This is a genomic window from Vibrio sp. 10N.222.46.A1 (assembly GCF_041473595.1).
Taxonomy (GTDB): Bacteria; Pseudomonadota; Gammaproteobacteria; order Enterobacterales; family Vibrionaceae; genus Vibrio; species Vibrio tasmaniensis_A.
In genome coordinates, this window is the sequence record NZ_JBFRSN010000004.1 from 1 (window position 1) to 50,467 (window position 50,467).

The window sequence follows — 50,467 nt, forward strand, 5'->3', positions numbered from 1 at the left end:
GTGGTAGATGAATTATTTTTCATCACTTTCTTGGGTTTCAATTTCTTCACTATAGGTGTCGAGTCATTCTTTGACGCTGGTTCTTTATTGTTAAAAGAACTAATAACATTATGATCGATAATGTCATACGCTTTTTCGGCTTCAACCAGAAGACCGTCTAGTTTTCTTAGATCATCAGTATCGAGTAAGCACTTAATAATTAATCGCTTTTGAGTGGGACTAAACATCTGGGTTATATCTTGACGTTTATCTAAAAAATCAAATCGTGGAGGGATGAGTTCGCTTAACTCTAATAGTTCTTTAGTCAAATTCCTGATTGTATTGGTATGTATGCTTCCTAGAGAAACTAACAAAGAATACACCCTGACTGCATTATTCATAAATCGCTTCCAATATTACGTACGTATGAATTATGACATTTCGTATTGTTAATACCAAGCTTTATGAATCAGTTGTTTGGCTATTATGCTTTCACGACTACGATATCTCTCCAACGTGTTGTTGGGCTTTTTGATAGGAATTGTCTTTCTACCTTGGCCTTATCGATACCGGTATTCGCAAGAAAGACAGTGTTCTTACCAAACCTTCGATTAATTTGGTCGAAAAGTCCCATAAATGTATCGCGGTCCTCAGTACCAAATAAATCAAGCTGCTCATTACGCTTACTTTCCAAAGCAAGAAAACCTACCCCCACTTTTGAAATTTCTGTACCAGGGACGTACATCGAATCAACCAGAAAATTAACGACTTTAGATAAGATAATCAAGTCGCTGGTGGCGTAATCAAAGTGATGTAGATTTCGCTTGAAATATGGCTTCCATGTGTCTGAGGAAGTTCCTATATGAACAGTAATCGTTTTTATCTTTGATTGTTGATTTCTGGCCTTAAGAGAGGCTAAATTTAGTAGTTCGCAAGCGGCTCGCTTTACGTTTATTAAACCGGCCAATCTAGGTGACACCGTTCGAGTTGAGAAGATTTGCTTTTTGTCTGGACGCGATTCGTACCAGGAAAAACAAGGTTCGTTATTTAATTCTCGAACGGTTTTCTCTACATCGATATTAAACTCCTTCCTGATGCGAGTAGGACACTGTTTCGATAAGGCTAAAGCAGTCCTAACCCCAGAATGTTCTAATTGGTTTGCTCTACGTACGCCTATTCCCCAAACATCGTTTGCGGAGAGGTCAACCAACGATCTATTAGGCCCTATTAACAAGAATACTCCATCCGAATTGGACTTGGCTAACCGCGACGCGCATTTTGATAGTGTCATTGTCTTAGCGATTCCGATAGACACTGGCACTCGTGTTCGCCTCCATATTTCTCGTCGTATTATCTTAGCGTGCTCTATTATTTCGCTTTCAGATAAAGTATCTATCGTTAGCCAGCATTCATCAATTGAATAAATAAACTGTTCATTTGCGAACTCACTAGCAACGGACATAAAGGCTTTACTAACGCTATTGTACAGTGAGTAATTTGAGCTAAAAACATTGACTCCTTTTGCCTCTGCCAGCCCCTTTATTTCAGAGTAATAAGACATACGTTTGAAACCTAAATCACTGGCTTGGCGGTTTAATGCAACGATAGAACTATCACCATTAGATAACACAATTATGGGTTTGCCTCGTAAGTCTGGACGGTAGATTAACTCTGCGTTGGCATAGAATCGATTTGCATCAATCATCAAATAATACTTCATCATTAAAGCCTGAAACCTTCAGGAACAAGGGCGCGAATTGTAGATGTGACCACCCCCTCAATTTGCAAGGTATCGTCTTCTGTTATTGGCACAACGCTTTCACGACCGAAATAATCGATAGAGACAAGGGCAGGGATGTGTCTATTCAACCTTTTGACGACAAATGCACCGTTATAATTCGCCACAACGATGCTTAAATGTTCTGGTAGGCGCTTTCTATTGACGACAAGAATATCCGATTCAAATATCCGAAGACCCTGCATTGAGTCACCACTGACACGAACAAAAAACATCGAGTTCGGATCATCAATTAACAGTTCATCGATACTTATATTTGACTCAGCATAATCAAGTGCGGGACTTTCAAAGTTGGTAATAGAGGCGTCAACGGTAATAGGGAAAAAATTCATAGATAAGTACTGTTTATGCATACAGCCCTTATGATGAGCGATGAGATTGGAATATTCAACAAAAAGGAGAGTTGGAATTAAACAGAACTACGCAAGTGGGGAAAAAGATAATTTACACATACCATTTTAATTGAACGATTGTCACAAAAGTCATATCCTTGTTGAAGATGAATATGGAGTTTTTCAATATGGACTTTCAATTAAACTTACAAAATGATAGTGGTTTTATTCCCGATATCAATCAGTTAGGCATGTACTTGTATGTCGCTGCCGTTGTCTTTTACTTAGTCGTATTTTTCTTCTGCTACGTATGGCTGACAAAAGGAAGGTCAAAACACAAAGTCAATGTCAATGTTTCGAAGCGGCTATTCAAAGAAGTCGTGTACATGAACGACTCAGAAAAACTAGCTTATTTGAGAAAAGTTAATCCGTATGTCTTTGAAGAAATGATTCTTACAGCTCTTGAGTATCATGGTTACACAATTTCTAGAGGTACAAAATACAGTAACGACGGTGGAATAGACGGTAAGGTAAAAATCAAAGGTAAGTGGCACCTTATTCAAGCGAAAAGGTATTCGGGGCCAATACAGTCATCCCATGCTTTAAATTTCGACAAAGTATGTCAAGTAAATCAAACCTGTGGTTTCTTCATACATACGGGTAAAACACCATTCCGAAAAGGGCGTGTACAATTGAAAAATAGTGCAATCGTATCCGGCACATCGATGCTTTCCATGTTCTCAAAAAAAATGCCCCCCCAATTATTAAATGCATTACATCAGTTTAATCCATGAAGGTAATACTTCATTTCAAGCAGTTAAATAAGTCCTATCCACTTACTAATTAAAAGAGCGATTATGAAATTATATATCGAGCCTATTAGCGCAATTTTACTCTCCATTCTACTTGGATGGGGGTGGAGCAAGATCACCAGTGAACCGATTTGCCAAGTCGAAGAGGTTCACAATGAACAGAAAGTACTAATCCCTAAGTATTGCAATGAAGTCTTGGATACTTAAATCTCCCCTAAAAATCGAACAACTTAAAGAGAAGCATTATGCTCAACCTTAAACGAACATTAATCGCGATTGTCGCCTTCGCCACAATTAGTGGTTGCTCAGGTGAATCTACCGCACCATCGGGAGAAAAACCCTCCCCAACACAGCCTGCAACAAAGCCAAAACCGGAAGGGGGAACAAACCCGACATCAGGCGATCTTTTTAGCACTGCAATATCGGTAGGTGGACATTCAGTTTTTATCGGAGCGCCAAGTGAGTCTTCATCGAGTAAAGGTTTACATGGGGATAGAGAAAACAATGATTTAGACTGGTCGGGCGCTGTCTACATTCATTGATAAAGCTTCAACAGGACCAAAACCTCTCACACAATGGGCTAATTAGAGGAGTAATTAGCTCCTAACCGTTGAATCTTGTCACATTAAAGTCGCGTTAAATATTCTATGGCTTAAATGTAAAGCCTGGATTAACTTGATAATCAGGTTTGTTATGGACCTCTCCGCTAACGCATTCTTTGATATCTCTAGAACCCTTAGATAAACCGATTATCCTTTCTAGGTTCTTTTGGAGCTTTGCAAGTGCTACCGGGTCCGTTGTGCTTGTACTTTTTGTTTTCAACGACTCTATGCTCATATCACAACTCCTCTTACTGTTCAATATTACTTTTAATTTGGAAGTTTTATATCTCTTAGGCATATAAATACAAAATGCTTCCAAATTAAACATAAGTATAGCTTAGTTGTGCTGAGTATCACTTTTGATACACTTTTGACGTAAAATTCACATTAGTTCGCTGAATAAACATGAATCTCATAATAAAATTTACGTATATGCAACCTTGAGACAAGTTGATAGTAATGCGCATGTACGCAATTGTAAACATGGTTTCTGTGAATTTTTATCAATTTAATCTAACAAAACTTCCAAATTAAACTTAGGGGACTTCCATTCCATAAATAACAATATAGTAATGATACTATTAACAATTAACTTAACTAGATAGCGTGATCGGCTTTAGCATTCTCTGTAAAAATTTATTCTTTAAATCAATGGACTGATAACGACTTGCCGTTCGTTGACTCTCATAAATCGCTAATGTTTGTTCTGAAGAGTGTCCAGCATCCAACATAACGTGACGAGGATTACGCCCTGATGCCAAGTCAATTTGAATACCGGTATGCCGTAATGAGTGTGGTGTAAGCTTCCTCATTAACTCAGCATCCAATGGATAACCACCAGCCATCAAACTATCAGCAACCAACTCAAATACCTCTTGAATTAACTCCCCTATTTGACTAATTCCAAGATTTGCATCCACGATATCCTTTTCTCTACCATTAGTTGCGGCTCGGTGCCTTACGAACATAGGCGAATGATCATCCGGTAACGGAAATCCATCACCTAACCCTCTATGCTTCCTATAACGCAAAAGAGCATCGATCAGTAAAGGAGGACAAATCACCTTTCGTGTTTTACCTCCCTTGCTATTAGGGATAAAATAAGTGTAATAAACTTGATCATTAAGGTCGCGATGCATTTCAAAATCACCAAATACGGGTGAATATGCCGGCCTTGCAGAAACTTCACTTATCCTAGGATAGCAAAACAACATCAGATAGATGATTAAACGCGAACGCTCGTATTTATCCGGATTCTCTTTAGCTATTCGTTCTACCGTTGAAAGCAAGTGTGAAACCTGTAAAGCACTCATACCTTTATGCCCGACTTCTCTTCGTTCATGCTTCAAGGCCACTTTTACGGAAGATGTCAATCTTCGCATTGCTACTGCTGCAGAATTCCTAAAGCTATATTCGATATCTTCTAGGTATACGAAGACGAATGATAAATTCGAAAGTTGTGTCTTCAAACTACCCTCCGTACGTTTATATTGCCTTGGATGGTTTCTATTAACGAATGGACGCCATTGTTCATTAACAACAATCAACTGATCGTCACTCTTTGATTTATCTAAAAGCCCTGCGCTGAAAGTAGATATAAGGTGATTTGGAGGATCATTACAAAAATCTATAAATGAATTCATATCCTTTAGTGTTAGTTCTACGATGTCTTTTCCCAAAACCAACCAAGACCAATTCAATAATAGATTAATATCGCCTCGTATAGCGTTGTAAGTGTTGGGCGTCCCTGATACTGACTCTAAACAATCCAATACATGCTCGTAAGTCGTATACACCCCAGATGTCGCTTTGCATGCAGAAAGGCTTCTAAGCACCTTAGAAGCATCTGGCATAGTTACTTTCAAATGGGTTACTGGTGGAAATAAAGGGAAAAACTCAACCATAATCGATTCCAGAATTAAACGGTTTGTTTTGAGATGCAATGAAGATGCGAACGATAGTAAAACCGTCCGACTAGCCACATTATCGATGTATGTGCATATTGGCAGTAACGGAGGAGAAAACAAAAAGATACTGTGTTAATGAACATGCCTTAAGTATATGGCACACGACCTAAGAAGTTCACCTCTTTTCTAATATCTAGTTTTTACATCCTTTTTGGTCCGGTGTATCTGACCAAAAGAAATAAAACTGGCTTCACCATTGTAAAGAGCTTCAATATCCGCTTTCTCTTGCCTACAGCGATTAGAGTTAGCAATGTTCCTTTTTATTCTTAAAGTATCTTCATTGCATAAGGTTTTTTTTTGATTTATTTGATTTCGCTGATGTTTTGATGCCTCTCATAGATGAAATAGCTCGTGTTGCATGCTCAATATCTGTTGATAAAAATAACATAACTATTCCTTATATTATGGATTGAAAGTTGACATTTGGGTTTGAGCCTTATTTTCAGTTCGCTTAAATGATTCTTTTAGCCGAGAACCCAATTTAGATGTAGTTGTCTTATTGGCTCCAGATGGAGCAATAACATTGAGAGTACTATTGCTCGATTGGGACGTCGTTTGAGATGAAAAATCTGATTGAAACAACGATTTACCGTGTTCTTCAGTGATCATAACCCCAGCGCTAATGCTGTCAGCTATATGTTGGGCAATCATAGGGAACGGCGCTGATTTTACCGTCTTATCAAACATAAAGCGTGATGATGAAGTAGTTAAGTAATTCTTCACTTTCGACCGAGTGGCCATTACGTAGTATAACCGTGCAGCCTCATCGAGTTCCTTGGCTGTTAGAGGGTCGAGTCCACGCTTCCAAATTGCATTATCACAGCCGACAATAAAGCAGACCTTTGCTTCCAAACCTTTCGATGCATGTCCCGTTAATAGCTTTACACCATTTACACCACTTTCACGCTGCTTAGAATCTCTTGTGGTTAGATCATCAACTATATCGAATAAGCTTTGCTCTGAGTTAAGTCGAATACGGATTTCATCAAATAATATGGCTATATTGTCCAGACGCTTATCAGTTGCAGATTCATTTTCATTACCGGTTGTCTTTGCTTTAAGTGCATCAATTTTTTCATAAGCAGGAAGGGTCTTTTGAATATATGCATCTCGAATACCCTCAGTGACTTCTAACCAAAACTCTGCTTTCCATGAAGCATATGCTTTCCTTGCTTCATCTGAGGTAGCTATAAATTGTTTGGCTGCGTCTATTGTAATGTTACCGCCATCATCAAGAATGAATTCTTCTATAAGTTTGGTTTCCTCAAGCCTTAAAAGGTCATAGGACATTTGATGAAACTCTAAGACTTCATTTATTGGCTCTAAGTTCTTCCCCTTTGCCCTACCCTTAAGCAGTTCAATCGGTGTAGATTCATGGTTTTTTTGGTATTGATCCCTTATCCACATACCCGTAACTGCGATAGGCATAACATCTGTAATGCGCGACCAGGCTAAAACATCTTTTGGACGAACAATTGAACGAAGAAAAGCCATTACATCACGTACTTCAGCACACTCATAAAAATTTCTCTCACCGACCATTTCAAAAGGCATGTGGGATTGTTTCAATACGTCTTCAATTTTCTTTGCTGCAGTGCGTGTTCTGTAAATAACGTAGATATCTTCGGCCTTTTCACCAATAGATATATTACGTTTGATTTCATCGACTACCCAATTTGCCTCATCGAAATCTGAATCAAACTTGTGGTACTCAGACATTTGGTTATTGATAGTATCAATACCACATTCTAGCTGCCCTTTTGTTATTTGGTTTTGCATATCGACAGCAAAAATATTGGTTGAAGTGATCAGATTTTGAGAAGAACGATAATTCACTTTAAGTTCATGGTCTTCGAAGATTCCATAATCGTTCTGTGCATTAGTCATAAGTAGCACATCTGAACCACGAAAGTCATAGATGGCCTGTCTTCCATCCCCAACTATAAAGAGGTTTAATTTAGGGTTTCCTCTTTTCAACTCTTTGATTATTGCAGCTTGAATGTAGTTAGTATCTTGGTACTCATCGATTAGAATATGATTAAACTCGCTGGCTATTTTTTTACATAATGATGGGTTGAATTTGAGAAGGTAGTAAGTATTGGTCAACACATCATCAAAATCGATAGCATGGACCGCTCGGCAATTTTTCGCATACTTATCCCAGACTTTAATAAGTAAGAAGTCTCTCAACTTATAATTTTGTGAAATAGTAGAGTAAGCTTGATTCACGGAGTCTGCGTCATCAGTAGAATTCAGGCTTGATGAAATATCTAACCATTCCTTGTAGAGATCATCATCTTTAACTGTGATCTTAAAGAAAGTGCTGGGGGTGTGGCACTTCGCTCTTAAAAGAGACATCTGCGAAGTGAAATCTCTAGGTTTAAGCTCAAGCTTATCAATAAGTTTTTTGAAGCCATTTGGTAACGATTTTATGGATTCTTTCATTATCTTTTTTGAATCGTCATCGTCAATAATAAAGAAACCTTCAGGGTAACCTAATTTTGTTTTGAAAAATTCGTGTGAAGAATATTTGCGGAGAAAGCGATTGAAGATACCGTGGAAGGTTCCAGTCTTTATTTTATGGCCTAATAACCCGCACGTATCCTGCACTCGATCTTTGAACTCTTTTGAGGATTCATTCGTGAAAGACAGGGCTAGGATTCCATTAGGCTCAACTCCACCAGAAAGGAGGTTTGCCACTCTTGCCTCCATAGTTTTCGTCTTTCCTGTGCCAGGTCCTGCAACAACTCGAATATTTAATGATGATGACGTAGCTGCTTTATACTGCTCTTTATTTAACCCACTCAAGACTTCATTTATATCTTGCATCGGCATTGAATTTTCTAATTGATTACTCACAATCCCACCAAATCTCTTCATAATCACAAGTTTAAACTATATACTATTTTCAGAAACTAGCACAGGGTCATCTATGAAAGACTATCAATATTGGCTTGGCAAACTTAAGCTTCACAAATCGACAGCCATCTCATTTTTGGTACGAGGTAAAAATACGTCTTGCTTTGTCAAAACCTCCGTAACAAGTGGTAATACAATCCCTATCCTCAATATTCCAACCAGTTCTTATATATCTCTAATACATTCAGTTTTTTCTCATAACACTGAGAAAAGAGTATTCGATGTGGATTCTCAAGCGTATGGCGTTGAAGTAATATTCGATGGATTGAAGGAGTATGGCTTTAAGAGCATGACACTGACACACCAACCGTTGTCATATGGACAATATGTAACAGCTCTCTCTTGTCACGAAGAGGAAGAGGAAGAGGAAGAGACTTGCTCAACTTACGTAGTGCAAGCAAATCTTGAACATGAGGAGACTGCAGCGACAAGCCATACTCAATACGATAATGCAGTCAAAAATGCGGAAAAGGCCGAACTTGAGTATTTAATGCTTATGAGAAAAGCCATTCCATTTCAACTATCCAATAAAGAGAAAGGTCGGTTCGTTGAATTCGAATTAAGGCTAGAGCCAATGATCACCCATGACCCACAATTGCAAAATGGCGGTTATAATCCCTGGGGTGGCTGGTGGCGCTTTGCAGAATAAGAAAAAAGCAGCAAAAATTGTTTTGCTGCTTCTTGATAAAACTTTCCCTAATACTTCAGGTCAAAATCGGGGTGCTTCTCTGTAAGAAATTCACTTGCTTCGTCGAAACAGATTTTTAGTTTTTGTAGATCATCTGCTTGAATTGGGTTAAAAGCGCCGTTGTACTTTCGAATATACTGCATATACAGTTTGTGATATTCGTTACGAGAATCGAACCAATGACGCAAACGATCTAGTGTGTCGGATAGTTCATCTACGATTGTCAGGTCCTTCAAATTAGACTTAGAAACAATTTGCTGTATTGAAGTAGTATTTAATATAAATTCTGCAATCAACTTTTCTCTTAAACGAACCGTTTTTAGTAATTCGTCTGGTAGACCAAATGACATTATCGTTTCACGCAGAAGCTTTCTAGCCCTTCGATACGAACTTTCAGATTTTGACTGCCAAGTTCCATCTTCCATTTCATGAATATGGTGAGCATTTCGATTAGCTCGCATTCCTAATCCCATTTTCAAAATATCAGCTTTAGGAATCTTATAGGTATCAATTAATCGATAAATTAAATCTATCAATATAGCGGATTGACTATCCATAGTTGGCTGAGCTTCATTTAACCATTTATCGACAGAGTTCTCAGCTGAAGCACATACAATAGATAGTTCTTTTACACTCCAACCAGAAATTTTCACTAAATCTGATATTGTTTTAAGTGTCCAAGGAGCTGCCTGGGGATAGACATTCGTAAGGCGAGCAAACATTTCAATTTCTGGCGATGTGACTTCGTTGGCCATATCTCTTGCGTCGTCTGATACTTTTACAATTTTAGGCCAACGAGTATTTGGCAACGCTAAACCAGAACAGAATTTACCAGTGGTAACTCCTGAAGCCGCCATAACTCCCAGTAACTCAACAGATGTAAAGCCGTAATTGTAATCACAAGATGCCGGTTGACTCTCTACAATTCCGTCCAAATCTAACAGTTCTAACGAACCACTTTCCAATAACGATACTAATGAATCAGAACTATTCATAACTACACCCATGCTTAATTTCAAATGTTTTTACACTATACATCATAAAACTATTCAGCTCTTGGGTTATTGTGAAAATAATCACAATATTTCTAGCTAAAACCTTACCTAACCGAACCCCATAGCAAGCAAAGAACTTTTACAATCAATATGATTTGAAAGGATTAAGTTTCAAAAACCTACTTTAGAATGTACATTAAAGTACATAATATTTTTAAAAAAACTACTGTGTTTATGTTCAAATGTTCATTATACTAAAAAATAAACAACGTCTTAAAGTAACCAAACTAACTTACAATTATCTGTATAATTTAATGTTAGTAATTGAATGTGAGGTATCGAAAGATGAATACCGTAAGCTTGATAGCAATCTACAAAGACTCTATTGAAAAAGCAGTAGAAAACAACTCCCTTGAGTTGTGCAGCACACATTTCTTAGGGAAACTGCCTTCAACTGGAATTACATTTTTTCCTAGTGTTGCATCTTTCCAGCATTACACGTCGAACATAATGACCACTAAGCCGATGCATCTAATTACTACTAATTACGTTGGTAATCAGGTAGACGCAGCTTTACGCGTTCATTCAATCGATGACCTCAAAAAAGCTTCTATTCTTGACTTAGCAAAAGCTTCTCAAGACTTGAAATTACTTATCGCGTTATTTTTAGACGCACTGTTTGAAACTGGCGAACATGCTGAATTAGTAAATGAGCTACATAAAAAAGGTTTCATTAAATTCACTTATGGTGGCGAAAAGATCTTCACTCGGCGTTCGGCCTTGCTGCAAGTACTAGGTCACGCACCACAATTAATAGACAGATTGAGAGATATCCCCGAACTTAGTCACATTGACGCTATCAAGTTTGTAGGATATGAAAAAAACATACCTGTTGATTTGATTACTGTATTCGCCGACGGAAACTTAATCTATCAGGATGAATCTCATAGCGCCCTCGTAGCATCAGTGACTAAAGCGCCTCATGTATCATTAACTGTGCCTAGCTTGATAAAAACAGCTGAACCTAAAATTAGCTTGGAACTTTTAAAAGCCCAAGTTAATCAATCGAAAAAGGTTAATGCAGCATGATGTACTACGTAAACCCTAAATGATACATTCACCAAGGATTTAAAAGACACCAAAAAAACCTCACTCGATTTCTCAATGTGAGGTTTTTTTATTCAACTTTAAACACACCTTTATGCACTGAAAATGTGGAAAACGATTACATGTTGATACTGAATAAGTGACTAATTTGCTTCAACTGATCATTTTCCAACTCAACTTCTGTGTTTAAAGCGTCAGGTTCTTCTCGGCTTGTTATCGTTTGTTCATTTGGGCTCAATAAACCCTCCAATCCAAACTTATCTATTTGCTCTGAGGTGATAATTGAATTCGCGCTTGTAAGTTCTGGTGATTCACTTTGATTAGACACTTTACTAGAAGTTTTCGGTTTCGCTCCATACGCGACCTCTCGTTCTGCTAACTTAGATTTAGCTTTTTCCTGAACTTCTACAAGGTCCGAATTCTCAATTAAATTCAATAATGTTTTCAATTGATAATGCTTACGCTTATCCAATGAACCATCAGTATTGTTCAGCGAATCATAGTCCAACATATCTGATGAATATTGCTCTAATATCTCAGAAACATTTTCGGATATTTGAAGCTTAGCCGCCTGAACTAATTGATGTTGAATCCCCTTTTTAGCTCTCGACTGAGAAATGTCGACCTCATAATCTAACGAGTAACAGCGTGCATTCACCTCTTCCTTTGGTACCCCGCACTCTTTTAAAGCAGCGTTTAACTTTGTGATGTTGTTCTTGATAAGCATAACTTCAGCTTCTGGCATTCCATTTTCTTTAAGAACGAGCACGGCCTCTTCTTTTTTGAAGTTCTTTTTTGTCTTTCCGGTAATGTTAGATGTGGCCACCTCAATACGAATGTCATCACTCTGACCTTTTGAAAGCACCTTAAGGTAGTCTTGGTAAATATCTTCTTCTTTAATAATGCTTTCAGCTACCTCTTTAGACATAATCCGAAGCAATGAAGCTTTAACCATTGCTTCTTTTATATCATTAGGGATTTCTTCTGAACTCTGTATTTGATATTTAGGAATGGGCGGGGTAGGAAACAAACCCTTGGTGTACTTGTTGTAAGCTGCTTGACCTACATGAAGAATTTCAGCTTCGAACTCAGAGTCAAACGGTACATTAATGTCATCAAATGAATCTGTTGTCATGTTATATGGCGATACCATAACTTCATCGATTTCAATACCCAGCCTATTGGCTATCATCTTTCCAATTGTACACTGAGTTGAATACATCAAGGGTTCTTCATAGAGCAGAGTCTTAAGCCCCCCCTCAGATGGGAACTTATAATCCAATAGAATAATTTTCCCATCCACTTCCCATATTTGATCCACTTGAACCCTCGCCCAATTGAAATCTGGCAAGTTTGCATTAACTATCCGTTCAACTAAATCTGGTCGTTCACGTACCAACGTATATTTCTTCTGTAATTCTTCACGCTTTACCTCGTTCAGAATTGGTTCGAACCTTGTGCCACGACGCATAGCTGCATTTGGTGGCGCTGGTGAATCTATGAGGAGTTTTAGCCTAAAAATATCAATTTCAGAAGAGTGCGAATATTTTTGTTCTGAAATAGTATCTGCCAATTTATTACGGTGAGACTGTAATAAAGGGCCAATTTCACTACCTCCTATTCGAAACAGGCGATCTACGTGCCAGATTGCCCGACTTGGATCAAGTTTTATTACATCGTCTATCCAGCGATCGATATTCTCTTGCTTTAAATACGGATATTGCGGCAGTTGACTTATTTCAAATTCAAGGTGCCTTCTAATTTGGTTGATATCCTTCACGCTAACCTCCCAAAGTTACTCGTTTATTTGCATCGAATTGGTAGACAGACTATTATCTGTATTGTTCATTTACACTATATATTATTTTTTAGTTTTTGTTTAATGGAAGGGTTCAAAATGCAAGGAATGAGAGAAAAATTCAACAAATTAAAGCGTGTATCAAAACCAAACCCAAGAAACATTGCGCTCATGGTTGATAGCTATAACATTTCAGACGACGATCCAGCAAACCACTTTATAACTGGTATCGATATCCAAACAGGGCTAGAAGCGAAAGTATTTCTTCGATACGATGAAAATACTTCCGAAAATCGCCCTTCCATCGCCGATTTTGCAGACTCAAGTAACAACCTCCATGTTAATGCCTCAACTAATGGCGATAAAGCAGGGGTTGTTCTATTTAATGGCTGTGAACAATCAGGGAAATCATCTTTCAAATCAAATTGGTGTAATGTTCTTATCCGAGATAGCGCCAAGTCAAAAGAGTCTCTTTCGCTTGGTTTAAGTACCGTGGTTTTAAAAGCCGGAGAGTATGACTCTGAAAACCCTGATGCTGAAATTCGAAATCAGGCATTTGTTCGTCAAGCGATGGTTAAAGAATCAAAAATGTTTGCGGCTAATCAGTTCAATGAATTATTAAACGCCGTTAAATCAGCAATGATCCAACCAGAGGGGTCTGGACGCTATTTACCAGAAGTAGCTATTCGTATCGTAGATTACACGGAAGATGAACCATTCGTTGACTCCATCACTCTTACCGCCCCATACAAGCCCCAGGTTGATGACCAGCCTAATGAACTGTTTTCACCTGAAGAATGTGTTGAATACTTCTTATCTCGTAGGCTTGATAGTAATGGTAAAGATATTACTGGTGCATATATCGATGTATTTCAATCTATCGTTAATTCAATGAAAGAATCTGAAGAACTTTCTACTGAAGACCTATTTATTGAAGTTATGCCCGTGGAACGCCGTAAATTCGGCCCTCTTACAACGAAGAACTTCTTTGCACTGAAAGAAGTCGATGCAAGAAATGGCGGAAAAAAAGTTGTTAACGACTTATCTAAAAAAGGTGAAGTTATAGCCAACCGATACATGCGCAGAACTGAAAATGGATCTGAACGCCTATACGTACCTACCGTTATTGGGCTGTCAAAGCCAAATGACCCTAATGACAACCACCCGGACTACTTATTCGTGACAGAATCCAATACTTGCGAAGTATTTCCAAAGGGATATCCATTAGCGCATCTGCCTACAGATCATTACTCAAATGAAAATGAATTTAAAAAGGTTTTCGAAAATAAGAATGATGGCAATAAAAACCTAGTTTCGGAAGCACAAGCTCAAAATACCGAAGCTCCTAAAGCCGAAGCTCCTAAAGCCGAAGCTCCTAAAGCCGAAGCTCCTAAAGCCGAAGCTCCTAAAGCCGAAGCTCCTAAAGTCAAAACGCCTAAAGTCAAAACGCCTAAAGCCGATGCTCCTAAAGCGGCACCAACCTCTTCAGTTAATGAATCGAACGATGTCCCATCTGAGCTAGAAGAAAGGTACGAAAAATTAGCTAAACAATTCGATGAAGATTCAGACATGGTTGATGAAAGTCTTGAAGAAGCTTCAGAACAGTTATTGGATGACGAACTATTTGGTGACCTAACTGACGCGCTTAACGGTAATGACGATTACGACCCATCAACTTCATTTAGAATGTAAAGAGAGTTTATATGGCTACAATGAAATGGCTAGACCTAAGTGCAGACAACGCAAAAATCTCTGTAGAAAGAAACCCTGGCAAGCCTGGTACCGAAATGCAAATTGTTGCGATTAGTGGAAATGTAACAAAACAGCAAGGTGAAATGCTTAAAGGGTTAGGGTTTACCCAATTAGGCATCACTAACCCTACCCGCTCAAAAGTGTTTGCTTCTATGAAGTACACTAAAAAAGAACCTATCGCAAAAGGTGATCTTAAATTATATCAATTGGTTATCAACAAAATTGAATTCGATAAGCTCCAGGAAATATTCCCTAACTCTGAAATGGTTAACACCCCTACAAGTGAACTTAAAGGCTTTTGGGAAGGCTTCGCCAAAAACACCCCTGAAGCACAGTTCTCTTCTGTCAATTCTGTTAAAAGCCAATTGGCATTACAGAGTGCAGAGTCCATCGGCCTAAATGAAAATGGCACCGAAATTTTCTTAACTTCAACGAACGATCGTTATTGCCTAAATGGTGAAAACCTTATGTTTGCTAAGAAAAGAAATTCCAACGCTTTTATGGAATTTGATTGGTTAAATAGTTCATCTAAATTGGCTGCAGCTAAATCATTAATGGCTGAAATGGAGCAAACAGGTCAAGCTATAACACCTAACCGATTAGATCAGATTATTGAAACTGGTGGAGAGAGTATCCGCTTAACTTCAAATCGTGCGGCTGAAGTTCAAACGGATATCATTATTAATTTAAACTCATTACTGTTAAATGACATCCGTAGTACACACAACAAAGAATCGATAAATTTAGAAACCCTATCCACATTAAACGACAATATGGCGAACATGCCGCATTCTCATCGAGATAGTATGTTCTCCAAGCCATTACCACCAGCCTATTCCTTTGTGGCCCGTAGTTTTCTTGAGGCGATTGATAACTGTGAATCACTTACCGTTATCAATGATAAAACTACGTCTTTAGCCACCCTTATTCCTAGCGAAATGCCGATCAGGTTCATGAAAGAACAGGGGAATCGACATGAACTATACTCGACTGCATTTCAAAATGAATTTGGTAAAACATCAACTTCCCTTTATCAAGCGGGGAACCAAGCTGTAACGCCAGGCTCTCAGATTTTATTGGCCACTAACCAAGGTTCTCTAAATGAACCTCTGGAAATATTTGGTGTAACTGTGAACTATCAAGCTGAGTTGGAAGCAGTTCAAACACTGAACACTATGAATGACAATTCTCAAGCTATGATTGTCATGAACGCTGATGACTCCTATTCACTGGGTACCGTGTCTATGGAATCTTATGATGTCCATAATCATATCTTCCAGAACTTTAATGTCGTCGATATGTTTGACGCGTCACCGATAATTTTTGGCGATAACGAGGAAGTTAACGCTAAGCGTGTTTACCTCATTAACGGAAAAAAACCAATACCTAGTAGCACCAATGCCCCAACAGATATCAAAGCTCTGTACTCGGTCAACGATATCTATGAAGTATCACTAGCACTTAAGGACGCATTTGTAAGTACCATTACATCGAAGCCTAACCTTAAATCCACCGACTTAACCTCAACCACTTCAATCTCAGATATATTGGCTAACTACACATCAAACCAAACTGAATCCTCAAAATACGATTTGAACTTCGCTCAGTCACGATATACCCCACTCACCTCACTAAGTCGCGCCAACGATATGGCCGCAATGCCAAGCAACTTCGTGAACGCAAATCGCGAAGCTGTTATTAAACTCATTAAAGATGTTGGCAACCCAGATCAATTTTTGATGTCAGAGATGGGAATGACCAGCGAAGAAATCACCTCAGTTTGGGATGCAGAGCAAATAGATGCGATCACCCTAGGTATTTGGAGGCTTAAAAATAACAAGCCATTCCTACAGGGTGATGCTACCGGTAAGGGTAAAGGGCGTACATTAGCGGCATACATGGCTTGGTCTGTAAAACAAGGCCGAACCCCAATATTCATGACTTCTAAGCCAGATTTGTTAAATGATATCTACAGGGATATCCGTGATACTGGGCTTGATAAATATATTGACCCATTTTTCCTTATGCCAGATGGCAAAGATATTGTTGATAAGAGTCAGAACTCAGTAATTTTTGATAGCAAGTCGATTACCAAAACAAAAGGTGATTATCTAGAAGGCAACTATACTTCTATCAATGAAAACTTAATCTGTACTACTTACTCTCAAATCAACGGTTTGAAATCTGTTCGTGGTCGAAAAAAAGTTAAGATTGAAGATCGTATAAACGATCGCGCTAAATGGTTAATTGAGTTCGCTAAGAATAACAATGTGCAATTCTTATTCGACGAATCACATAACATAGCGAGTAAAGACACTAACAGTAACGCTGTCATCGATCTTTTAAAGGATCAATCACAGCACCCAACCATTCGAGCATCTGCTACATGGGCTAAAAACGAAAAGAATATTGCTCAATGTAGTGATTTATTCCCCGAAGAATTTACTCCTCAAGTTCTTGAAAAAATGGTCCGACAAGGCGGAACAACTTTCATCGAGACACTTTCAACTACGTTGATAGCAGAAGGCGCTATGGTTCGCCGTGAGCACAACTATGGCAAACGTATCGTTAATATCATTGAGTCCAAACAACAGCAACGAAATAAAATAGCAACAGACACACTTTCTGAAATCATGCAGAAAGTGAAAGAGTATGGACGTGAAATTTTTAAAGGTATCGCAGCTATCTCAAGGTTTCAGCATCAACATAAAGATGTAGATATTATGTCATTTGCTGGTACTTACAGCATTATCACAGAGTCTTTTGTCGAAGCTCTTCGATCTGAAGAAATCGCTAGGAGTGCAATATATTCCATAAACAATAGCGAAAAGCCAATTATCGGTGTAGATAAAACTGCTGAACAGCAATTACGCTTTCTTTACGATTCAATTTGTGAGACTGAAGGTATAGAAAGTGGCAAACCTATTGAACTAGCAGTGTTCCCCGATTTCAAAGTAGCTCTAGACCGTTGGCTAATTCGCGAAGGTAATCGCAAAGTAAAAGTAACAATAGAGCCGACACCGGCACAAATTGCTGCAGCTAATAAAATAGGCGAGGAAGCACTTCCCACCATAACTACCGAAGATGTTCACTGGCGTAGTGAATTAGATATAACCTCTCCCACATTCCAGAAGTTAGACGCCCTAGAGAAAGAAGTATCTGATCTTATTTCCAAGATGCCAACTTTACCTCTTTCGCCTATTGATGTCGTTAAGACAGAGTTGGCAAAGCAAGGTATGACTTCAACCGAAGTATCAGGCCGAAAACTTCATGTTCGTTTAAGTGACGACGGCAATGGTTACGTCATAGAACCAACGAAATTTGATGACAAACCCCAAGCTCAATATGACTTTAACTCAAATAAAGCAAACGCAATCATTGTTACAAGGTCTGGAACCGAGGGAATCTCACTTCATGCACAAGGTAACTTTAAACAGACTGGTGCTCAAAATCGCCGTCATACCTTCCTAATGAGTTCATTCTTCGATGTAACCCAAGAAGAACAGCTATTCGGACGTGGAGAGCGCAAAGGCCAAGTAACCACATCAAAATCAAGTAAAGTAATAACTGGAATGCCCGTAGAAGCACGTTTATTGGCTATCAGTGAACGAAACCGATTAAGATTATCTGCATCGACAACCGGTAACTCACAATCGATTCGAGCTACAAATACCATACCAAATTTGATGAACAACTTTGGTAACAACGTCGTTGCTGAATACTTATCTGAACAGCAAGAAATAATGGAACTGTTAGATTTTTCTCAATCTGAACAGCAAAACATTCAAGATTTTGGATCTGATGCATTCAATAGTAATGAGATTAGCAGCCTCTCAACTAAGGTGCTAGGTCGTATGTCACTGTTGAATTACGAACAGCAAAACTCCCTACTTGATGAGTTGACCTCGTTCTATAATTCGAAATTGGAAGCTGAACGCTCAAAAGGTTTAGACCCAATAAATACGCGAATGGTTTCAGGAAAAATCACTACCATTAAAGAAAGTACTCTTTCTGGCACGACTAAAACTCATTACGTCAGTGAATTTGAAAAACCTGTGATCCTAGAGCAAATTAAGCTAGAACACCCTCCAATTCAAATGAACACCGAAGTCCTTGAAACGAATATTCATAGGTCTTTGAAGTCTCTATCTGAATATTTGCAAAAACCTAACTCTAACCTTACTGAGCTAGGTATCCACCTGATCAAGCTAAAAGAAAAAGGTCTTGAACGAGCACTACTTCAGCACAATCAAAGCGCCCTTGTATCATTACGTAACCGCAGTGCTGGTGCCGCTACTATTTCTAGTGTTGAAGAAGCTCTGGCCATGCCTGATAGCAACAAAGTTAAAACTGCATTGCGCAACTTTGAAACGATTTCGATTTTAACTAAGAGCGTTAAAATTGGACAGGTCTTAAACATTCAAGATGGTCGAAAAATCGTCATTTCAAATTTGGAGTTTCCAAAAGATAATCACAACATTCTGAACCCGTGGCTTTACAACGTTGAGTACTACTCTACCAAAGGTGAGATCGGTAAAAAAATGTCTGCTATGACATTTTCGCAGTATTTTAGTGGACCGGAGGACGTTAAGAACAACTCACTTGGGATGTATAGCAACGATCATGCTATCAATGAAGAATTTAGAAGCCTCAAACTATCCGGTGGCATCGAATTTATCAATATACTTAAAGGTAACATAGTTGAAGCAGCTCGCTTGAATGCTGAAACCCGAATGGGTTCCCAAATCATTCTAAAAGATTTAGATAATGGACGTTCAGTTCCTGTAATTCGCGCAAGAAAAGACCTCACTTTTGAAAAAATAATGAATCAACAGTTTGGAGCGAATCATGAAGCGAATGGAATTATCCTTAAGCACTATGAATTGAATCTGCAGCAATTACCTAACGTTTATATCTTCGATCATATCTCCTCCATAGGAAGTGATACTAAACAACAGGGTGCTGTTATCATAGGTGATGCTGCATCACCTATTAAAATTAAACTGCCTAAAACAAAAGCGGGACGTCGAATACTAGCTAACTCGAACCCGTTTGATTCAAGAGAAGTATTCAAAGACGGATTTAACAAGAAAACTGGATTGTATTCTGAGTACTACTTCGATCTCGAAGATTCATCTTTTGCCTTAGAAGTCCTTAATGATGCTGGCTTTAATATTCTTATTAGCGGTAATGAACTGGATCTTTTGAAGAAACAAACCAATAGAGTTCTGGCTAAATTCTCTCATTCATCTACGCAAGAAATCGACAACTCCGCAACAAGCAAGGACCAAATGACCATCAACGATGCGATGGTTGCATTAGAGTCGGAAGCTGATATGGAGAGCGACATAGAGGTTGTATTAGAAAATTCGAACAGCATAGAAAACGCAAAATCTGAAATTGAAGAATCTCTTACATTGGCTGGGGGACTGCCAGAAATAGAAGACGATATTAAACCTACAAATAAAGCTGAAGTTGCAAGTGATAAATCAGATGAAGAAATATCACATGATTTAGCGGATCTGGTTGGAGAAGTACGTGCTCAAACTCAACCCGACGCATGTATCGCTCAACCAGAAAAAGTGGAAATGGAAGATCATTCATTATCTAATACTGAAGGTATTTCAGATGTTAGTTCAGAACTAATTGAAGAAATAGAGGCCGCTATAGATACCACTTTACCGGTATTTGAAGGGGTTCACTCAGAAGATCTAAATGATGACATTATTTCCAGCCTTCAATCGCAAGTCGGTAATACAACGCTGCATACTGAAAGCGAAGGTAATCTATTGAACGTCGAGAATGCAAATTCAATTGCTTCCAATAACCCTCCGAATCCTGAAGTTGAGGACGAATTCACCGATGTGGACAACCTATTTAGTTCTGACCTTGCAGTGAATGAAAACGTAAATTCTCCTACTTCAACTGCAGAGACAGTGCCAAATGAAAGCATCGACCAGGCAGAACATGACGAAGATGAAGTCGAAGACATTATGAATTTCTTCGAAGAAAACGACATTGCAGATGAAATAGAAATGGACGAAGCCATTGCAGAATCTCTGCCGATGGATGCCACCTCGACATCAGAACTGTTAGATGAACTGAACAACAACCAAAACTCAGAAGAAATTTCTAATCTTTTTTCACCAACGCCATAAGGAAATGTAATGAAATTTTATGAAGTGTGGCCTGATTTGGTCAATTACAATCAGCAGTTTAATGAATTGGTGAATAACCTATCCGATGATGCAGAACCTCTTGAAGTGGAGTTCCCCGAAAGGGGAGTTCACTATATCTTTTTGGTAACTGTATCTGAGGTTGGTGCTGACGAGGACACAGAAGATTTCTATAAGAACCAAGTGATAATTCAAAAAATACTTGGTGCTGACGACCTATCTCACGGGATGCTTGTCGATTTGGAAGGTGAAGTAAACTGGGTTAGTGTGGGATCAGACATTATTTCTATAGATCATTACTTTGATAGTTACACTGACACGGCGGCGGTGGTGTATGGCTAAAACACTTTTAATCGTAGAATCTCCGAAGAAAATTGAAAACTTCCAAAAATATCTTGGTGATGAATACATAATTAAGGCCAGTGTTGGTCATATTCGAGACTTACCGAGTAACGACATGGGCTTAGATGAAAATCTTCGACCTATTTACGTCGAAACTAAACCAGATGTTATTGCTGCCCTCAAAAGGGCGGCTAAACAATGTTCTCAAGTCGTCATTATGACCGATTTAGATAGAGAAGGTGAAGCAATCGGTTGGCACTTAGTCGACGCATTAGATCTAGGCGATAATTACATACGATGCACCACAAACAACCTAAGCAAAGATGGCATTTTAAAAGCATTAAATAACCCACGAAAACTTGATATGAACCAAGTTTACGCACAAGAATCACGTCGGGTTCTGGATAGATTAGTCGGTTTTAAAGTAAGTGGCCTAACCAGCAAGTTGCTATCTCTACCCTCTGCAGGTCGAGTTCAATCTCCAGCTTTGAGGCTGCTTGTAGATAGACAAGAATTAATCGATAAATTCTCTAGAGTCCCATACCATGATTTAAGCATTTTACACCCTGCTCCAAATGGGAAACAGTGGATGTCCAAATTGGATGTCGAGTCGATGATTGCCACAGGGAAAATCGACCATTTACTATCTCCACAATTGCTTGACGATGCAGGAAGGCCTAAACAACGTCATATCACTAATCCTAAATTCATCCAGACGATCTCCGACGAAGTGTTTCGTCGCGGCACAATTCGCGTTGTTAGCTTTTCACAAAAGGACTCGAAAACCAAAGCTCACGCACCTTTTACAACATCAACAATGATACAGAGTGCTTCGAATTCTATTGGGTTATCTACTGAACAGGCTATGCTCGCGGCTCAAGGGCTTTTCGAAAAAGGTCTAATTACGTACCACCGAACAGATAGCACTACATTCGAAGCAGACTCTCTTAAATTAGTTCGAGATTTCATCGATACCTGGCAGAAAGGGAAAGGGACGGACAGGTACTTATCCCCAACAATCAATTCATACCCAAACCCGAATGGCGCTCAAGCTGGCCATGAAGCCATTCGACCTACCAATTTCAATTACGATCTATCACTGTTAACAAACGCTCAAGAGCGCGATTTATATAAGCTCATCTTTTGCAGAACTGTAGCGTCACAAATGAGTGATGCTCTATTTAGCACCTCTGAAGTCGTGCTAGATGGAGGATTCGAAATTGCTTCTGTACCCGTTAGATTCAAAGCTCACGGTCGCATTCCAGTTTTTGATGGATGGAAAAGCATTTACTCTGAATCTGAGGAATTAGGTGAATTCGATGAAAAACCGTCTGAACAATTGATACCTGAAGTCTTTAATGATCAAAGCGTACAAGTCCTCAATTGCTCAGTCCAAAAGAAAACAACCAAGCCACCATCTAGATATACCGAGGCAAGTCTTGTCTGCGACCTTGAGAAGCGCGGTATTGGTCGACCATCAACTTATGCCACTATTTTTAAAACGCTCTACTCTAGACCGTACATTAAGGCTGATGGCCGTTTTTTAAGTCCTATGAAAAATGGTACCGACCTCATTAGCAACCTAAAAAATAGGTTTAAATTTGTGGAATATGATTTCACCGTTGCAATGGAATTAGAAATTGACAAGGTAGCGTCTGGTAGAACTACTTATGACATGCTCGTACCTAAGCTAAACGCGGAACTTGATATGGAAATAGAGAGTTTTGTTGCACATAGCAAGAGCACTATTCGATTCTGCCATTGTCCTAAATGCGATAAAGAATCACTTATCAAGAAAATAAACCAAAAGAAGAAGTTTACGTATTGGAGCTGTACTACCGAAAATTGTGAAGGTTTCTACCCCGATAAAGATAACAACCCGAATACCGATTACAAACCCGCTCAAAAATCACAATTCGATTGCCCTAAATGCAAAAAGCTTAAACTTTCTCTAAGTCGTGAAAACGCAGACAACCCTAAGCGGTGGTTCTTTTGTACAAAAGAGTGCAATTTCCTCTGTGCAGCTAAACCAGACAGCAACTCAAGTCTAATATTTACACCCGACCTCTCTGAATATGAACGTAATCATAAATACAACTGTCCTAAGTGCAAATCTGGCTTCCTTAAAAATTTGTTTAAGCGAGATCAGGAAAGAACTCCATTTTGGATGTGTGAAAACGATAAAAAGTGTAAGACATACATAGAGGATATTAATGGTTCTCCAAACTTTGACTTATACGAAATTGAATTTAAACGTAATCATACTCACAAATGCCCTTCATGTGGCCCGGGCTATCTGAAATTTAACCAAATGAAGACCGACGCACAACGTGTTTGGTGGAGTTGTGATCAAGGAAAGGGTAAGTGCAATACTTCATTAAATGATAAGAATGGATCTCCTGATATTGATGGTTGGAATGCTAAAGTTGAAGAGCTCGCGAAGCTGGTGGACTGTCCGAATTGTCGTAATGGCAAATTAATTAAAGCCAAAAACAAGCCTCTGTATCGTTGTTCAAATACAAATGCTAAAGGGGCAAGTAAATGTATGACATTCATAGATTGCGACTCTAATGGTCAACCTGATTTGGATAAACACTTCAACAAAGGGAAAAACAACTCTAGCCAGGTCAAACCAACTGTCAATGCATGTCCTAATTGCAAGGAAGAACTTAAGATTAACAAATTGACTCACAAGGCTACTTGTATAAACAAACATACATTCAAGGTAAATGCTAAAGGTGTCATTCTAACTCTTGGAGGAGCTGGCCAACCAATAATTCAATAAATTACATTCAAAAAAACGCTCAAAATAGTGAGCGTTTTAACTAAGATTCCAATCTACTTCGTCAGCTAGCTAACCTACATTTTACTTCAACAAGCGCCTTGAAGAATCGGTGAGCATTAACTGATTCATCATCGATGATTACACGCCATGAATTCCCCTCATCTACAACTGAAACCTGCGGCACTTCACCTTGATAATTAAGATCTACGAGCAATGTTGGGATAGCTAACGGTTCATACCCCTGATTGCAGATATCATTCGTGTATGACAGTTTTTCATACTGACTCAATTCAAATGCATTGTAAGGATAATTAAAGGCATAAGACGATGATTTTGATACAACTAACTTCCACTTATCTCTTACCTGATAGCCAACTAGATTGGGAGCATTATTTATAGAAAGAACCTTTACGCTAGGAACACCATTTGCTTTTAAAGTGCGATACATCGAAACCATCGATGATTCGCTCAATAACAGACTATTAATAGACAATAATTCTTCGATAAAACCCTCGTCATTCAGTGATCTCCGCTTATTTGAAATGTAATACGATGCTATCACTCCAAGCTTAGGGTTTTCCTCAATCGCTTTAGATACTTTTTGCTTTGAAGACAGTTCGCCTAACGCAAGTAAATGCTGAGTTTTGGACACATTATCATGGAGCTCATTGACTCGCTTTAACAACAGGCTATCCGACTCATTAACAAAGCAACCTGAAAGCGAAAGCACCATAACCGTGATCGATGTAGATTTCTTTAGGTTTAACATTATCCACCTTACACAATATAAGAATTCTGATATAGTCTATTTACACATAGTAGTATAAATGGAAAGCAAGTAAAAATGATAGTCTTTGTTAGAAACCCAACAAGTAGCGAACGACGGGAAATACTTGGTATACACCACCTAAGCCATGAGTCAGAAATACAGGATGTCTTAAATGGATATAGCAACAATGTCGAATATTACAGTATCGCCGAGAATGTGAACTTCAGCGTTGAGGGGAATACTCGCAAAAGTCGGATTTACATCAGCAAATTTGGTTTGCCGAAGTCCATAGAAAAGACACTGTTAAATGGAGAGTGGAAATGCAGAGCAGACAATTTAATATAATCATTATTGTTTTGTTAGGGCTTATACTGATTGTTATGACCAGTATCGCCTCTATATATGCATACAGCTTGCTTGCTAAACAAAACAGCTCGAATCAATCATTGCAATCCATTGAGGTTATCGTAGATGACAAACCTACGACCGAAAGTTTGATGTTATACAAAGAGCAATCAAAAACAGTCGACGATATCAAACCTGAACTGCATAGAAATGTACCTACTGTCGTTCTCAACTCTCAAATACTTCAATCTACAAAATTAACTCAAACACCACCGACGAAAACAAAGTCACAAATAGATAGAACAATACCAAATTGGGACTGCAAATTATTTTACTGCAATGAAGGTGACCCGAAGATTTACCCACTGAGAGCTAGTATGGCTCAAGCCTTAACCAACGCTACCGCCTTTGAGTTAACATCAGACTTACCAAATGCGCCTGTTTCAATGGTTGTAATTTTTGACCCTACATGTCCTGAATGTAAGCGTTTCTATCGAGAAACGATTACTGAAGTTTTACATAGGAACGGAAACGTTAAAATCATTCCGACCATTTACTCTGACAACCTCTCCGTCTATAAATTACGTGAAGTCCAAAAGATGCTATGCGCTTCAGACTTAGATCAATTCCTTCACAATATTGCCAATCGATTACCTACAGCTAAAGATTACGATTGCAAGGTAACCGTGGATGACGCACGAAAAATCGTGGGCAAAACAAAAGAACTACTAACTCCATTTGGCGTAGCTGGTGCTACCCCCCTAACACTAACTAAAACATCCAATTGGTTAGGTTTTCAGCCATACAAAAACGTCGTTAAACACATCAACCCATAAAGATTAAGACAAGGTACAGCAAGTGACTGCAAATACTCTAATTTACAAAAAAACAACACTAATGGTACTCACCGTCTGTTTAGGCCCCCTTATTGCCGGATGCTCGATAAAACCTCAAAGTAACTACGATGTTGGTGATCCTATTCAAGTAACAACAGACTTACTGAAAGATACAAGACACTTCAATGTCACATCTGACTATAACCCTTCTTATTTAGATTCATTGCTGAAACGTAACCCAGTAACTCTTATTGACGACCAAGATTGGCAACAACTTTTCATTAAAACAGAATTTTCGAGCGATAAATCTTACAGATTGGAAGAAAATTTACGTCGCACCTGTTGGTCTTTAAACAATGAAGCCGAACTCAAAATAGTATCCAGAGCTCATAGAGGCTCCGACTACGACAATATCATAACTGCATGCGTTTCTAAGCGATTAGGGCCTTATAAACCCTTATTCTTCTACTCTCAAGTACAAGACAGAGTCATAGGTGATTACCTCATGATGTTAACACCTAAAAACCACTATTCAGACCAAGCTTATCTGTGTAAGGCCAAAACTGAAGGTTACGACCTACCCTCAAATCTATTTTGTAAAGTCAATTCACAATAAGAGTAATAACTTATGGGGATAGTTAAATCGTCATTAAAGACTCTGCTTAATCCATCGTGGGCAGGTACGTTAGGAGGCAAAGCTAAAGCTCCTTGGGCTCAAGCTTCTGAACAATGGCACCAAGTTGAAAACAAGAGGATTAAAGGCCTTTCTGCAGTTGATTGGGCGCACCAAATATTGACCAATAACATTACAACGGAAAACCAAGAAATCATCATAGAGCGCCACAAAAATAGAGCTAGGCATAATAAATACGGCATCTATATATCAGTATTCGCCGCCAATGTTTGTTGTGTTGCTCTTATCTTCGACCTAACAGACTCCATTGCATACACAGCAATAAGTGTGAACTGTGGTTTGCAATTCTTAAAAATGTGGGTTGTTAATTTGCACAGACAAAAGCAGGTGCTAGTAGGTGCTCTATTCCCTCTTTCATGGATGGTTACAGATTTCAATAACATTAAGTTCTTAGACAAGGGCGTTTATCACAAGAAGAAATTGGTTCACCCTGCCTTTCCGTTTATGGGTGAAGCACTAGATAATCTCAAAAAACTAGAATCCAACAACAAATAAAAAAAGGTAAGCCAATTGTCAGAACACAACGGAAATGGAAGCAGCGACACGCTATTCGTAATCTTAATGATCGCAGGAACTCTCATATGTGGCACCTTATATTATTTCGATGAAATCATAACAATACCTTGGGCCTTATGGCGTTACGCAGACTCATTTATTTGGTCAAACCTCCCTCTACCCGACTTTATTACAGTTCCTCACGCCAACATCATTAAGTCATTCGATAACTTAGAAGAACTTAGGCTACTGGAATATGGTCACGTATACCAAGTGGAGCAATCTGTAATGTTTGTTACAACTTGGCTGTATCTCCTTATATCTATACCTGGAATAAAGCGTGTTGTAACAAAGAATAGACACGCAGATAAATTCAAGGAAAGATTGAATTTGGACTCCTTGATAGAACAACAATCGGTACTATGGCGATATAATCGATATCTGATTAAGCACAATCCAATAAAAGAGAGTTTAGACGTAAATGTAAGTCGATTTGCAGCAAGAGAAAACGTACGATCTGGACTAAAGAGGACAAAAATCATTAGACCACACAGGCCCACAAATACAGTGATATTTGATCTTCCATTAGCTACAGAAATATTCTCTAAACAACTACGATACCCCATTAAGACAGTGGATGACGTACTCAACCTACCATTCCAGTTTCATTTTTTTATTTGTATTTTTGCATCTCGCATAAGTGAACTACCTGATTTGATTTCGCCAGAAAGGATAAATGACGCAAAAAAAAGGGTTAAACGCATAAAACTCATAAAATGGGTAACCCCTACGATTTTAAAAAAGGTTTATAAAAATAAGTTCAAAGCTTTAGAGCATGAACTTATCTCGCTCGCTTATCATAACTACAATGCTACTCAAAAGATCAAACATTCCCTTGGGGTTAACGAGGATTTCCGCTTCCAAATGTTAGGTGATTACTCATATTTTCTGAATGACGAGCATGATGTAACCTACATCGAAGATGAAATAGCAAGAGTACTTCCAATAGTTATGGAGAATGAAATTGTATTGGAATATTTATCTCAACATGCATTTGCTGAAACATTTTTAAGGCGCCTACTTAGAGAGTCCAGGAGTCTAGGAAAGCTTTCTTCATCACAATTTGGATATTTAAAGATTATGGACAGGCAGTTATGGTACGCAATGAATGACGAGGGGCTACCGGGTTCGACAATAGAAACTGCAGGTATTAAAGCGCACTTTGAAGCCGAGTACACTCGCAAAAGACGTCATGTATTCCCCACTGTAGACCAAGCATTTAGTAATTTGGAAAATATGAACATCCCTAAAGACTGCGACCAATTTGACACCATAGTAACATTACCTGATCACCCATACTCAGAACTATTTCCTTACGATCCGACAGTTGAATACAATGAACACAAGCAGAAACTAGACAACGATCCAGAGTATCGAATTCAACAAACGTTAATTCGACAACCTAAAGTCAAAAGTTAATGTACTGGTACATAGATTTAGAGATAAGCGGCAACCGAGCTTATGATGAAGTAGTCGAGCTATCGATAATTGAGTCAAGTTCTTTAACTGCAGAGGGTTCAGTGATTTTCAACAGCTTAATATCTGGTGCAGAATCTTTAACCCTGGAAGCGCAAGCGATAACCGGCATTAGTATTGAAGATTTAAACGATAACTCACTTCCGACGATATCTGATGTCATCGATACTATTGCTGAAAGACCTAATTCTACGATTTTAGTGAGCTATAATTTACAGTTTGATTTGGATTTCATACACCATTCTGGGATGCTAACCGGTGATAATAGGATGGAAAGAATGATGATCAAAGGTATATGCTTACTACAGGCAGTAAAAACATACAGCGGAAAGCATGTAAGCCTTGATGACAGCCTTGGGATAAGAAGGAGTACACATCGCTCACTATATGATACCAAACTTCACATGGAGCTGCACAGGCGCTTAGGTAGGGTAACCACCAGCAAAGTAGAGAGTTTTATTGTAAATTCAACGCCAGAGTTTATCGCTTAAATTGAATGGATTGGCTAAGCAATACAACATTGGATGGGGTTTCTGACGCCTCTTTAGCTGATTCAATTGGCTTAATACCGTGGTTAACAATAGCTTCTAGAGAAACTTTTAACTTTGCTAAAGCTACAGTGTCAGTTACTGAATCACATCGAGTAGACAAAGATTCTATGGTCATCTGCCTTAAAATTGAATCTGTATCTATTGGCATATTAAAGTGGGCTTGCATTAATAAGAAATCTATCCTTTTGTACGTATGCTTTTGGGTTTTGAGAAATATCACACCTATGTACATCCCCCGTAGCTACCTCTTCTGCAACCATCCTGGCTATATCTGTATATGATGTATGCACTTCTGATTGAATAACAGTTAAAGCAACAGGTTTACGAGAGCGAAGGGCTTTAAAATAATCACTCATAGCTGAGCAATCATCGGAGGTAACGGACACTTTGAATGTGAAAAATTGGCTAAACAAAAATAGACGTAGATAAATAGACTCATTAATAATCGTCACGTTGAAATCAGTGACTTCAGATATAGATTTTAATATTTCTAATTGAGGGACTTCTAAGGCAATTACCATATATTGAGATAGGGAGCGGTTTATGCGAAATCGCGATAAGTCATCAATGAGGTGAACACGCAATTCGCCCGGCACTTCCAAAAGAAAATCGTCATACTCTTGGTGACCAGCCACATTATCTTCATTGACGGTAAATTTATCACCATTTATCTGCTCAAGCATAAATTCACCAAACACAGCGTTCATTTTTGGTATTTGCTCTACGCTGTTGACCATCCTTGCGCTGCCCTGTCCTAAATCAATTCTCATAATTTTACTGCTCTCTAAAGCCTATTTATTGTATAGTGTGTAAACTGAATATCTTGAGGTTAAAACCCTATTTTCGTCACACTTTTTACCTAACTTTCGTCAAGATACATTATTCACTATTGGTTAACAAACTTTATAGAGCGATTACTATGTCATTTATTGACCATTTATTTATACATTCGGGTGCTATGAGCATATTTTGTTATCATGGTCACAATTTACAAAAAGATCAACAAGCACTAATCGAAGCTTTTCTCCTTTACAGTACACATTCTAATTCTGTTCTGACCCTTGGTAAAACTGTATACAACGAACTTGTTCATGTAGAAAGTGACGGAGAATTACGTTTGTTCATGGAACTTAAAACCGCAGTTGACCCTACTTTACAACACCTGTTCTGCCTCGATGCCGTTATTGAAACTTGCAATAGTCACTGCATCAAAACAGAGATAAATGGCGAAGTTAGATATGAGACTAAAGATCTATGTACGTTCTTCCTCAACTACACCAATGCTAATAAAGGTAAGACTCTAGATATTCGCAAATTTACTCAAGACCTAATGACGCATTTAGTGAACGAAACAAGGCTAAACGCTAACACCAACCTAGCCATGTGCTTGTAAGGAATGAATTATGGGTAATCGCATTAAGGATGTTTTGAACCAAAAAATTAATGATAGCCAAGGCGAAGATTACAAGGTTCAGGTTAAGACAACTTCGATTAAACAGTCAAAACAATCATCTCTTAGTATGAGTGTTTTTAAATCCATAACCCCTATTGTCCTCAAAGTTATGTCTAAAACGACAACTACTGAAGAATTTGCTCACGAACTAAAAGACATCATCACGTCAATTGCAGCAAACATAGAGGCTCAATCAAAAAACCTAGGTCGTATTTCTGGGGGGCTCACTGAAGACGAAACGTGGATTTATCGTCGAATCTTTGCTATTTCAGCAAAGGAGCAGGGACGACAATCAAAAATCCAATCACAATTCATACTAGCATTACTGACGAATACAGAATCAGCCGACAAACTGATTAATATGACTGGTATAGATAAGGGAAAAATACAAACCCTAATCACCCAAATTAACAGTTACAATCGCTACCAAGAAAGGGATAATTTCTTTTCGACCGTAAACTCTTCAATCATTTCCTCTGCGAATAAGGTTCAAAATGAACTGTCTCACATACAATTTTTTAGTGAAAAAGAGTCTGCATTAAGCCTCATCCACGGCGCTATATCAGTGACAGCAGAAACTCTATATCGCCGACAATCAGACTTGCCTAATTCAGAGCAAAAACAAATGCTCAGGAAATCATGCATGAACCACGCTACAAGCATAATTGTAGAGTGTGTAAAGCAAATTGCTAAAAGTTACGACAATAACATTCGACCAACGGATTTTGATGAGTTCGACGAAATATTGGATAAAAAGGTGTCGTTTTGCACGAGAGCTATAGATAAAACAACGTCTTCCCTTGTCAATGTTATCTGGGGGCTTGAAAATAGTCATAAGGCATCTGAAATACTACAAGCTTCTTTAACTGGTACAAATGTTTCAACGGCATTAAATAATATTGAAATTCTCACAGAACTTGCGTCTGTTTCATCGAATGAAAACGGCTCTGATAATGTACAAGCAAAAAGGTACGCCGCCCTCTTAAATGATTTGAGTTTTATCGTCGAATACTCCATTGAAAACACCTCATTTGTAACGAGCATCGATAGAGAGCAAGCAATGGCTTTTGCGAAACACTCTTACTACAACGCGTTTAAAAATCCACTTAAATACTTACACAAAAGCGATGCCGACTTGTCGATTAAGCATCTAAAAATGTGTAATAACATTGCGATTTACCTTCTATCTGAACAGTCTGAATTTAACAATGTAATGAACAATAACGGCTTGATGCCTGAAGACATACAAGCGTTTAGAAGATCTAAGACTATTGCGTTTAAGGCTAGTGCGAACAACCCATTATCAGCAAGACAATTCATCGTCCCGTCTATTGCAGAATTAACATCCGTCTTATTTGAGACTCAACGCTTTAACTGGGGCATAAATACTGCTTATCTTGCACCCAAGCTTGGTTCTATGCTTATGGATGCAACTAACAAGCTTTACTTAACCAATAAAGAATCCACGACTTGCAGTTCTACATCAATGTTCAGGTCCAGTTTAGAGTCAGCTTCATACTTACTTCGAAGCTTATGGAGAACAAAATCCACAGAAACACTCGAATCGTCTAATAGAAGTTATGCGATGGGGAAAATATCTGAAAAAGAATGCCATAAAGTAATTGAAAAATTCCACATAGAATACCTCAATAAAGTTGATGAACTTACCTATAACTCAAGACTACTAAAAGGCTGTATCGATGATATCTACAATGCTTCAGACAATTTCGACTACCAAGCCACAGTATCGCCAAATTGAACAGTAAAGGGTCAGGATGAAATTCAATAAACTCAGAAGGAAATGCATGGGGTTAATTGCGGGAGGGGCAATTGGCGGTGGTGTAGCTCTTGTTACTCCTAAAACCGCTAACGCATTTAGCATGCCTCTAAGCCCAGAAGAACTCATGGAACAACTTATCGAGCAAGGCGGTGCCATCCTTATGAGATTTTTGGGGTATCGATTCTCAAGTAACTTCCAAGATGCTTTTGATCGATACACCGATAACAACAAAGAAACAACAAAAGAAAAAAATGGAGATATGGCCAAAAACATAACTCAATCCTATGAAGCAACAATATTTAAGATGACTGAGTTGATGAATCATGAAATCAGCTTGGATCTGTATACCCCATCCACGGCATGTGCGAACGGCGAACTCTCAAAAGCGAACAACAGATTAAACAAAGCTATTGGTTCTGCCACTCCAAAAGCAAGAAATACGATACACGAATATTTTGAAATTAAGTCTGAAAACTTAAGTGAAGCGATATTTTATCGAAATAAGACCTTTAGTACGTTGTTGAACTCTCAAGGCGAACCTGAATTTAAAGAGTTGGAAAAACTCATCGGCGTAAGTCACTTTGATGACACAAAGCGAGCTGAACAAGAGATCGCTGCTCTCATAGGAGATAGACCATCCTATGAAGATTCAACTTCAAACCTTGATGCCATTGTTAATCAATCAGACCAGATTAAAGAAAATATCGTCATTGATGCCTTGATGGGTATCTTTATTCAACGTATAGCGTCTTCGAATGTACCGGTAGAGTTCAGAAAATCCTTAAGTTCTGAACTCAATAAAATGTATCCAAATTCGAAGCTTTCAAGTATCGAATTGCTACACCTAGAAACACTCTCACTGAGTTCTAATGAATTATTCAATAATGCCGTATCTAACTCTCCATCACTCACCACAGCTATCCAATACTACAATCCCATACAAGCTGTTGAGAATAAAATACAAGTTGAACGATTAAAAATAGCTGAATTACGAAATTTAGTGAAAAGTTCATCCAAACTGGAGAGTGAAAATGGCTAATTTGGATTATGGTCACACTAAAATAGATTGCAATAGAAGGGATTTTTTCCGATACGCAGCTGGTGGAGCTGTAGCTGCTGGAACAATGACATACTCCAGCGATAGCCATGCCATCGTTATTACCGCTGCAGCTATAGCTGCGGGGGAAAAAATTGGTTGGGCGGCGAAGCCATTCCTAGACTTGGGGGAAATGACACTTAGTGAACTGTATGACATGTTCATAAAAGAAATGACTAGCATGTTCAGTAAAGGGGCAACACAGGCCATAGATATGGTCCCCAATGCAATGCAACAAATCTTCAACAATGACTATTTACATAGAATACAGCCTTTAAGTGACCCTTGTTCCTACAATAGCCTAGCCCATGTTGGCGTAAAGCGATTGATTCAATCGGAAAACCTAGCCCGCGAATTAAACCGACAAGGTGTTTTATCTACAAAACCATTAGGTGAGTGCCTACCAACATATGCTTGTTCTTTCATTGATTCTCAACGAACCGAACCTATGGATGAACAAGAATACTTAGGTTTACGCGACCAATTCCAAAGAATAAACACACCTCAACAAAAGCTTGAAAGTTTCACGCTTGATTACTTAAGAGTTTGCCAAAGTGCTAAGCGTACTCTTAATACAGCAATTTTGAATTATGAAATGTCGCGAATTTATACGAATCGCCATATAGATTCATTTGAGAAAATCAGATCCACTTATCAATCTGAGAAGTGGCGAACATCTATGAATGAAACAGCTGCGGATATCTCATTAGCTCAAGAGGTCATCTACCAGAAAAGTAGTTCTGTTCAGATAATGTTCGAACTGCTAGTAGCAGAGCAGAACTTACTTGTAGCAGAGTGCATAGATGCCCTTTCAACAAAGAAGGAAATTCAAGAATGAGAAAAATGGAATGTAAAGTAAAAAAAGATAGTGAAGCGATTACTTTTTCTTCCTATATCGATTACTCAACAACATTCAACTCTTGGGCAACACCATCGAGCTTGAATAACTCAACATCTATAATTGAACCGGCCCCTGTAAATACTAAATACATTGCAGTTGGAGCTCTCGCCGCTGCGGCATTTACGTATTCTCCGAAGGCTAATGCAGGACTAGATGACATAATTAACCAGCTTACATCACAGTTCGAAGAGATGTTTGAACCATTACTATCGAGTGTACTCGGTGGTTTCGGAAAAATCTTAAATGCTGGTCAGTCCGACGGCTCTTCAGCCATCGTAAAAGCCATTTCTACAAGTGGCGATATGCAGATCAAAGCTTTAACTGAGGCGGCTAATAACCGCCTTACGATGGCTTCTATGCCACCACCTAATCACTGTGAGTCAGATGATATAGGTATGGCAAGTAAAAACAGCAATCAATCATCTAACCTAACACTAAGGGAGCTAAGTAAAACGTCAGTTAAGAACTATGAACCGAATAGCATTCCATTTTCGGTTCGAATCTCTGGGATTGCAAATCGATACAGCAACAACGAGCACATAACCATGTCGACGGCTCTTTCATCAACAAAACTAGATAGTTCGCAAGTAAAGATGATGATCGACGGTATTGATGTATTAACTGCAAAACAAACTGATTCAATTTCACTAGACCCGGCAATGGCTAATTCAGAAAGCAATGTAAGTAGAACCGAATATTTATTGCAAAGTGCTAAGGCAGCTAAATTGGAAGTTTCCAAAGGTGCCTTTTATGATGCGGTCGCTGATAGAACAGTAGCTTCTCATGGTGAAAGCAAACTTAGCCTAATTGAAAAAGAAGTAGACCGTACGTACGGGGGCGGTAGTTCATGGAGAGATGATTTGTTGAATTTCGGTGACCCTACGCCGCTTCTAGCAGAACTCAACAAACAAGTTTCATTAAGTAATTACATTTTGTCTGAATCTCTAAAAAAAACTAGCCAACAAAATATTCTTATCGCAACCAATAACGTAGATACAATCTAAGGATCACTCATGAAGAATAAAATCAACGCTGACTCTATCAATGTGGGTGGTTCAAATGTTCACGATACACTTTCTTCAACCGAATCATTGGAACACATACGAATACACGCAAGAGTATTTGACGAGGCGGTACAAAAGGAACTTGAGGCCCTAAAGCAATTGTACGAATCTGCTCCAGAAAATGCTCATAGACTTGAAGAATTCAAGATAAATGACAGATCTTTCGACGCCGACAAAACATACTGCGACGATGAACATTTGAATGCACTTGTAAAGCAAGAGTTACACGACAACTCTGTACTTTACGAAAAATTAAAAGCAGAGTTTGAACTGGAGAACACCAAAAACAACAATAGTTCATCACCGAGTTTTTTGAACTTTTTAAAATTCGGTAGCCCTAAGTCTTTAGATGTGGAATATAAAAAACAACGAAAAAACAAACACATAAGAATGCTTGAAGAAAACACCCAAAAGATACTAAATTCACAAGACAAGTTTAACCGAAGCCTAGCTCTTACTGAAAGTCATTTTAAAACTCTAAATGAAATATTTGAAAATAAAGGCATTTCAGACATAAATGCGCTTAATCAAGGCGATCTTCTGTCTGCAATGCAAGATGATGCGGCATTCTCAAATCAATTAAGAATTACGCTAGCTGCCCATAAAGACTTGTTAAACAATATTGAATTTCAAAGTACGGATGTTTTAAATCAAGGTACTTTAGACGTATCATCTAAAACCATATCCACAGAGTACCTTAACCAAATGCGAGCAATGTGCAATGAGTCCAACGTACAAATGGAAACTCTCAATAATATCATTAAGAAGACGGCCCCAACTTTAGATAAGGAATACGCGGGAAACCAACTGGAATCTTCGGATGGGATTTTCGACCAATTTAACAAAGAATCGCTTGATGAGTTTTTAGCGAATGTTGGTAATATTTTTCAAGCTTTCAAATCCTTAATCATGCCGAGTTCAAGCATCTCTACACACACGATGGGTCAATAAAGACCATTGGAGTCTCATAGCAGACTCCAATGCAATTCATCCTCTACTCCACTTCCGAGGCCTCTTCTTCCTTAATATAACCTTTAGCAATAATCGATTGCTGAATATCTAACTTCACTTTTTTAAGTATACTTATCGCTAACGCTTTATTCGTTTGAGGGATTGGATCGTGCGGGTGTTCGGTTTTCCTATAGAAGTCATTTACAACTGAAGTACTTTTTAGAGTGTGCGAACGTAACTCACTCTCCGATACTGGCGAGTTCATTCTCTCAATAGCGGTTTCCGAAGATAATTCTTCGTTATTTAACTGCTCTTGTATCTGCTCACTTCGTAGTGACAATGCAGAAATAGTTGCAAGGCTGTTAATGGTTTCCTCTTTAGAGGTACCTTGCGCTTTGAATATCGAATCTAATGCATTAAGTTGCTCGATATCAGCTTCAGTACCAATACCAAGTAAAGTGTTTAAATCATCATTTATATCGGCATCTTCGGACTGAGCATTAAGAGATGCTACGGATGCATCATCACTGGAAGGTACATTACCTTCAGTTGTAATGACGTCTGAGGTAAAAATAACTCCTGAATCACTCTGTTTGCTCTCACTAACAACTTCTCCTTTGTTTTCACCATCAAGAGTCGGAGTAACTTCAAAGTGGTCACCATCAGAAACAGATTCATCATGCGATGAAGATGGCAAATTAAAATCTAAATCATTTAAGACGTCCATTTCCCTTGTATCTACGGGAGGTACCTCATGTACCCTCTCAGTAGGCTTTTCCTCAATTGCATCATTCGATACCACCGAAGGCTCTGCAGCGTACAAACTATCCATGTAAGAGTTATGCTGTTCGCCTAAATCTCGCATTTCTTCAACGCTATCTCTTACAAACGCTGAAAACGACAGCATTGATTTAGACAAAGAATTATCTGTTGCAGTTTCAGCTAAAGATAGAATGTTTGAAAGCTTCCCAATTTCTTGAACAAAAGACAAATCGATGGTGTTTAACTTTGACTTATTACTCGTAATAAGTTCGTACTCAGAGTACAGCAATAGCCAATCGTCAACATTTTCACGTAATTCTTCCGCAGGTTCTGGCAACATCATCCAGAAATCATTAATCGTAAGCGTTTCCAACTCTTTAGGGTGCAAGTTGGGGCCATCTATCCTATGCAATCTATCTACAGCATTTACGTAAATTTCGCCTTCGCGTAACCTTGAAACTTCACGTCGGTCTAATCGAGATTCCTCTTTATAAGATGCTCTAGATTCTTTTTGCCTTTGAGCTCCTGTAGACTCCGAATAATCGAGGTCCATCCCTTCTCGCTGCCAAACATAATCAATATCTGCTAGTTTGCTATACAACTCGAACGTAACATCGTCAATTATCCTTCCGGCTACCTTAATCGTTGTGTTACCTAAAACTGTATCTACCTCAGATTCAATCGATCCACCAAGCTTCTTAAGGGCAGGGATATCCTGCGCAGAATACCACGCCGAATAGCCTAAACCACGAGCCTGGGCAGCAACAGCACCTTCACCTTCAGAAAACATCATCCCTACTTCGTCCATGATATTGATGTATGGGTATGGCGCGTTTGTCGGCCTTTGTTTTAGGTTCTTTTTTACTTCACCAACAAAGACATCACCTAGAGATTGCCCCATTATGCCCTTTCTGGAAGCCATGATGATTCGCCCCATACTGGCGACGGATTCTGTAGAACCTTCCAGCGCAGGAAGCAACCCTAATAATACGCGATCTTGGTTAACAATCGCTTCTATATCAATTTCACCTCGGATAACACCAAAGATATCCGCATAGTCACCACCTAAAGTGTTAAATACAACGACGATCTGCATTGCTGCAAAACCCCATTGATCATAAACCTGTGGGCTTTGTACGCTTTCACCCCTTGTTATCTTTTGGAAGAATTCTGCAGTCATACCAGGTAAGGTTTTGATGAAACCCATCAACTCTTTTTTCTCTACCTCTGGAATTAATTCATTTCCAAGCAATGAACCCGCAGTTTCTAAAACTAAGTAATCCAACAGGGCAGGAATAGACAATTGAATCTCACCCAAATCTCTCAAGCAATGGGTTGGACGCATCAAGCCGGCAACAAGGGAATCTGCTCGCTTTGCCCAAATATCACCATCACCAGACATTAACGACTTAAAGGTTTCAGTATTCTGTGCCGCTGAACCACTTTCAACCAAATTGTAGGTGTTGGTTGTCCTATCAGTAGCATATTTATTTCGATTTCGACTACCACGTATGTAGTTAAGCAGAAAAAAATCGTCTATACGATTTGTTCTCCACATCATCGTTTGATGCATGAGAATTATTGATAAATCAGCTTTTGCATCCACGTACATATAACCGGCACCCCATACAAGAGCATTGGCTGAGCCGATACCAGATATTGTGAAAGTCTTACCTGACCCCGTTGTTGCTAAAAAAGCTAGATGCTGTCGAAGCATAGAGTTAGAAAACCATGCCTGTTCATTGGTACCGTAAACATTGCCAAAATATGCAATCCCATCAGCAGGGTCATATTTTACTTCGCCTTTAGAACCCTTTGCCGGAGAAGGGTTGAAATAATCAACCTTATCACCAGATGTTATCGGAGAATAATAGGGAAAATTGCACCGCAAATTAGCTCTGGTCCTGATCAAAATGTGGACTAAAGTTGCAACTAATGGAAAAATAAATGGCATTACGAAAAATGTTATAAGGGATAAGCTGTATAGCCATATAACACTGTCGCTCTGAAGAAAATCAAAGAATTTTTCGATTTTTGTTTTGGGTCTGTTTTGTAAGTACTCCTTACTTACAACGTGCTTTGTATAGTCACTCATACACTGCGCCTACTCAACATCCATTCTTAAACCTAACCCACTGCCAGATTCGAACAATTCGCTTCCGTTAACTAAGCTTGAAGGCTTCACATCATTAAATTTATACCCTACCCCTGTTCCTATACTGTCCGGCATGTCAACGCCATACCAATTACCAATATCCTTAGCAGAGTACCCACAAAAATTGCCGAAATCGGGTAGCTTTATAGACTTGAAAATCTCACCACCAAAACCATTAATTAGTTCATTCAGCCCACAATCCTCCAAGAGACTTGGGAATTCAGGCATTCCATATCGAGACATTTTCTCTTGCAAAAGCTGTGAACTGGATTTGCAAGTAGCTGCTTGTAGCCCTCCGGCAAAGCTAAACGTTGTACCGAGAATGATTAATGCTATGAATTTTCTATTTAAATTGGACATACTTATTCTTCCAAATTGAATTGTGATTTTAGGTTGTTGATCACTAATTGCTGACGTTCAGAATTGAACACTCGTTGAAATAGTTTCAACTTCAAAAATAGATATATGCGTCTAGTTAAAATCGAATTTGATATGTTTTCATGCTGGGAGGAAACAGACGAACTCGGAACATCAAGCATCTTGTGTGCATCTGACTCGGAGATGTAACAAATATCACCAAATAACTTCATTGATCGTGAAAAGCTCAATTGACTTTGTAAGTTCACCAAATCCTCAATGGTGACCCTCCTTCCAAACAAATCTGAGATTCCACCAACCATGCTTGCTAACTCATCGTCCTTAAGGGACTCATTAATTGTTTGTTTTTGTTCTAACAAAGAACTAATAATGTCGAAGTAAGACTGCACCTCACTATCCGAATCTACAGCCCAACCTTCGAGATTATCCACCTGCTCAATAACCTTTCGTTCATCATCATCGAATTTTGCCAACCACGCTTCTATGTCATCATTTGATAGCATTGCCTGTCCTTATTGCCGATTTATGATTTACACTATACAATATAAATAGTCATTGTAAGAGTTTAGGAAGGGAAATGAATAGAAAAAATTGGATAGGCAGCAATATATTTTTTCCTATATTGATCACGATAATATTTTTGCTTCCTCCAGACGGACATGCCAATACAACATCAGCAGTAACAGACGTCACTTCTGATTCAAAATTTCCTTCCGATATCGCTGAAAAAAACAAAGCTCACTTTGAAAGTTTGAAGGATAGAGCTATTGAAATTACTGACAAGCAAGGTGTATGGCTACCCAAGGGTTTTTTCTCAGGTCCAAGTAATAACGATATTTTCTTTCACCAAATGAAATTAGTTTTTGGTGAACCCGTTAGTCACGTTTTAAGGCTACTCAATGGTACTTCAGACAGCAACGCTTCTACCAAGACGGTAACCCTCGGGACCCTTTACGCCAAAATAATGAACTCAATAGGCATCATAATAATTATAGTTACGCTTGTTGGGTCATCATTATTGTTTATGTTCAAAAGGTCGATGGACATTTCATATCTAACAGTCGATAAAGAAGAGTCCTTGCCATTCTTAATGGCACGCGGATCTATAGGATCACTAATCACCTTTCCGATACCCGCATTAGGAGGTATGTCGCTACTGCAAGGAATTACAATATTCATCATTTTGATTGGTCTTGGAGCTGCCACAGCTACTATCAAAATTTCCGTTCCTTACACCCTTTCCCCTGGTATGGCTTATCAACCTCAACCTAAAGTTGCTCGATTTGTCGACTACATCCTGGAAGCTAAAACTTGTTCAATCGCAATGGGGTTAATGGATGGCGTATCTCCTGATGCATATAAGGGTATGGATAATGTTAAAATCGACGACAAAGGGAAATATCGGATTACACCAAACCAAGAATTCAAAATATATAAACATGTGGCATATTTTGGCGCAAACGGAAACGGAGACTGCGGCCAGCTTACTTTGTTCAATTATCAAACTCCAAATTCACTCGATAGTTTGGAAGATATTTTGCTCCTTACCTCTCACCAAGTTGGAGCAGAAAAAGCCGGTGAATATTTGAATAAAATATGGAAAGAACCATTAATTCACAACATAGCTAAAAAACTCACAACGAATAACCTTAACAACATGGAAGAACTTGCAAAAAAATACGCCGTTTACCGTGAGCGTATGCAAGATGAAATGATAGGTGACCTTTCTAACGAATTGAAAGATCGCTTAAATCAAAGTTCTTCCCCTCTTAATGGATCATCACTATCGTCTGTTTACGCAGAAGCCGTTGCCGATGTAGGATTTATGGGCCTAGGTGGTTTTTACACAATGCTAAGTGTAAGGCAGATGGAGATTACAATGATTCTATCTGATATCTACGGTGACCGAGAGCAACCTCACTGGCGTCCAAACACCACAGATTCCATATTTGCGGGAGTTGTAAAATGGTTTAAGAGTTTTGGTCATAGTTACGACAACCTAGAAATCCCCCAAAAAAACATATTGATGTTTTATAACTCTGCTCAAAAATACTCATTAAACAACGATATACAAAACATCATGAACTCATCAATGGACAAGTTCACGACAACTCAACTAGCTCAATCGATGGGGCAAAATATTATTGAAATTATCCGTTCGGATAGTAACGGAGTGTACTTCCCTAACCCTCTCGTTGAAATGCGAACTATCGGAAATGTAATCATCAATACAGCTTTTACGTATGCTGCAGTTTCCGTCGCATCTTCCATCACTCCAGCGGGTACCGTGATGAAAGAAGGTCTTAATCAAATAGGTGGTGCCGCAATTGATTTTGAAGCTCTAGCAGAAAAAGGTGGCGCAATGAGTGCGGCTTTAATTCTGTCCTTACTAGGTATAGGGGTCTTTTACTCTTACATAGTCCCTAATATACCTTATATCATGTGGAGTGTTGCGGTATTTTCTTTCTTCTCATACGCAATGGGCTCGATTATTTCTTCTGGTTGGTGGGGTGGCGCCATGGCGTTAAACGACCCACAAAATGAACGGACATTTGGTGGTCGATTTCAAGAAGGCGCAAACATAATACTTACACTTTTAATCCGCCCAACTCTAATGACGATGTGTTTCTTTTTGGCAATGATCTTAAATATTGCGCTTGGATACTATTTACATTGGACTTTAGAAGCGGCTTCTGTCTCTGCCAGTTACGGTGGGTTTAACTTTTTAGCCATTTTGGGGACACTTTTTGTCAATGCGATTGTTATGACTGCCGGGATTATCAAAAATCACAGCCTTATTTGGGAACTACCGGACCAATTTCAAAGGATGCTGAGCTTTAGAAATGCGATCGAAGACAACTCTCACGACAGCGCTATGTCTACATCACAACAAATGTCCGGCACATTGGCAGGTAATGTATCAACCGTGACCCAATCAATGCTAAAGAACCCAGTAAAAGGTGTTTAATAAAAACTCAGATTTAACTAACCACTCAATTTAACAGGAGATTTTCATGGGCGGATTCGGAGCTAAAGCAAGACAAGCTATAAAGGAAGCAAACAGACAAGCTGAAATTCAAGGGGAAGAAGATGAGGAAATCATTTCTAGTGATGCTTTAGTATCTACATCTGAACCTGCTGTTGAGCAAGTAACTGAAGTTGAAGAATCACAAGAGGCCGATCTTGAAGAATCACAAGACGCTGACCTTGAAGGATCACAAGACGCTGACCTTGAAGGATCACAAGAGGCCGAACTTGAAGAATCACAAGAGGCCGACCTTGAAGGATCACAAGAGGCCGATCTTGAAGAATCACAAGAGGCCGAACTTGAAGAATCACAAGACGCTGACCTTGAAGGATCACAAGAGGCCGATCTTGAAGAATCAGTAATCGAAGCTAATCAAATCTCCAATAGCGATAAATTGCATTCAGCCATCGAGTTAACATTAGAAGTTGCGAATGAAAACGAAATATACCTTAATTCAAGTGACGTGGAAGTTGAAAAAAGCTTAGCTTGCTCAACGAAAATAAACTCTGCCTTGATTCAACTTGAAGACTTAATAGAGCATGTAGACTCATCTGAACTAGAAAGCCACAAAGTCGGATTATTAAAAATTAAAGACCTGAACTTCGTAAATATTGGGGCTGCAATTTCAGACTCACTATCAGAGTATCTAGATAACATAGAACCGCCGAGCATTAACGATGATAGTGAAGAACAAGCACAAAAAAATGAATCTTCTTTAGCATACGCAAATAAACTGATTCAAAACATGTCTCGTTTAAACACTCCTCTTGAAGCCATGATCCGTAACAAGACTATAGATAGCAAGGCCGATGACCTTATAAAGAACCAAAACAATCTACAATCAGTTGTATCCAAAACGTTGACGAAACTCCAAGATGCTTCGCTTGATGAGCATGAAACTTTCCATCAGATCAAAGATTTATCAAAATCTATCAATGCCAACATTGAAACAATTAAGGAAATTCGCAATAAACAAACATCTGCCAGCCAAACTGTCGATGTCAATAATCAAAACTATGACCAACCTGCTGGTTCCAACATTGAGTACCCACAAGAAAAGTCCGATATCAGCGCCAATAGTGTGCATTCAGAAATTGAATTTGATGACGAGCTACCTATCAACCCAAACGCAGCTAGCGATACGTTAGATACTGTTGCTTGGGTACAACCTGAATTTTCTCGAAATAATAAAAAATCTATATCCATAGCCCAAAGTGTATTTAAAGGGGTTGAGCGAACTATGGCTATCAAGAAGAGTATATTCATGTCCGACATGCACAGAGGAATAAAGTACAACGATGATCACGCAGAACATAATCTCAGATTCAATGGTGTCATCAAAGATTACGGGGATATGTTCAAGTTTACAGGCACAAGCCGCAAAGCAAACGCTAAGCACGCGGTTAAATTAGCAGAGCAACTTGGATGGAACACCATTGCTGTGAGTGGTAATGCAAATTACATTGAAAAAGTCTCAATGTTAGCGAGTAAAAAAGGCATTCAGGTGATTGAGATAGATACTCGCATTCATACGCAAGAATTTACGAAACCTACAGAGAAAGTCACCTCTCGTGATCTTAAATCACTTAAAGAAGATATCCCACCTAAAGTGGTAAAACCGATTACCGATAAAGGCTTAAGTGGCACACTAGCTTCTAGTCAAGGCATCAATAAAGAAGCTGAAATGGAAGAACAGTCCCCTAGAAATAACAGCCGCATTCAAATAAGCATGTAATTTACTTCGCATTAAAAACGAAAGATTTAAGGTAATTTAATGAACCAATGGTCAAAGCTCACGCCTACCGAAGCCATAAAAAAGCTAAAAAAACTGAATGCTGAACTAGGTAAAAACAAAACCACTGACGACTATATTAAAGGGGAGTTCAACTCTTTCTCTGAAACTACATCACAGCGCTTGAAAATACTCTTACGTGCTGACTGGAAAGACAGAAATAGTGTCACTTTATACATTCAGTCGCTAGTTAGTATAAAAGTAGAGCTCGATACATTTGGGGACCTCATACCAACTGAACTTCATGATTTAATCGACATTAACCTCTCTAAGATTGATGGTGCGATTGATAGCTTAAATGTGCCTACTATCATAAATACGACCTCAGATATTCAGCAAAGTTGCTACTCGATTTCATCTCAAGTAGCAATGCTGAGTACTTGTAATAAAAACATCATGTCAAAACTCGTTAATGATAATGAATTGCGTTATATGCAGTCCAAGTTAAATCACGAATTAAGATGCAACATTGCTCTAAGAACGAGTGTAGATGATCTCAGTAATAAAATAGATATGCTGCGCCTTAGCAACCGTAAAGTTGATCCGGTATCATTGCTAATGCCATCTAAGGAAAGGGGTTACGTACCAACTTTTCAATCAGAATATAATGGCTTCTGCTTTAGTCCTGATCAGCTTGCAACCATTCGACTGTCAAATTCTCCAAGTAAAGTTAAGAGGAAAGAGATCCATAAAGGACTCCGCTCTTGTATTCCTTTTCTGTCATACATAAAACAAACCTTGGATCATAATGGGACAAGAATCCATAAAGTCTCGAACGGCCTAACTATTAATCAATTTCAATCGGGCCAGATTACATTTAATCATGAACATATCGAGCTTGCTAAATCATTTTCGTTAAAATATATAACAAAACAAAAGCCTGGTATGGAACCTGTTCTTATATGGGGAAGTGAAACATTCACTACTTACATATCCGAAAATCTGAAACAGAAAGCGATACCCTGTACAATACTCAAAAAGGACATTATTACTTCAATAAAGGCCTTCAAAGAGGTAAAAATTACTCCTGATGAACAGGCTGCAGCAAAAGCTAATAACAAATTATTCAAAACGAATAGACCCACCCCACTAACTCCGCTGAGTCACAGCCTGAATTACTCACAACCTCACAATCCAAAGTTAATTTCTTAGGGAGGAGAACTATGGCCTTCATACCCTCATTCATTATTGATGAAATAAAGAGCAAAGTTAATATTATCGACATTTTAGAAAGAGAGATTGGACTATCTAAAGTAAAAAAAATAAATTCCGACGATAAATATCAGGCCTGCTGCCCTTTCCATGATGACAAGACCCCCTCTCTCGTTGTTAATAACGACGGTGGTACATTCCACTGCTTCGGTTGCAATGAAAGTGGAGATGCAATTGATGTCTTTACAAAGCACCTTCAATTACCTTTTTACAAGGCCATTGAAAAGCTATGTTCATATTCTGGATATGACCTAGAAGCACTTATGAAGGACATGGCGCAAATTGATAAGGCTAGGAGTACGGCCATAAAGGTAAGCAGCTTGCCTCTTACCAACCAACTTTTTAATAGACTAACCAATTACAACCCTTTCCGTATAAACAACGAACATAGTGAAATATCATTACCAAACTCATTCGTAGAAATGAGCTCTCGTCTAAACTCGCTCAATTACCTGACTGATTCGGGAAATGGAACTGAATTAGTAAACCTCATTAATGACTCAAGCACCATAAAAAGAATTGCTACAGAAAATAAGACATTAAAAGATGGCAAGCTCACATTTTATGCAAACACAAACTATTTACCGGTAATGACCATTTCCAAACCAGACAACTCAAGTTCATTACCAATTATTGTTTCTGAAAACAGTTCTGATAAGCAATTCCACTGTTCTGGCTTCTTAGTTTTGGATGAAAACCTTGATCTTATGGACACCTACCCAAATGATGCCGTAGAAAGCCATAACTCCATACTGATACCACCGCCATCTCAAGTAGATATGTTTGAAAACGTTGATGAAATTTATATTACAGAATCCTCTAGCCAATACATTGAGTTAGTTTCATCCAATGTAACGAATGTCACCGCACCTGCAGCTGGAGAATTGAACCACCAGCATTTGCGCCAAATGAGTAATCTACCTACTAAGAACTTAACTTGGGTTACCACACAAAAGTTCATAGCCAACCCAAGATTGCTTTCTAAGCTAGCTATCTTTACTGAAACCATAGGAAGCAACAAACAACTTAATATTGTTATGCTAAAAGATAACCAAGATAACAATGCATTCTCTTCGCTAGTAATGAATAACCCTAAAACGGCATTCAACACTATAAACTCCAAAAAACTTCCTGTAGGAGATGTTGTAAAAATGGCTTTACCTACTATCTCTTTGCTAACAGGGACCCAGTATGACTTTGCGATACGATCGAGCGCCCTATTCGCTAAAAAGATGTTGTGCAGTGAGAACGAAAAGACCCAGGCAACGGCGATCGATATAATCAACAAGCTGATAAACATTACAGCCAAACCAAAGCATGAAATATATAGCCTAGTTTGTGGTGTTGGATCTAGCACCATGAAAAAATGCATAAGTGAAATAGATACCTTTGACGTTAGTACTCACAAAGTTCCAAGCATTATTGATACGGGCAAAACCTTCGACTCAATGGATAGAGATATAAAAATGATGATGGCAAAAATTAAAGCCACTCTAACAGGAAATGAGAACGATCCTTTTTATGAAATTGAAACCAAATCGGTAAAACTACAACTTGCAGAGTCATTATTGTTTGTACACGCAATAGAAAACATATCTCATTCACAAAACCTATCGCCAGAAGCATTACAGAACAACCCAACTAAATAACACATTCACTCCCTACTTCATAAACCCAAGCGTGACATAGGATATCGCTTGGGTTGCGATTTTCTAACCCAATTCCGCATTATCAATCATTATTCTTCCGACAAGAACGGTGCCTCTAAATCTGCCTAATTTAAATAAACAAACGCACAGCCTTCTACTATCGTTACAGACCACTATTCCACCCAAGCTATCACGATGTACTTTTACATAAACCCCACCATTTGAATGTAAAAATACATTTCATATAATTTTACGATGTATAATTACATACTTGGTAAATACTGCCTGTATTCTTGCAAGCTCTTTTGTTTGGACGCATATCGATTGATATCAGGCCAGTATCCAGAATTTTGGCAATCAACCCTCTGGCATCTTGTGTCATATCAAGACAATGCATGCCACTATAATTAGATATGAACTCTGCTCCGGTCATTTTTTCGACTTAGATTCAAATTACCCTTATCAATACAAGGTGCCACTATAGGACCAAGCGCTCCATACTGCGCCTTCTGGTGTCAAATGGTGTCACTTGGTGTCACTTGGTGTCACTTGGCGCCATGATGCATTGGTGGCCTGCTTGCATCCTAGTGCCACCTTGTGTCATTTGGGGGCATTTATGGGCATTTCGTGCGAATTAATGCATTACTCAAACTTTCGATTTAACAAATAACTGTCAATATTTCACCTTTCGCTGGAGGTGAATCGCATAATTTTAAATACCGTTTGATAGCAATACATCACAAACCCAGCCATACCTGTGAATTGTGGCCACATTCATATAGCAATAAAGGGGGGGGAGAAAAACTTCATAAATATAGGTTGATATTCACCGGTAATTTGGACAACAGAAAGTGAGTAATCAAGTAGATCTGTAATGTTATTGATCCAACAAGTTAATGCAACTTTCATAGGCACACATGGTTTGGGATGAAGAGAACGGCAAGGTTCAAATTGGATTTGATGAAACGAGTGATCGCAAATAGATAGCTATCTAGATCTGTATTGGATGGATCGAGCTTGCGAAAGATGGATGTCGACAAAATAGAAAGGTGACGTGGTGAGGAGATGTTGAATAGCAATAGATTTTGAGCCGATATGAGTAAGACTAGATAGCAACACATATCATGTAATCATGTAAAAATACATCTTTCACCAAAATGGTTATGTATAAACGACGTATTTACTTTGGTGACAATGATACGATGACGTAGAGAAATTAGAATTAGGGGGTGTTTATGTATTTTTATCGAAACCAACTAGCTGACGAGAGCTATGAATATGTAGGGCCTTTTGTCATGGCTAAGGAAATGCTTTATGAGGAGGTGGCAAAATCGGAACGTGAAAATAAAATCAACACATTCACGGAATCTGAAATGAAGGTCCTTGAAACCTCCACTTTTGAACATTCAATTTATTCTATAAATCCAATGGAACTCAACAGCAAGCTAAGCGTTCGCGGTCATTTAAGTCATTACGAATACCGGTATATATACGAGGCCAATAAAGAGGCGATGTCTATTCAGGAGTGGTTAACGTTTACAGAGATTAATAACAACAAACACCTTAATTACATGAGTGGCCGCTCCCTGGTGAAAGGTGCTCTGGTTAAAAAGCTTTGCGATCTAATGATATCCCATAGTTACTTACTGGAGACAACAGCCTTTAAGTTGATTCGTTGCGTAGTAGATAACCGCTCCGTAGAGAGTCTTTCACGCAGTGAGTATGGTCAATATAGCGTTGAGTTTTTGAGAGTTCTAAGAAGCTGTAAAAATGCGGGTTTAGAATACTACTGGTCTTGTCGAAGCCATGTCGACTTGATGCAGACGCGTATATATGTGGAAACCGACTCATTACGTCGTAATCAATCTGCCGATGCAAACGAAACAGCCTTTATGTCCGACTTTGATAAGACATCTGAATTTAATGCCATGAACGTAAAGCGAAATACTGCGTCAGATAAAAAATATAGAAATCAGAGAGCAACGGAAGCTAAGAAGTTAGCAGCCATCGTTACTCAACTACGAGCTACTAGGTTAAGTAAGCTGTCGGATGAACAACGCTCTGCATCTGAGGAACTTATAACGAATGCTTTAAGGACTTTAAATACATTTACCGAGGTAGCCCCAGAAGCAGGTTTAATGAATATGCTTGAGCGAATGATGGGTGACGAATTGAAGAATACCCTTACCTTTGAAGCTCACTCCTTATCCGGTGAAATTATTGAACACTCTCAACCCTCTTATACAACAGAGGTAGAGTTCGAATCACTTACTGCAGATAGTCTAGATAAGAGTGATAAATTGGACTTACTTGATGATGAGTTGTTTTCAGGTCTACCTTGTTAGTCAAATTAGGTACCCTTTAAAGTAGAGAGTAAACATCTAAATTCTCATACCTTTGCATATACATAGTGCAAACATAAAAACAGCCTCTCATTTGGCTGTTTTTTTATTTGTAAGAAAGGAAAAGATTTTTAGTATCCGCCCCATGAACCCACGGGCCGACTTGTCAGTGTTTGAAGTTCCAAGGTAGGAGTGCGTCGATATCAGGCTCTGCTTTCGCCAACTCTTTCATGCACTTGACTAGGTAGTCATAGAGGATAAGACCGTTGGCTTTCGCGGTCTCGATGATGCTGTAAAGCATCGCGCTCGCATCAGCACCGTTTGGTGTGTTAGAGAATAGCCAGTTCTTCCTGCCAATAACCAGCGGTTTCATTGCGCGTTCAGCGCGATTATTATCGATAGATAAGTGGCCATCGTCGATATAACGAGTGAGCTTTGACCACTGCCCGAGCGTGTATTTTATCGCTTTGCCCAGTGGGCTAGAGCCTATCACCTTCTGGGTTGTCATCCATTGGTAAAGCTCATCCAGTATCGGTTTGGCAAGTGCTTGACGCTCTGCTTTTCGCTCTTCGGCAGGCGCACCTTTTAAGCGCGATTCTATCCCGTAGAGTTTTTGGATTTTAGCC

General features: G+C 38.8%; 38 protein-coding genes. 25 read left to right on the forward strand and 13 right to left on the reverse strand.

Translation table 11 applies throughout. From position 1 onward, the window contains the following. The 3 genes from AB4496_RS00175 to AB4496_RS00185 all read right to left on the reverse strand — a co-directional run. On the reverse strand, positions 1-380 hold a 380-nt coding region (locus AB4496_RS00175; RefSeq protein ID WP_372130466.1), incomplete at its 3' end, for a hypothetical protein. An 83-nt stretch (positions 381-463) separates the two neighbouring features. After that, positions 464-1,684: a DUF4113 domain-containing protein gene (locus AB4496_RS00180; RefSeq protein ID WP_372085552.1), complete on the reverse strand. Its 1,221-nt coding sequence runs from the start codon at positions 1,682-1,684 to the stop codon at positions 464-466. Between the two features lie 17 nt (positions 1,685-1,701). Then, positions 1,702-2,130, reverse strand: coding sequence for a S24 family peptidase (locus tag AB4496_RS00185; protein WP_102258399.1), 429 nt, complete (start codon positions 2,128-2,130; stop codon positions 1,702-1,704). 167 nt (positions 2,131-2,297) lie between these two features. On the opposite strand from AB4496_RS00185, the gene AB4496_RS00190 reads away from it, so the two are divergent. The 3 genes from AB4496_RS00190 (at position 2,298) to AB4496_RS00200 (ending at position 3,463) form a co-directional block, all read left to right on the forward strand. After that, positions 2,298-2,903, forward strand: a complete 606-nt coding sequence (locus AB4496_RS00190; protein WP_157936406.1) for a restriction endonuclease — start codon at positions 2,298-2,300, stop codon at positions 2,901-2,903. Positions 2,904-2,966: 63 nt separating this feature from the next. Beyond that, a complete protein-coding gene (locus AB4496_RS00195; RefSeq protein ID WP_157936405.1) occupies positions 2,967-3,128 on the forward strand; it encodes a hypothetical protein in 162 nt (53 codons plus the stop codon). Between the two features lie 38 nt (positions 3,129-3,166). Then, a complete protein-coding gene (locus AB4496_RS00200) occupies positions 3,167-3,463 on the forward strand; it encodes a hypothetical protein (protein WP_102258397.1) in 297 nt (98 codons plus the stop codon). Positions 3,464-4,116: 653 nt separating this feature from the next. On the opposite strand, the gene AB4496_RS00205 is transcribed toward AB4496_RS00200, so the two are convergent. Beyond that, positions 4,117-5,427 (reverse strand): site-specific integrase, encoded by a 1,311-nt coding sequence (locus AB4496_RS00205; protein ID WP_102258395.1) that lies wholly within the window; start codon positions 5,425-5,427, stop codon positions 4,117-4,119. 465 nt (positions 5,428-5,892) lie between these two features. Next, positions 5,893-8,349 carry an ATP-dependent helicase gene (locus AB4496_RS00210; RefSeq protein WP_170962714.1) on the reverse strand — a complete coding sequence of 819 codons (2,457 nt, stop codon included), beginning with the start codon at positions 8,347-8,349 and terminating at the stop codon, positions 5,893-5,895. Positions 8,350-8,422: 73 nt separating this feature from the next. On the opposite strand from AB4496_RS00210, the gene AB4496_RS00215 reads away from it, so the two are divergent. Beyond that, the gene (locus AB4496_RS00215) at positions 8,423-9,058 is read left to right on the forward strand and encodes a hypothetical protein (protein WP_133151981.1); all 636 of its coding nucleotides are present in this window, start codon (positions 8,423-8,425) and stop codon (positions 9,056-9,058) included. 47 nt (positions 9,059-9,105) lie between these two features. On the opposite strand, the gene AB4496_RS00220 is transcribed toward AB4496_RS00215, so the two are convergent. After that, the gene (locus tag AB4496_RS00220) at positions 9,106-10,092 is read right to left on the reverse strand and encodes a hypothetical protein (protein ID WP_133151980.1); all 987 of its coding nucleotides are present in this window, start codon (positions 10,090-10,092) and stop codon (positions 9,106-9,108) included. A gap of 345 nt (positions 10,093-10,437) precedes the next feature. Here AB4496_RS00220 and AB4496_RS00225 point away from each other — a divergent pair, with 345 nt between their 5' ends. Further along, complete coding sequence (locus AB4496_RS00225; RefSeq protein WP_102258391.1) at positions 10,438-11,181, forward strand: hypothetical protein; 744 nt, start codon at positions 10,438-10,440, stop codon at positions 11,179-11,181. Positions 11,182-11,317: 136 nt separating this feature from the next. Here AB4496_RS00225 and AB4496_RS00230 read toward each other — a convergent pair whose 3' ends face one another. Further along, on the reverse strand, positions 11,318-12,979 hold the full coding sequence (locus AB4496_RS00230; protein ID WP_102258390.1) for a hypothetical protein: 1,662 nt from the start codon (positions 12,977-12,979) through the stop codon (positions 11,318-11,320). 117 nt (positions 12,980-13,096) lie between these two features. Between AB4496_RS00230 and AB4496_RS00235 the strand changes: the two genes are divergently transcribed. From AB4496_RS00235 to AB4496_RS00250, 4 genes are read left to right on the forward strand one after another with little or no spacing between them, the layout of a single operon-like run. Beyond that, positions 13,097-14,689, forward strand: a complete 1,593-nt coding sequence (locus tag AB4496_RS00235) for a hypothetical protein (RefSeq protein ID WP_372069127.1) — start codon at positions 13,097-13,099, stop codon at positions 14,687-14,689. Between the two features lie 11 nt (positions 14,690-14,700). After that, a complete protein-coding gene (locus AB4496_RS00240; RefSeq protein ID WP_102258389.1) occupies positions 14,701-20,907 on the forward strand; it encodes a strawberry notch-like NTP hydrolase domain-containing protein in 6,207 nt (2,068 codons plus the stop codon). Between the two features lie 9 nt (positions 20,908-20,916). Then, positions 20,917-21,267 (forward strand): hypothetical protein, encoded by a 351-nt coding sequence (locus AB4496_RS00245; protein ID WP_102258388.1) that lies wholly within the window; start codon positions 20,917-20,919, stop codon positions 21,265-21,267. After that, positions 21,260-24,052, forward strand: coding sequence for a type IA DNA topoisomerase (locus AB4496_RS00250; protein ID WP_102258387.1), 2,793 nt, complete (start codon positions 21,260-21,262; stop codon positions 24,050-24,052). Before AB4496_RS00245 ends, AB4496_RS00250 begins: the two co-directional genes overlap by 8 nt. A 61-nt stretch (positions 24,053-24,113) precedes the next feature. Here the strand turns inward: AB4496_RS00250 and AB4496_RS00255 are convergent, their stop codons facing one another. Next, the gene (locus tag AB4496_RS00255) at positions 24,114-24,821 is read right to left on the reverse strand and encodes a hypothetical protein (RefSeq protein WP_102258386.1); all 708 of its coding nucleotides are present in this window, start codon (positions 24,819-24,821) and stop codon (positions 24,114-24,116) included. A 320-nt stretch (positions 24,822-25,141) separates the two neighbouring features. Here AB4496_RS00255 and AB4496_RS00260 point away from each other — a divergent pair, with 320 nt between their 5' ends. Genes AB4496_RS00260 through AB4496_RS00280 form a run of 5 tightly spaced genes read left to right on the forward strand, consistent with a single transcriptional unit; the run spans position 25,142 to position 29,218 of the window. Then, positions 25,142-26,002 (forward strand): thioredoxin domain-containing protein, encoded by an 861-nt coding sequence (locus AB4496_RS00260; RefSeq protein ID WP_102258384.1) that lies wholly within the window; start codon positions 25,142-25,144, stop codon positions 26,000-26,002. 22 nt (positions 26,003-26,024) lie between these two features. Next, positions 26,025-26,618 (forward strand): hypothetical protein, encoded by a 594-nt coding sequence (locus AB4496_RS00265; protein ID WP_102258383.1) that lies wholly within the window; start codon positions 26,025-26,027, stop codon positions 26,616-26,618. A gap of 12 nt (positions 26,619-26,630) precedes the next feature. Beyond that, positions 26,631-27,191 (forward strand): hypothetical protein, encoded by a 561-nt coding sequence (locus tag AB4496_RS00270; protein WP_102258382.1) that lies wholly within the window; start codon positions 26,631-26,633, stop codon positions 27,189-27,191. 15 nt (positions 27,192-27,206) lie between these two features. Next, a complete protein-coding gene (locus tag AB4496_RS00275) occupies positions 27,207-28,670 on the forward strand; it encodes a hypothetical protein (RefSeq protein WP_133151979.1) in 1,464 nt (487 codons plus the stop codon). Beyond that, the gene (locus AB4496_RS00280; protein WP_102258380.1) at positions 28,670-29,218 is read left to right on the forward strand and encodes an exonuclease domain-containing protein; all 549 of its coding nucleotides are present in this window, start codon (positions 28,670-28,672) and stop codon (positions 29,216-29,218) included. Before AB4496_RS00275 ends, AB4496_RS00280 begins: the two co-directional genes overlap by 1 nt. A gap of 209 nt (positions 29,219-29,427) precedes the next feature. On the opposite strand, the gene AB4496_RS00285 is transcribed toward AB4496_RS00280, so the two are convergent. Next, the gene (locus AB4496_RS00285) at positions 29,428-30,048 is read right to left on the reverse strand and encodes a hypothetical protein (protein WP_102258378.1); all 621 of its coding nucleotides are present in this window, start codon (positions 30,046-30,048) and stop codon (positions 29,428-29,430) included. 149 nt (positions 30,049-30,197) lie between these two features. On the opposite strand from AB4496_RS00285, the gene AB4496_RS00290 reads away from it, so the two are divergent. The 6 genes from AB4496_RS00290 to AB4496_RS00315 are packed head-to-tail and all read left to right on the forward strand — an operon-like array spanning position 30,198 to position 36,523. Continuing rightward, positions 30,198-30,671 (forward strand): hypothetical protein, encoded by a 474-nt coding sequence (locus AB4496_RS00290; protein ID WP_102258377.1) that lies wholly within the window; start codon positions 30,198-30,200, stop codon positions 30,669-30,671. Between the two features lie 10 nt (positions 30,672-30,681). Continuing rightward, the gene (locus AB4496_RS00295; RefSeq protein ID WP_102258376.1) at positions 30,682-32,490 is read left to right on the forward strand and encodes a hypothetical protein; all 1,809 of its coding nucleotides are present in this window, start codon (positions 30,682-30,684) and stop codon (positions 32,488-32,490) included. A gap of 46 nt (positions 32,491-32,536) precedes the next feature. Next, positions 32,537-33,550, forward strand: coding sequence for a hypothetical protein (locus AB4496_RS00300; RefSeq protein ID WP_102258375.1), 1,014 nt, complete (start codon positions 32,537-32,539; stop codon positions 33,548-33,550). Further along, positions 33,543-34,445 carry a hypothetical protein gene (locus tag AB4496_RS00305; RefSeq protein WP_102258374.1) on the forward strand — a complete coding sequence of 301 codons (903 nt, stop codon included), beginning with the start codon at positions 33,543-33,545 and terminating at the stop codon, positions 34,443-34,445. Before AB4496_RS00300 ends, AB4496_RS00305 begins: the two co-directional genes overlap by 8 nt. Further along, positions 34,442-35,512, forward strand: coding sequence for a hypothetical protein (locus tag AB4496_RS00310; RefSeq protein WP_102258373.1), 1,071 nt, complete (start codon positions 34,442-34,444; stop codon positions 35,510-35,512). The genes AB4496_RS00305 and AB4496_RS00310 overlap by 4 nt, the downstream gene beginning before the upstream one ends. A 9-nt stretch (positions 35,513-35,521) precedes the next feature. Next, a complete protein-coding gene (locus tag AB4496_RS00315; RefSeq protein WP_102258372.1) occupies positions 35,522-36,523 on the forward strand; it encodes a hypothetical protein in 1,002 nt (333 codons plus the stop codon). Positions 36,524-36,566: 43 nt separating this feature from the next. On the opposite strand, the gene AB4496_RS00320 is transcribed toward AB4496_RS00315, so the two are convergent. Genes AB4496_RS00320 through AB4496_RS00330 form a run of 3 tightly spaced genes read right to left on the reverse strand, consistent with a single transcriptional unit; the run spans position 36,567 to position 40,321 of the window. Continuing rightward, on the reverse strand, positions 36,567-39,380 hold the full coding sequence (locus tag AB4496_RS00320; RefSeq protein ID WP_102258371.1) for a hypothetical protein: 2,814 nt from the start codon (positions 39,378-39,380) through the stop codon (positions 36,567-36,569). 9 nt (positions 39,381-39,389) lie between these two features. Beyond that, positions 39,390-39,800, reverse strand: coding sequence for a hypothetical protein (locus tag AB4496_RS00325; protein ID WP_102258370.1), 411 nt, complete (start codon positions 39,798-39,800; stop codon positions 39,390-39,392). A 2-nt stretch (positions 39,801-39,802) separates the two neighbouring features. Continuing rightward, on the reverse strand, positions 39,803-40,321 hold the full coding sequence (locus tag AB4496_RS00330; RefSeq protein WP_102258369.1) for a hypothetical protein: 519 nt from the start codon (positions 40,319-40,321) through the stop codon (positions 39,803-39,805). A 74-nt stretch (positions 40,322-40,395) separates the two neighbouring features. Here AB4496_RS00330 and AB4496_RS00335 point away from each other — a divergent pair, with 74 nt between their 5' ends. The 5 genes from AB4496_RS00335 to AB4496_RS00355 all read left to right on the forward strand — a co-directional run bounded on the left by AB4496_RS00335 (position 40,396) and on the right by AB4496_RS00355 (position 49,844). After that, a complete protein-coding gene (locus AB4496_RS00335; protein ID WP_102258368.1) occupies positions 40,396-42,786 on the forward strand; it encodes a DotA/TraY family protein in 2,391 nt (796 codons plus the stop codon). A 46-nt stretch (positions 42,787-42,832) separates the two neighbouring features. After that, positions 42,833-44,581 carry an LPD7 domain-containing protein gene (locus AB4496_RS00340; protein WP_102258367.1) on the forward strand — a complete coding sequence of 583 codons (1,749 nt, stop codon included), beginning with the start codon at positions 42,833-42,835 and terminating at the stop codon, positions 44,579-44,581. Between the two features lie 39 nt (positions 44,582-44,620). Continuing rightward, the gene (locus AB4496_RS00345) at positions 44,621-45,790 is read left to right on the forward strand and encodes a hypothetical protein (RefSeq protein ID WP_102258366.1); all 1,170 of its coding nucleotides are present in this window, start codon (positions 44,621-44,623) and stop codon (positions 45,788-45,790) included. 11 nt (positions 45,791-45,801) lie between these two features. Next, complete coding sequence (locus tag AB4496_RS00350) at positions 45,802-47,499, forward strand: CHC2 zinc finger domain-containing protein (RefSeq protein ID WP_102258365.1); 1,698 nt, start codon at positions 45,802-45,804, stop codon at positions 47,497-47,499. Between the two features lie 1,235 nt (positions 47,500-48,734). After that, on the forward strand, positions 48,735-49,844 hold the full coding sequence (locus AB4496_RS00355) for a hypothetical protein (protein ID WP_102258364.1): 1,110 nt from the start codon (positions 48,735-48,737) through the stop codon (positions 49,842-49,844). Between the two features lie 163 nt (positions 49,845-50,007). Here the strand turns inward: AB4496_RS00355 and AB4496_RS00360 are convergent. Next, the coding region (locus AB4496_RS00360) for a transposase (RefSeq protein WP_136996200.1) at positions 50,008-50,467 on the reverse strand (460 nt) is incomplete at its 5' end.

Coding starts and splice junctions, on each gene's coding strand:
- AB4496_RS00180 (WP_372085552.1), bottom strand. CDS start 1,684: ATGATTGATGCAAATCGATTCTATGCCAACGCAGAGTTAATCTACCGT.
- AB4496_RS00185 (WP_102258399.1), bottom strand. CDS start 2,130: ATGCATAAACAGTACTTATCTATGAATTTTTTCCCTATTACCGTTGAC.
- AB4496_RS00190 (WP_157936406.1), top strand. CDS start 2,298: ATGGACTTTCAATTAAACTTACAAAATGATAGTGGTTTTATTCCCGAT.
- AB4496_RS00195 (WP_157936405.1), top strand. CDS start 2,967: ATGAAATTATATATCGAGCCTATTAGCGCAATTTTACTCTCCATTCTA.
- AB4496_RS00200 (WP_102258397.1), top strand. CDS start 3,167: ATGCTCAACCTTAAACGAACATTAATCGCGATTGTCGCCTTCGCCACA.
- AB4496_RS00205 (WP_102258395.1), bottom strand. CDS start 5,427: ATGGTTGAGTTTTTCCCTTTATTTCCACCAGTAACCCATTTGAAAGTA.
- AB4496_RS00215 (WP_133151981.1), top strand. CDS start 8,423: ATGAAAGACTATCAATATTGGCTTGGCAAACTTAAGCTTCACAAATCG.
- AB4496_RS00220 (WP_133151980.1), bottom strand. CDS start 10,092: ATGAATAGTTCTGATTCATTAGTATCGTTATTGGAAAGTGGTTCGTTA.
- AB4496_RS00225 (WP_102258391.1), top strand. CDS start 10,438: ATGAATACCGTAAGCTTGATAGCAATCTACAAAGACTCTATTGAAAAA.
- AB4496_RS00235 (WP_372069127.1), top strand. CDS start 13,097: ATGCAAGGAATGAGAGAAAAATTCAACAAATTAAAGCGTGTATCAAAA.
- AB4496_RS00240 (WP_102258389.1), top strand. CDS start 14,701: ATGGCTACAATGAAATGGCTAGACCTAAGTGCAGACAACGCAAAAATC.
- AB4496_RS00245 (WP_102258388.1), top strand. CDS start 20,917: ATGAAATTTTATGAAGTGTGGCCTGATTTGGTCAATTACAATCAGCAG.
- AB4496_RS00250 (WP_102258387.1), top strand. CDS start 21,260: ATGGCTAAAACACTTTTAATCGTAGAATCTCCGAAGAAAATTGAAAAC.
- AB4496_RS00255 (WP_102258386.1), bottom strand. CDS start 24,821: ATGTTAAACCTAAAGAAATCTACATCGATCACGGTTATGGTGCTTTCG.
- AB4496_RS00260 (WP_102258384.1), top strand. CDS start 25,142: ATGCAGAGCAGACAATTTAATATAATCATTATTGTTTTGTTAGGGCTT.
- AB4496_RS00270 (WP_102258382.1), top strand. CDS start 26,631: ATGGGGATAGTTAAATCGTCATTAAAGACTCTGCTTAATCCATCGTGG.
- AB4496_RS00280 (WP_102258380.1), top strand. CDS start 28,670: ATGTACTGGTACATAGATTTAGAGATAAGCGGCAACCGAGCTTATGAT.
- AB4496_RS00285 (WP_102258378.1), bottom strand. CDS start 30,048: ATGAGAATTGATTTAGGACAGGGCAGCGCAAGGATGGTCAACAGCGTA.
- AB4496_RS00290 (WP_102258377.1), top strand. CDS start 30,198: ATGTCATTTATTGACCATTTATTTATACATTCGGGTGCTATGAGCATA.
- AB4496_RS00295 (WP_102258376.1), top strand. CDS start 30,682: ATGGGTAATCGCATTAAGGATGTTTTGAACCAAAAAATTAATGATAGC.
- AB4496_RS00300 (WP_102258375.1), top strand. CDS start 32,537: ATGGGGTTAATTGCGGGAGGGGCAATTGGCGGTGGTGTAGCTCTTGTT.
- AB4496_RS00305 (WP_102258374.1), top strand. CDS start 33,543: ATGGCTAATTTGGATTATGGTCACACTAAAATAGATTGCAATAGAAGG.
- AB4496_RS00310 (WP_102258373.1), top strand. CDS start 34,442: ATGAGAAAAATGGAATGTAAAGTAAAAAAAGATAGTGAAGCGATTACT.
- AB4496_RS00315 (WP_102258372.1), top strand. CDS start 35,522: ATGAAGAATAAAATCAACGCTGACTCTATCAATGTGGGTGGTTCAAAT.
- AB4496_RS00320 (WP_102258371.1), bottom strand. CDS start 39,380: ATGAGTGACTATACAAAGCACGTTGTAAGTAAGGAGTACTTACAAAAC.
- AB4496_RS00325 (WP_102258370.1), bottom strand. CDS start 39,800: ATGTCCAATTTAAATAGAAAATTCATAGCATTAATCATTCTCGGTACA.
- AB4496_RS00330 (WP_102258369.1), bottom strand. CDS start 40,321: ATGCTATCAAATGATGACATAGAAGCGTGGTTGGCAAAATTCGATGAT.
- AB4496_RS00335 (WP_102258368.1), top strand. CDS start 40,396: ATGAATAGAAAAAATTGGATAGGCAGCAATATATTTTTTCCTATATTG.
- AB4496_RS00340 (WP_102258367.1), top strand. CDS start 42,833: ATGGGCGGATTCGGAGCTAAAGCAAGACAAGCTATAAAGGAAGCAAAC.
- AB4496_RS00345 (WP_102258366.1), top strand. CDS start 44,621: ATGAACCAATGGTCAAAGCTCACGCCTACCGAAGCCATAAAAAAGCTA.
- AB4496_RS00350 (WP_102258365.1), top strand. CDS start 45,802: ATGGCCTTCATACCCTCATTCATTATTGATGAAATAAAGAGCAAAGTT.
- AB4496_RS00355 (WP_102258364.1), top strand. CDS start 48,735: ATGTATTTTTATCGAAACCAACTAGCTGACGAGAGCTATGAATATGTA.